General features: G+C 69.2%; 51 protein-coding genes and 1 pseudogene (1 of these 52 only partly in view). 34 read left to right on the plus strand and 18 right to left on the minus strand.

Annotated features, from left to right (window positions below; genetic code table 11):
• Positions 1–467 precede the first annotated feature (467 nt).
• The 4 genes and pseudogenes from NXI30_00260 (at position 468) to NXI30_00275 (ending at position 2,602) form a co-directional block, all read left to right on the plus strand.
• Positions 468–1,178, plus strand: a complete 711-nt coding sequence (locus tag NXI30_00260) for a PEP-CTERM sorting domain-containing protein (GenBank protein MCR9092623.1) — start codon at positions 468–470, stop codon at positions 1,176–1,178.
• 188 nt (positions 1,179–1,366) lie between these two features.
• On the plus strand, positions 1,367–1,585 hold the full coding sequence (locus tag NXI30_00265; GenBank protein MCR9092624.1) for a hypothetical protein: 219 nt from the start codon (positions 1,367–1,369) through the stop codon (positions 1,583–1,585).
• A 15-nt stretch (positions 1,586–1,600) separates the two neighbouring features.
• Positions 1,601–1,873 (plus strand): annotated as a pseudogene (locus NXI30_00270) (peroxiredoxin family protein).
• The gene (locus tag NXI30_00275; protein MCR9092625.1) at positions 1,859–2,602 is read left to right on the plus strand and encodes a protein-disulfide reductase DsbD N-terminal domain-containing protein; all 744 of its coding nucleotides are present in this window, start codon (positions 1,859–1,861) and stop codon (positions 2,600–2,602) included. The pseudogene NXI30_00270 and the gene NXI30_00275 overlap by 15 nt, the downstream one beginning before the upstream one ends.
• 63 nt (positions 2,603–2,665) lie before the next feature.
• Here the strand turns inward: NXI30_00275 and NXI30_00280 are convergent, their stop codons facing one another.
• Positions 2,666–4,363, minus strand: coding sequence for an amidohydrolase family protein (locus tag NXI30_00280; GenBank protein MCR9092626.1), 1,698 nt, complete (start codon positions 4,361–4,363; stop codon positions 2,666–2,668).
• A gap of 56 nt (positions 4,364–4,419) precedes the next feature.
• Positions 4,420–5,604, minus strand: coding sequence for a CoA transferase (locus tag NXI30_00285; protein MCR9092627.1), 1,185 nt, complete (start codon positions 5,602–5,604; stop codon positions 4,420–4,422).
• 189 nt (positions 5,605–5,793) lie between these two features.
• On the opposite strand from NXI30_00285, the gene oxc reads away from it, so the two are divergent.
• The 4 genes from oxc to NXI30_00305 are packed head-to-tail and all read left to right on the plus strand — an operon-like array spanning position 5,794 to position 8,820.
• Positions 5,794–7,452: an oxalyl-CoA decarboxylase gene (gene oxc / locus NXI30_00290; GenBank protein ID MCR9092628.1), complete on the plus strand. Its 1,659-nt coding sequence runs from the start codon at positions 5,794–5,796 to the stop codon at positions 7,450–7,452.
• 14 nt (positions 7,453–7,466) lie between these two features.
• Positions 7,467–7,853, plus strand: coding sequence for a rhodanese-like domain-containing protein (locus tag NXI30_00295; GenBank protein MCR9092629.1), 387 nt, complete (start codon positions 7,467–7,469; stop codon positions 7,851–7,853).
• Between the two features lie 5 nt (positions 7,854–7,858).
• Positions 7,859–8,629 carry a hypothetical protein gene (locus NXI30_00300; protein MCR9092630.1) on the plus strand — a complete coding sequence of 257 codons (771 nt, stop codon included), beginning with the start codon at positions 7,859–7,861 and terminating at the stop codon, positions 8,627–8,629.
• A complete protein-coding gene (locus NXI30_00305) occupies positions 8,626–8,820 on the plus strand; it encodes a hypothetical protein (protein MCR9092631.1) in 195 nt (64 codons plus the stop codon). The genes NXI30_00300 and NXI30_00305 overlap by 4 nt, the downstream gene beginning before the upstream one ends.
• An 8-nt stretch (positions 8,821–8,828) precedes the next feature.
• Here the strand turns inward: NXI30_00305 and NXI30_00310 are convergent, their stop codons facing one another.
• Positions 8,829–10,052: a cytochrome P450 gene (locus NXI30_00310; GenBank protein MCR9092632.1), complete on the minus strand. Its 1,224-nt coding sequence runs from the start codon at positions 10,050–10,052 to the stop codon at positions 8,829–8,831.
• Between the two features lie 158 nt (positions 10,053–10,210).
• Here NXI30_00310 and NXI30_00315 point away from each other — a divergent pair, with 158 nt between their 5' ends.
• From NXI30_00315 to NXI30_00325, 3 genes are all read left to right on the plus strand, one after another.
• Positions 10,211–11,008: an SDR family oxidoreductase gene (locus tag NXI30_00315; GenBank protein MCR9092633.1), complete on the plus strand. Its 798-nt coding sequence runs from the start codon at positions 10,211–10,213 to the stop codon at positions 11,006–11,008.
• A gap of 144 nt (positions 11,009–11,152) precedes the next feature.
• Entirely contained in the window at positions 11,153–12,400 is a 1,248-nt protein-coding gene (locus tag NXI30_00320; GenBank protein ID MCR9092634.1) for an HD domain-containing protein, read from the plus strand.
• A gap of 44 nt (positions 12,401–12,444) precedes the next feature.
• Positions 12,445–13,308: a TauD/TfdA family dioxygenase gene (locus NXI30_00325; GenBank protein ID MCR9092635.1), complete on the plus strand. Its 864-nt coding sequence runs from the start codon at positions 12,445–12,447 to the stop codon at positions 13,306–13,308.
• Between the two features lie 14 nt (positions 13,309–13,322).
• Here the strand turns inward: NXI30_00325 and NXI30_00330 are convergent, their stop codons facing one another.
• A complete protein-coding gene (locus NXI30_00330) occupies positions 13,323–14,240 on the minus strand; it encodes an NAD(P)-dependent oxidoreductase (GenBank protein MCR9092636.1) in 918 nt (305 codons plus the stop codon).
• Between the two features lie 56 nt (positions 14,241–14,296).
• On the opposite strand from NXI30_00330, the gene NXI30_00335 reads away from it, so the two are divergent.
• Positions 14,297–15,475: a CoA transferase gene (locus tag NXI30_00335; protein MCR9092637.1), complete on the plus strand. Its 1,179-nt coding sequence runs from the start codon at positions 14,297–14,299 to the stop codon at positions 15,473–15,475.
• 9 nt (positions 15,476–15,484) lie between these two features.
• Here the strand turns inward: NXI30_00335 and NXI30_00340 are convergent, their stop codons facing one another.
• A complete protein-coding gene (locus NXI30_00340) occupies positions 15,485–16,369 on the minus strand; it encodes a crotonase/enoyl-CoA hydratase family protein (GenBank protein MCR9092638.1) in 885 nt (294 codons plus the stop codon).
• Between the two features lie 51 nt (positions 16,370–16,420).
• Between NXI30_00340 and NXI30_00345 the strand changes: the two genes are divergently transcribed.
• Positions 16,421–17,275 (plus strand): TauD/TfdA family dioxygenase, encoded by an 855-nt coding sequence (locus NXI30_00345; protein MCR9092639.1) that lies wholly within the window; start codon positions 16,421–16,423, stop codon positions 17,273–17,275.
• A gap of 13 nt (positions 17,276–17,288) precedes the next feature.
• Here NXI30_00345 and NXI30_00350 read toward each other — a convergent pair whose 3' ends face one another.
• Both NXI30_00350 and NXI30_00355 read right to left on the minus strand, forming a co-directional pair.
• Positions 17,289–18,782 (minus strand): aldehyde dehydrogenase family protein, encoded by a 1,494-nt coding sequence (locus NXI30_00350; GenBank protein MCR9092640.1) that lies wholly within the window; start codon positions 18,780–18,782, stop codon positions 17,289–17,291.
• 29 nt (positions 18,783–18,811) lie between these two features.
• Entirely contained in the window at positions 18,812–19,936 is a 1,125-nt protein-coding gene (locus tag NXI30_00355; GenBank protein MCR9092641.1) for an amidohydrolase, read from the minus strand.
• 130 nt (positions 19,937–20,066) lie between these two features.
• Here NXI30_00355 and NXI30_00360 point away from each other — a divergent pair, with 130 nt between their 5' ends.
• The 5 genes from NXI30_00360 to NXI30_00380 all read left to right on the plus strand — a co-directional run bounded on the left by NXI30_00360 (position 20,067) and on the right by NXI30_00380 (position 26,610).
• Positions 20,067–21,167: a Zn-dependent alcohol dehydrogenase gene (locus NXI30_00360; GenBank protein MCR9092642.1), complete on the plus strand. Its 1,101-nt coding sequence runs from the start codon at positions 20,067–20,069 to the stop codon at positions 21,165–21,167.
• A gap of 11 nt (positions 21,168–21,178) precedes the next feature.
• Positions 21,179–22,636 carry an amino acid permease gene (locus NXI30_00365; GenBank protein ID MCR9092643.1) on the plus strand — a complete coding sequence of 486 codons (1,458 nt, stop codon included), beginning with the start codon at positions 21,179–21,181 and terminating at the stop codon, positions 22,634–22,636.
• A gap of 97 nt (positions 22,637–22,733) precedes the next feature.
• Complete coding sequence (locus NXI30_00370; protein ID MCR9092644.1) at positions 22,734–23,849, plus strand: DUF3500 domain-containing protein; 1,116 nt, start codon at positions 22,734–22,736, stop codon at positions 23,847–23,849.
• Between the two features lie 14 nt (positions 23,850–23,863).
• Complete coding sequence (locus NXI30_00375; protein ID MCR9092645.1) at positions 23,864–25,333, plus strand: aldo/keto reductase; 1,470 nt, start codon at positions 23,864–23,866, stop codon at positions 25,331–25,333.
• Between the two features lie 26 nt (positions 25,334–25,359).
• Positions 25,360–26,610, plus strand: a complete 1,251-nt coding sequence (locus NXI30_00380; GenBank protein MCR9092646.1) for an ecdysteroid 22-kinase family protein — start codon at positions 25,360–25,362, stop codon at positions 26,608–26,610.
• 15 nt (positions 26,611–26,625) lie between these two features.
• Here the strand turns inward: NXI30_00380 and NXI30_00385 are convergent, their stop codons facing one another.
• Positions 26,626–27,786, minus strand: a complete 1,161-nt coding sequence (locus tag NXI30_00385; protein ID MCR9092647.1) for a CoA transferase — start codon at positions 27,784–27,786, stop codon at positions 26,626–26,628.
• Positions 27,787–27,892: 106 nt separating this feature from the next.
• On the opposite strand from NXI30_00385, the gene NXI30_00390 reads away from it, so the two are divergent.
• From NXI30_00390 to NXI30_00400, 3 genes are read left to right on the plus strand one after another with little or no spacing between them, the layout of a single operon-like run.
• A complete protein-coding gene (locus NXI30_00390; GenBank protein ID MCR9092648.1) occupies positions 27,893–28,186 on the plus strand; it encodes a hypothetical protein in 294 nt (97 codons plus the stop codon).
• Between the two features lie 21 nt (positions 28,187–28,207).
• Positions 28,208–28,426, plus strand: coding sequence for a hypothetical protein (locus NXI30_00395; protein ID MCR9092649.1), 219 nt, complete (start codon positions 28,208–28,210; stop codon positions 28,424–28,426).
• Positions 28,380–29,489, plus strand: coding sequence for a hypothetical protein (locus NXI30_00400; GenBank protein MCR9092650.1), 1,110 nt, complete (start codon positions 28,380–28,382; stop codon positions 29,487–29,489). The genes NXI30_00395 and NXI30_00400 overlap by 47 nt, the downstream gene beginning before the upstream one ends.
• Before the next feature lie 36 nt (positions 29,490–29,525).
• Here the strand turns inward: NXI30_00400 and NXI30_00405 are convergent, their stop codons facing one another.
• Both NXI30_00405 and NXI30_00410 read right to left on the minus strand, forming a co-directional pair.
• Positions 29,526–30,812, minus strand: a complete 1,287-nt coding sequence (locus NXI30_00405) for an NAD(P)/FAD-dependent oxidoreductase (protein ID MCR9092651.1) — start codon at positions 30,810–30,812, stop codon at positions 29,526–29,528.
• Between the two features lie 37 nt (positions 30,813–30,849).
• The gene (locus NXI30_00410; protein ID MCR9092652.1) at positions 30,850–31,665 is read right to left on the minus strand and encodes a sugar phosphate isomerase/epimerase; all 816 of its coding nucleotides are present in this window, start codon (positions 31,663–31,665) and stop codon (positions 30,850–30,852) included.
• A 69-nt stretch (positions 31,666–31,734) separates the two neighbouring features.
• Between NXI30_00410 and NXI30_00415 the strand changes: the two genes are divergently transcribed.
• Complete coding sequence (locus NXI30_00415) at positions 31,735–32,991, plus strand: MFS transporter (GenBank protein MCR9092653.1); 1,257 nt, start codon at positions 31,735–31,737, stop codon at positions 32,989–32,991.
• Positions 32,992–32,997: 6 nt separating this feature from the next.
• Here NXI30_00415 and NXI30_00420 read toward each other — a convergent pair whose 3' ends face one another.
• The 5 genes from NXI30_00420 to NXI30_00440 all read right to left on the minus strand — a co-directional run bounded on the left by NXI30_00420 (position 32,998) and on the right by NXI30_00440 (position 37,324).
• Positions 32,998–33,396 (minus strand): hypothetical protein, encoded by a 399-nt coding sequence (locus NXI30_00420; GenBank protein MCR9092654.1) that lies wholly within the window; start codon positions 33,394–33,396, stop codon positions 32,998–33,000.
• Positions 33,396–34,676: a cytochrome P450 gene (locus NXI30_00425; protein MCR9092655.1), complete on the minus strand. Its 1,281-nt coding sequence runs from the start codon at positions 34,674–34,676 to the stop codon at positions 33,396–33,398. Before NXI30_00425 ends, NXI30_00420 begins: the two co-directional genes overlap by 1 nt.
• Positions 34,677–34,784: 108 nt before the next feature.
• On the minus strand, positions 34,785–35,219 hold the full coding sequence (locus NXI30_00430; GenBank protein MCR9092656.1) for a VOC family protein: 435 nt from the start codon (positions 35,217–35,219) through the stop codon (positions 34,785–34,787).
• Positions 35,220–35,232: 13 nt separating this feature from the next.
• A complete protein-coding gene (locus NXI30_00435) occupies positions 35,233–36,402 on the minus strand; it encodes a cytochrome P450 (GenBank protein MCR9092657.1) in 1,170 nt (389 codons plus the stop codon).
• A gap of 247 nt (positions 36,403–36,649) precedes the next feature.
• Positions 36,650–37,324 (minus strand): glutathione S-transferase family protein, encoded by a 675-nt coding sequence (locus tag NXI30_00440; protein MCR9092658.1) that lies wholly within the window; start codon positions 37,322–37,324, stop codon positions 36,650–36,652.
• Positions 37,325–37,483: 159 nt separating this feature from the next.
• Here NXI30_00440 and NXI30_00445 point away from each other — a divergent pair, with 159 nt between their 5' ends.
• The 8 genes from NXI30_00445 (at position 37,484) to NXI30_00480 (ending at position 47,046) form a co-directional block, all read left to right on the plus strand.
• On the plus strand, positions 37,484–38,605 hold the full coding sequence (locus NXI30_00445) for a nitronate monooxygenase (GenBank protein ID MCR9092659.1): 1,122 nt from the start codon (positions 37,484–37,486) through the stop codon (positions 38,603–38,605).
• A 23-nt stretch (positions 38,606–38,628) separates the two neighbouring features.
• Entirely contained in the window at positions 38,629–39,990 is a 1,362-nt protein-coding gene (locus tag NXI30_00450) for an MFS transporter (GenBank protein MCR9092660.1), read from the plus strand.
• A gap of 33 nt (positions 39,991–40,023) precedes the next feature.
• A complete protein-coding gene (locus tag NXI30_00455; GenBank protein ID MCR9092661.1) occupies positions 40,024–40,890 on the plus strand; it encodes a TIGR03619 family F420-dependent LLM class oxidoreductase in 867 nt (288 codons plus the stop codon).
• Positions 40,891–40,963: 73 nt separating this feature from the next.
• Complete coding sequence (locus tag NXI30_00460; protein MCR9092662.1) at positions 40,964–41,872, plus strand: 3-keto-5-aminohexanoate cleavage protein; 909 nt, start codon at positions 40,964–40,966, stop codon at positions 41,870–41,872.
• A 162-nt stretch (positions 41,873–42,034) separates the two neighbouring features.
• Positions 42,035–42,595 carry a hypothetical protein gene (locus NXI30_00465; protein ID MCR9092663.1) on the plus strand — a complete coding sequence of 187 codons (561 nt, stop codon included), beginning with the start codon at positions 42,035–42,037 and terminating at the stop codon, positions 42,593–42,595.
• A 404-nt stretch (positions 42,596–42,999) separates the two neighbouring features.
• A complete protein-coding gene (locus tag NXI30_00470; protein MCR9092664.1) occupies positions 43,000–44,529 on the plus strand; it encodes a DUF5666 domain-containing protein in 1,530 nt (509 codons plus the stop codon).
• 167 nt (positions 44,530–44,696) lie between these two features.
• Positions 44,697–45,527: a DUF6502 family protein gene (locus tag NXI30_00475; protein ID MCR9092665.1), complete on the plus strand. Its 831-nt coding sequence runs from the start codon at positions 44,697–44,699 to the stop codon at positions 45,525–45,527.
• A complete protein-coding gene (locus NXI30_00480; GenBank protein ID MCR9092666.1) occupies positions 45,517–47,046 on the plus strand; it encodes a DUF5666 domain-containing protein in 1,530 nt (509 codons plus the stop codon). Before NXI30_00475 ends, NXI30_00480 begins: the two co-directional genes overlap by 11 nt.
• 51 nt (positions 47,047–47,097) lie before the next feature.
• Here the strand turns inward: NXI30_00480 and NXI30_00485 are convergent, their stop codons facing one another.
• Entirely contained in the window at positions 47,098–47,391 is a 294-nt protein-coding gene (locus NXI30_00485) for a DUF1330 domain-containing protein (protein ID MCR9092667.1), read from the minus strand.
• 208 nt (positions 47,392–47,599) lie between these two features.
• On the opposite strand from NXI30_00485, the gene NXI30_00490 reads away from it, so the two are divergent.
• Genes NXI30_00490 through NXI30_00500 form a run of 3 tightly spaced genes read left to right on the plus strand, consistent with a single transcriptional unit; the run spans position 47,600 to position 53,639 of the window.
• On the plus strand, positions 47,600–48,721 hold the full coding sequence (locus NXI30_00490; GenBank protein MCR9092668.1) for an efflux RND transporter periplasmic adaptor subunit: 1,122 nt from the start codon (positions 47,600–47,602) through the stop codon (positions 48,719–48,721).
• A complete protein-coding gene (locus tag NXI30_00495; GenBank protein MCR9092669.1) occupies positions 48,718–51,954 on the plus strand; it encodes an efflux RND transporter permease subunit in 3,237 nt (1,078 codons plus the stop codon). Before NXI30_00490 ends, NXI30_00495 begins: the two co-directional genes overlap by 4 nt.
• Before the next feature lie 38 nt (positions 51,955–51,992).
• Positions 51,993–53,639 (plus strand): Na+:solute symporter, encoded by a 1,647-nt coding sequence (locus NXI30_00500; GenBank protein ID MCR9092670.1) that lies wholly within the window; start codon positions 51,993–51,995, stop codon positions 53,637–53,639.
• Positions 53,640–53,848: 209 nt separating this feature from the next.
• Here the strand turns inward: NXI30_00500 and NXI30_00505 are convergent, their stop codons facing one another.
• Together NXI30_00505 and NXI30_00510 are read right to left on the minus strand one after the other, a co-directional pair.
• Positions 53,849–55,858, minus strand: a complete 2,010-nt coding sequence (locus tag NXI30_00505) for an NAD(P)/FAD-dependent oxidoreductase (protein ID MCR9092671.1) — start codon at positions 55,856–55,858, stop codon at positions 53,849–53,851.
• A 34-nt stretch (positions 55,859–55,892) separates the two neighbouring features.
• On the minus strand, positions 55,893–56,249 hold the full coding sequence (locus NXI30_00510) for a hypothetical protein (GenBank protein MCR9092672.1): 357 nt from the start codon (positions 56,247–56,249) through the stop codon (positions 55,893–55,895).
• 272 nt (positions 56,250–56,521) lie between these two features.
• Between NXI30_00510 and NXI30_00515 the strand changes: the two genes are divergently transcribed.
• Positions 56,522–56,963: the beginning of a sulfotransferase gene (locus tag NXI30_00515; GenBank protein MCR9092673.1), read on the plus strand. 824 nt of this gene lie beyond the right edge of the window; 442 of the gene's 1,266 nt are visible here — the first part of the coding sequence; the start codon lies at positions 56,522–56,524; its stop codon lies off the right edge, out of view.

Here is a 56,963-nt window from a genome sequence, read left to right on the forward strand (position 1 = left end):
AGCATATTTCCCCCCACTTTTCCGGACCCTGGATATATGATGACCGTGACCTGGGAAGGTAGGGAGAGAGACCCACCCCCAGCCGTGAATGGCCCTATGGGGCATCTCGGGTGGAAACGGCCTCTCTCTTTTTGAGGATATCGGTGCGTACGGCCCGCCTTCGCGTCCTGCGATGGCAGCCACCCACCAGACGACAGCATGAAGCTCGAACCGCGAGGGGTTGGGAAGCCCCGGTGGTCGTGACTTTCGAGAAGACGGGCTCCGTCGCTCGGCTTGCGTCTCGTGGACAACGTTTCCCTCTACCAGGTCTGCTCAGAAGAGCACGCTCTCGACGCGCGCAAGGTGCGTGGCATCGCGGGACGTGCACCCGTCCGATCTCGTGTGCACGCGAGTTGGACGTGCAGATCGGCGTCGCAGCACACGGTTGGCCCCGCTTGCTCCGATGGCTGATGTAGAGGTAGAAGCAGATGACTTTGAAGAAGTGGAGCCTGTTGGCATTCGCGGCGGCGCTCATCGCGCCGATGTCCGCGAGCGCACTCGGCATTTCCATCGTGAACGTGTCGACGTCCAGCCCGAACGCGGACGGATCCCTCGAGAACGGAGACACCATCACGTTCGACCTGTTGCTCGAGAACAACGACAACCTGGACATCATCGGTCTCGACGTCGGCGCCTTCGGCTACGACGAAGGTGCGGTCGGCAGCCCGTTCGACAACCACCTCCAGTACGACAGCGCGCGAACGGGCACGAGCGCCTTCCGCGCGATCAACGGAACCGTCCTGACGGAGCTGTCCGCCGACGTGCCGCAGGCGGAGTTCGGCAGCGCGCTCCTCTTCCAGGAGCGCTACGTCCGCCTCTTCGGCGGGATCTCGACGACGCCGACGAACGGTGACGGTCAGTTCGACACGGGCATCGACGGCCTCCTGACCGAGAACGGCGACGTCCACCTCCAGGTGACGTTCTCCGCGCAGTCGCTCGGCGCCACCCCCGGCGCTCCGGCCACCGTCGACCTGGTCTTCGGCATCGGCCAGCAGGGCTTCGACGTCCAGGGCACCTCGGGCTCGCTCGCGGGCCAGTGGACCAACGCGGCCTACACCGTCACGATCGTCCCGGAGCCCGGTACCGCGCTCCTCATGGGCCTCGGTCTCGCGGGTCTCGCAGGCGCTCGCCGGCGATAATCCGACCCATCGGCGCGGCCTCGGCCCGCCACGCGAAGTCGATCTGAACGGCCGCTCTCCGTCCCGGGGAGCGGCCGTTTCGATTTCGAGCCGCCGGTCCCGTTCCGGGCGGGCGCGCCGGGGCGGAGGCGGCCCCGGTTCCCGATCTGGGCCACCCTCGGGTCCCCCGCGCGAAGAGAGGACCGGCCATGACGATCGAACGAGACGAGCTGGGCTTCGACGCCCCCGCGCCCCTCGGCCATCCGGGTCGAGCGGGGCTCCCGGAAGGCCATCCGACGGGTCCCGAAGTCGGCGAGAAGCTGCCCGGGTTCACGCTGCCCGACGCCTTCGGCAGGCCGGTGAACCTGCACGAGGATCGCGCCGGACGTCCGGCGGTCGTCGTCTTCTACCGCTCGGCGGTCTGGTGACCGCCCTGCTGGACGCAGCTCGGTGAGCTGCGAGATGCCTGGGCCCGCTTCGAAGACGCCGGCGTGGCGCTCTATGCGATCTCCTACGACGACCAGGAGGTCCTCCGGGAGTTCAGCGAGAAGCAGTCGATTCCCTATCCGCTCCTTTCGGACGTCGACTCCGAAGTCATCCGCGCCTACGGGATCCTGAACGACCAGGTGAAGCCGGGGGATCTGATCCTCTACGGAATCCCCTACCCGGGCACCTTCATCACGGACGGCGACGGAGTCGTCGTGTCCAAGTCCTTCCACGGCTCCTACAAGATCCGCGACAGCCCCGAGGCACTCCTCGACGCCGCCCTCGGGCGGGCCCAGCTCGATCACGTCGACGCCGCCCCGGCCCAGGGCGACGAAGCGGTCCGGGTCCAGGTCGCCCTGCGCGGCGGCAGGGGCACCCTGCGCCAGGGCATCGTCCGCCACGCGATCGCCCGTTTCGAGCTCACGGACGGATTCCACCTCTACGGCGATCCGGTTCCGGAGGGCATGATCGCGACCCGCGTCGAGGTCTCGGGTCCGCCCGGCCTGGTCGTCCACGATCCGGTCCTGCCGCCGACGGAGCCCCTGCGCCTCGCGTCGATGGGCGTGGAGCTGCAGGTCTGGAGCGGCTCCTTCGACATCGAGGTCCCGTTCCACGCGGTCGGCGAGCTGGCCAGCGAGTGCCGTCCCCTCGACCGGGACTCGGTCCCCCTCGAAGTCAGCATTCGCTACCAGGCCTGCGACGACGAGACCTGCCTGCTCCCGAAGACCGAGACCTTCCGCTTCGACGTGCCCCTCGACGTCGTCGACATCCCGAAGCTCGCGATGCACACGGGGCACGGTCAGCGCGAGGGCAACTTCGACGCGCAGCCCCATCTCCAGCGACTTCTCAAGCGGAAGTTCAAGGAGAGCCCCCTCGGCTTCCTCCGCCACGCAGCCCTCGCCGTCCGCCTGAACATCGCCGCAAGGCTCCGCGCCCGCCGCGGCGAATCGAAGCCCTGACCGAGCGCGCCTTACGCCCGCCCGATCCGCCGAGCGCCCGCAGGCGGCCGATGAGGCAACGGATCAGCCTCCTTGCAGGACGTGCCCCGGGAGAGCGCCGGTGTGCTTGTTCTGCTCGAGCACGACCTCGCCGTTCACGATCGTGGCGACATAGCCGCGCGCGTCGACGACGAAGCGCTCGCTCTCCGCCGGAAAATCCTTCGCGAGCCAGGTGTCGCCCTTCGCGAGCTGGTCGAGGTCGATCAGGACGAGATCCGCGAAGTACCCCTCGCGGATCGCGCCGCGATCGCGGATCCCGTGCACGATCGCCGGCATGTAGGCCAGCTTGAACACCGCCTGCTCGAGCGAGAGGACGTCCGGCACGAAGTCGGTCAGCAGGTTCGTCGTGTAGTCGGCGCCCACGAACGAGGCGAGATGGGCCCCCCCGTCGGACGAGCCCGCCATGGCGAAGGGCTCCCGCATGACCTGCGCACAGATCTGGTCCATGTAGGCCGCCGCCTCGGGCGCGGTCACCATGTTGAACCAGGTTTCGAGCCCCTCGGAGAGCGCCAGATCGAGGAAGGCGTCGACGCCGCTCTGGCCCGCCGCCTCGGCGAGCTCCGCGATCGTCTTGCCGACCTTGTCCTGGTTCGCCGGATCGGCGACCTGCTCGACCGCGAGATTGGCCCAGGTCATGCCGATCGTCGTCGCCGCTTCGGCCTCGAACTCGACCGCCAGCTCGGCACGCGACGCCGGATCGCGCAGCCGCTCGCTCCGCTCGGGCTCCGCCAGGCAGAGCACCTCGCGCCACTTCTTCATGTCGTCGAAGACGAAGGTATCGGAGAGCTTCACGTGGATCCCGCCGCGATTGGTCGCGAACTGCGGATGGAAGCGCCCGCCCTTCTCGTTCTGTTCCTTGCACCACTGGAGCGACTTCGACCAGCTCTCGGGGTCTTCGCCGCTCGGGAAGAGCAGGTTGAGCTCGACGGGTCGGCCGGAGGCCTCGTGCATGCGGATCATCAGCTCGCGATCCGCGTCGTCGTACCCGCGCCCGAAGCTGCGCGGGATGATCTCGACGGCGCCGCGATCGAATTCCGAGAGCACCCCCGAAAGCGCCACGACCTCGTCCGCGGTCGCGTGGTTGCTCGGCACCTCCCGACCGTCTTCACCGACGTGGAGGTCGAGCTGCGACGTCGAGAAACCGATCGCCCCCTCGCGCATCGCCGCGCGAACGAGCTCCTTCATCTGCTCGATCTCTTCGGGCGTCGCCTCGCGCTCCGAGGCGTCGTCTCCCATCACGAAGCGACGCACCGCCGAGTGGCCGACGTAGCTCGCCACGTTGACGCCGACCTTGCCCTCGAAGCGCCCCCAGTAGTCCCCGTGGCCGCCGCCCTCGAACTTGAGCCCCTCGGCGAGCGCGGCCCGGCTCATGCCTTCGACCCGCGAGAGCATGCCCGCCAGCCAGTCGACGTCCTCCGGCTTCGCCGGCGCGAGGGTGAAGCCGCAGTTGCCCGCCAGGACCGTCGTGATGCCGTGCCAGCAGGAGGGCGTCACGATCGGATCCCAGTCGAGCTGGACGTCGTAGTGGGTGTGGATGTCGATGAAGCCGGGGGTCAGGACGAGCCCCTTCGCCTCGATCGTGTGCGTCGCGTCGGTGTCGATCCGGCCGATCTTGGCGATCCGATCGCCCTTCACGCCGACGTCGGCCACGTAGGCGGGAATGCCGGTGCCGTCGACGACGCGGGCACCCTTGATGACGAGATCGAATTCGGGAGTGGACATCTTCATTCTCCTTCTGGATCGCGCCGAGGGCGCGAAGGTCGGTTCCGGGTCTTCGTTCAGCCGATCGCTTCGGCGCTCCGCAGGGTCGCGATCGCGTCCCCGTCGAGACCGAGCTCGGCGGCGAGCACCTCGTTCGTATGCTCCCCGAGCGTGGGCGGGGGAACCATTTCGACGTCGTTCGCCGACATGCGCGGCGCCCAGCCGAAGAGGCGGACCTCGCCCTCGTCCGGGTGGGGCAGCGTCTTCACGAAGTCGCGCTCGACGAGATGCGGATCGGTGTACAGCTCCTGGGTGTCCATCGTCGCCGCGCAGGGCACCTCCGCCTCGCCGAGGATGCGCATGACGTCGTGCTTGCTCCGCTCGAGCGTCCACTTCTCGATCTCGTCGTGGAGCTCCGGTGTCCGCTCGAAGCGCTTCATGAAGTCGTCGAACCGCTCGTCGGTGATCAGGTCCGGCCGATCGATCGCCATGTAGAACCGGTCGATGTGCGTGTCCGTCACGGTCAGCACGAAGGCGTAGTCGTTCGGCCCGCCGCCCTTGCACGCATAGAGCCCCGACGGCGCGGCGCCGACCTGCGATCCGTTCCGCGGGACCGGATTCCGGCCCCAGTTCCCGGTGTTCGCGAGGTGCGTACGCATGTAGTAGGTGATCGCCTCGTGCATCGAGATCTCGATCCGCTGCCCCTCGCCGGTCCGCAGCTTCTGGACGTAGGCCGCCAGGATCGACATGCCGAGCTGCATCCCGGTTCCCGAGTCTCCGACCGTCACACCGGGCAGGGTCGGCGGGCCGTCCGGAGCGCCGGTCATCGAGAAGGTCCCCGCCGCGGCCTGGGCGCACATGTCGTAGGACAGATACTTCGCGTACGGGCCCTCGCTCCCGTATCCCTTGATCGAGGCGAAGATGACCGCGGGATGGACCGCCTTGAACTGGTCGTAACCGAGATCCATCCGTTCCATCACGCCCGGCGCGTAGTTCTCGATCACGACATCGAATCTGGGCACGAGGTCGAGGAGGACCTGTCGCCCCTCCGGCTTGCGGAGATTGAGCACGACGCTCCGCTTGTTCGCGTTCCAGTGCCAGAAGTAGGCCGAGGTCCCGGCGAGGTTGCGTCCGGGATCCCCGAAGCCCGGGGCCTCGACCTTCACGACGTCGGCACCCATCCAGGCGAGGGCCTGGGTACAGGAGGGACCCGCCTCGTACTGGCTCAGGTCCAGGATCCGCATTCCATCGAGTGCCGGCATGTCGTGCTCCCTCCGTCTTCCTGGCGTTGCCGGCGCGGACGAGGCTCGAATCAGGGGAATCCGCGTCCCTTGTCCGCGCGTCGGGCCCATTCTAGCCTCGGGATTCCCCCCGCGGAGACCGGTTCTGCCGGCCCGCCCCGATTCCCGCGCGCCCGGCCCGGCCAGCGCGCGAACGGAAGGAGAGCGCCCATGGCCACCATCGACGGCAATACCCTGATCGCCCGAAGCCTGAAGCGGCAGGGCGTCGAGCACATGTTCGGCATCGTCGGCTTCCCGGTCTTCGGGATCGCCGCCGCCGCCCAGCGCGAGGGCATCCAGTTCCTCGGCATGCGGAACGAACAGGCGGCGAGCTACGCCGCCGCCGCCGTCGGCTACTTCACCGGACGTCCGGGTGCCTGCCTGACGGTCTCCGGCCCGGGCGTGATCCACGGCCTCGCGGGCATGGCGAACGCGCAGGAGAACTGTTGGCCGATGATCCTGCTCGGCGGGGCCTCGAACTCCTACCAGGAAGGACGCGGCGCGTTCCAGGAAGCACCGCAGGTCGAGCTGGCCCGCCCCTACGGCAAGTACTCCGCGCGCCCGGACCAGCCCGAACGCATCCCCTTCTACTGCGAGCAGGCGGTCCGAACCGCGATCAACGGCCGACCCGGCGCCGTCTACCTCGACTTCCCGGACGACATGCTCTCCGCCCAGGTCGAAGAGGACGCGGTCTCGATTCCGGCGGGCTGCCCCGATCCGCCGCGGACCCTGGCCCCGACCGCCGACGTCGAACGCGCGATCGACGTGCTCCGTAACGCGGAGCGCCCGCTCGTGATCATCGGCAAGGGCGCCGCCTACTCCCGCGCCGAAGAGGAGGTGCGCCAGTTCATCGAGACGACGAAGCTGCCCTTCCTCACGTCGCCGATGGGCAAGGGCGTCGTCGACGACGAACACGAGCTTTCGGTGATGCCGGGTCGCGGCCTCGCCCTCGAGAACGCCGACGTCGTCGTTCTGCTCGGCGCGCGCCTCAACTGGATCATGCACTTCGGTCTGCCCCCGCGCTTCAACGAGAACGTGAAGACGATCCAGATCGACATCCACGGTGAGGAGATCGGTCGCAACGTTCCGGCCGAGGTCGGCCTCTGTGGCGACATCAAGGCCGTCGTTGGCCAGCTGAACACGGCCCTCGAAGCCGAGCCCTTCACCTACCCGAGCGACACGCCCTGGCGGAGCGCGCTGTCCGAGAAGGTCTCCGAGAACAAGACCTTCGTGCAGAACATGATGAACGACGACGCGGTCCCGATGGGGTACTACCGCGTCCTCCGCGAGATCCAGGACCAGGCGCCCCCCGGCACGATCATCCAGGCCGAGGGCGCGAACACGATGGACATCAGTCGTTCGGTGCTCATGCACAAGAATCCGCGCGAGCGGATCGACGCGGCGACCTTCGGGACGATGGGCGTGGGTCTCGCGCAGGCGATCGCGGCCCAGGTCGTCCACCCCGACCGCAAGGTGATCTGCGTCGAGGGCGACAGCGCCTTCGGCTTCTCCGGAATGGAGGTCGAGACGGCCTGCCGATATCGCCTGCCAATCGTCTTCGTGATCATCAACAACAACGGCATCGGCATGGGATTCGACCAGCTCCCGGAAGACCGCTTCCAGTCGCCGGCGATGGCCTACACGATCGAGGCCGGATACGAGAAGATGATCGAAGGCTTCGGCGGGAAGGGCTACTCGGTCCGCACGCCGGACGAGCTGTCGGCGTCGCTCAAGCAGGCGCTCGACGATTCGATGCCGTCGATCATCAACGTGCACATCGATCCGCAAGCCCGCGCCAAGCCGCAGAAGCACCCGTGGCTGACGGCCTGAGCCGGAGCCGCCCCATGCGAACCCGAATCCCCCTCCTGCTCCTCGCCTCCGCCTGGCTCTTCGCCTGCGCGGAGGCGGAGAGCCCGATCACGTCGATCGCACCGGAAGCCCTGCTCTCGGCGCCGCCCGCGGGCGCGCTGATCCTCGACGTCCGTCGCCCCGACGAGTACGCCACGAGCCACGTGCCAGGTGCGATCAACGTGCCGCACGACCAGGTCGAAGCGAGGATCGCCGAGCTCGGCGAGGACCGCGCTCGCACGATCGTCGTCTACTGCGAGAAAGGCCGGCGGGCCGGCCTGGCCGGTGACGTGCTGCTCGCGGCGGGCTTCTCCGACGTGCGACATCTCGAGGGCGACATGAGCGGCTGGCGCGAGGCGGGACGACCGACCGCGCAGCCTTGACCGGGATGATCCGCTCGCTGCCGGGCTTCTCCGTCGCGTCGCCCCGCCGACGGGATCGGGAGGGCGCCGGATCCCGGTGCCCGACGATCCTCGTCTCGATCGCCGCCCTCGCCGCCGCCCTCGTGGCGGTCGCATGCGTTCCACCGCCCTTCGACCTGCAGCGGCCCGCAGTCGATGAATGGAGCGGCGTCCAGGTCGCCGAGGGAACACGCGTCCGGGTCGTCACGCCCTTCGCGGACGAACGAACGCGCCCGCCCTGCCGACGCGACTCGGGCTTCTCGGCGAACATGGGCTCCCGCGCGCGGCCCCCGGCACGCATCCAGGTCGTCTGCTCCCGGGACATCGGGCGATGGCTCGCCGAGGACGTCGAGCGAGCGCTCGCGCGGGCGGGCTTCGCGGTCGTCGGCGAGGAGGTGTCCGGCGACGACGTGCTCGTCGTGCACGGCAACCTGCTGATGACCGAGATCGAGCCCCTCTGGCGGATTTTCTCGTCCCGCGTCGAGAGCGACTACCGCGTTCGCGTCGAGGTCCGTAGCGGCGCGGGGCTCGTCGCCCATCGCGACTTCCATCTGAAGTCCCAGGACACCCGGCTCTTCGCGATCGACTACGAAGGCGTCTTCGTCGAGACCCACCGGCGGACCGTCTCCGAGATCACCGAGGCCATCGCCGACCTCGCCAACGAACTCCGCGCGACCGGCGCGCTTCGCGGTGGCGGAGAAGATCGCGGCGCGCCGCACGCGTTCGCGGGACGCTCGACCGAGGGAGCGGCCCGATGACCCGTGTCCTTCTGATCCTCGTCAGCCTGACCCTTCTCGGCACCGGCTGCACGCGCAAGCACGTCGCGACGCCCGAAGAGGTCCGGCGGAACCACGACCGGGTCTGGACGATCGAATCCCTGCCCGCGTCGACGCCCACGCCGACCGAGGCGGACGAGCCCGACGAGATCCGCGACGGCTCCGACGCCTGACCGGCGGCTCAGGAGGCCGGGCGTGCGACCAGCTTCGCGGGCAGTCGCGTCGGACCGTTCGCCCAGAAGACCGGGACCTTCTCCCAGGTGAAGCCGGGCTCGAGCGAGATCGAGGAGAGCCGCTCGACCGCCACCTCGAGCACGATCCGACCCTCGAGGCGCGCCAGCGAGGCGCCGGGGCAGACGTGGGGCCCGCCGCCGAAGGCCGCGTGCCCCTTCGGCTTCGGCCGGTCGAGCCGGAACGCGGCGGGATCCTCGTAGAGCGACTCGTCCCGGTTGGCCGAAGCGACGCCGAAGAAGACGCGCTCGCCTTCGCGCATCGCATGGCCGCGAAAGACCGTGTCCCGCATGACCGTTCGCACGAGGTTGATGATCACGCTGTCGAGGCGGAGGCTCTCCTCGACGGCGTTGGGGATCCGCTCCGGGCGTTCGCGCAGGGTCTCGAGCAGCCCTTCGGTCGTCGCGAGGCGGTGCAGCAGGTTCGAGATCAGATGGCGCGTGGTCTCGTTGCCCGAGATCAGCAGGAAGACCAGCAGCGTGCGCAGCTCCACGTCGGACAGGCGATGTCCGTCGATCTCCGTCTGGAGGAGTCGCGTGGTGAAGTCCGGCGGCGGATCGGGATCCGCCTTCCGCTCGGCGATCATGGCGTCGACGTAGGCCGTGAACTCGGGGTGCGCGGCGGCGAGACCTTCCCCACGGTGATTGCGATTGAAGCGCGGGTAGTCCCCCTGGACGACCTCGTCGGACCACGCTCCCCAGAGCGCGTGGTCCTCCGGCGGAGCGCCCAGCAGAACGGCGATCACCGAAGTCGGGACCGGCATCACGATCTCCTGGACGAGCTCGACGAGCTCGCCGCCCTCGGACTTCGCGATCGCCTCGTCGAAGAGGCGGTGCGTGAGATCGCGGGTGAAGTCCTCGACGCGCCCCAGTCGGTGTGCGGCGACGGCGGAGTTCACGATCCGCCGGACCTGACCGTGTCGCGGCTCCGGGATCTCCGAGATCAACATCTCTTCCGGCGGCACGACGACGCCCGGCTCGCGCATGCTCGCCCGGAAGACGTCGACTTCCTTCGTGGCGGCGATCAGGTCGTCCTGGCAGGCGATGAACCAGGCCCCGTCCCGGGTCTTCGAGATCGGCTGCTCGCGGCGCAGGCGCGCGTAGACGTCGAAGGGGATCCGGGTTCCGGTGTCCATCGGATCCCAGTCGAAGTCGAGGAGGGGTTCGGTCGCCATCGTCGCGTCTCCCTTGGCCCGACCCACGAGATCGGGCCGCTCCATTCTACCCCCTCCGAAGCCGGCCGGGGCGGGCCCATCGCTGCCGCCAGTGAGTAGAATGAAACGCGGAACGAGACGCACGGCGAGCGAGGCTTCGCGTGCCACCAGGAGGAAGCATGGGCCGACTCGACGGAAAGACCGCGATCATCACGGGCAGCGCCCAGGGAACCGGCGAGGTCCTCGCCCACGTCTTCGCCGAGGAAGGCGCGAGCCTCGTCCTCGGGGACGTGCAGGACGAACGCGGCGAATCCGTCGCCCGGGAGCTCGGGGGGCCTGCTCGATTCGTCCATCTCGACGTCTCCGACCCGGGTGACTGGTCGAAGGCGGTCGACACCGCGGTGGACGCCTTCGGCGGCGTCGACGTCCTCGTGAACAACGCAGCGATCCTCCTGCTCAAACCCTTCGACGAGATCAGCCCCGACGAGTTCCTGCGCATCGTCCAGGTGAACCAGCTCGGGCCCTTCCTCGGGATGCAGGCCGTGTTCCCCGTCATGAAGGAGCACGATGGCGGATCGATCGTGAACATCGCCTCGACCGACGGCATCAAGGGCATGAACGGCGTCGCCGCCTACGCCTCGAGCAAGTGGGCGGTACGCGGCCTGACGAAGTCCGCGGCGATCGAGCTCGGCCGATACGCCATCCGCGTGAACGCGGTCTGTCCCGAAGCGGGGAACCCGAACATGAGCGCGCCCTTCTTCCCCGGGAGTCCGGACCTGACCGACGTACCCCACCAGATGATGCAGAAGATCCTGAAGGATCCGAAGCCGGTGGTGCCGGGCAGTCGCCTGCGCGACGTCGCGAACATGGCCCTCTTCCTGGCGTCCGACGAGAGCCGATCCTGTACCGGGGGCGATTTCGTCGTCGACGCGGGGCTCACGGTGGGCTGGTACCAGGAGGGCGTTCCCTCCGCCTGAGCCCGGGACACGCCGTTCCCGGGTCCCCGGTTCCGCTCGATCTGGAGCTTTCCGCCGAGGTTCCCTCGCGAGAAACTCCGATTCGCTCTCCGCGCGCCCGTAGGGGCAAAGGCCCCGGTCGGGGCCGGCCGATACGCGGGGGAGATGGCCAGGAAAACGAACTCCCTCTTCGACCAAACCCTCGATCGGTCGGTCTTCGTCGCGTTCTTCCTGGGCGCGGTCACCCCGCTCCTCGGCTTCGCGGTCGTGAGCGAACGGCTGATGCCCGCGCTCGAGAGTCGCGACGACCAGATTGCGCTCGCGAGCCTCGTCGTCACGACGGGCTTCCTCTCCCTCGGCGCCTTCCTCGCGCTCCGGCGGATCGTCGCCCGAACCCTCGCCGACATCACCGATCAGAATGACCGTCTCGAGTCGCTCCTCCTCGTCGCCCGCGAGCTGGCCGATGCTCCGCACGCACAGATCGTCGCGGAGACCGCCTCCGTCTGGGCCGCGCGCCTGACCGACGCCGACGCGAGCTGGATGGTCACGCGCGAAGACTGGGACAAGCCCTTCACGGTCCTCGCCAGCCGTGGGGGAGACGCGGAAGCATGGCTCGAGGCCTGCGGCGACGAGTGGCGGGAGCTGGCGAGTCGGCACGTCGAAGCCGAGACCCCGATCCGCATCGACGGCGAGGGCAGCGACGCACCTTCGGTCGTCCTCGTCCCCGTCGCCCTCGAGACCGAACCCGGCGCCCATCTCGTGGTCGCACGCCGCGAACGGGCCTTCTCGCCGAATGAAGTCGACGCCGTAGCCACCCTCGCCGCCCAGACGGGCGTCGCCTGGACGAGCGCGGATCGCGGCGACAGCCAACGCAACTTCTTCAGCCACATGACCGATCTCGTGGTCGCCGCCCTCGACACCCACGTCCAGTACCGGTCGGGCCACTCGTCCCGGGTCTCGGCCCTGGCGAATCGGGTCGGTCGGGCGATGGGCGTGGAGGACGACGCGCTGCACGACCTCCACTTCGCGGCGCTGCTCCACGACGTGGGCATGCTCCGCATTCCCCCCGCTCACCAACGCGATCCGAAGTTCTTTCGCAAGCACGCGACCGTCGGAGCCCGCATGCTCTCACGCATCCGCGTCTGGGAAGGCGCCGCGCCGATCGTCGGACAGCACCACGAGCGCCCGGACGGGACCGGCTACCCGGACGGATTGGTCGGGGACGACATCGTCCTCGGCGCGCGCATCCTCGCGGTGTGCGATGCCTGGGATGCGATGCGGACGGAGGACTACCACCGTCCGGCCATCTCGGAAGCCGAGGCCCTGGCCGAGCTCCGGGAGAACGTGGGCGGCCAGTTCGACGGTGACGTCGTCGCGGCCCTCGAGGCGCTCGTCCGCGAGGGCGGGCTCTAGGGGACCGCCGATCGGGCTATGCTGGTCGACCCCACGAGGTCGCCATGCACGTCACGCCCCTCGATGCACCCTTCGGTGCCCAGCTCCACCTCGAGACCGACGACGCGCTCGGTCCCGAAGAAGTCGACGTCCTGCGCCGCGCCTTCGCCGAGCACGGCTTTCTGCTCGTGCGCGAAGGCCCGATCGACGATGCGCGCCAGATCGAGCTCCTCGCCGCCCTCGGACGGGTCGAGCCGGACGAGAGCGGAGCGCCCATGCGCATGGAAGTCACGAACCAGCACGACGAGACGACGGCGCCCGAGGGCGAGCTCGTCTTCCACTGCGACTACGCGTACGACCCGGCGCCGATCCCGGTGATCTCCCTCTACGGCGCCACGATCGACGGGGACGTCACGCCGACCTGCTTCGCGAGCGGGGCGAGCGTGCTCGACCGCCTCGCGCCCGAGACCGTCGAGCGCCTGCGCGACCTGACCGCGGTCCACGCGTGCTTCCTCTATCGACACGACGCGCCGGACGCCCGCAGCGAGGAACCGGATCCGCTGATCCCGCGCGGAGAGCCGGGCTGGGGTCCCGCCCACTACTGGCACCACCACGCGGCGATCCTCGAGAATGCGTTCGGAGTCGAGACGCTCTTCGTCTGCCTCCAACACACGGATCGCTTCGAGGGCCTCCCGCGCACGGTCTCCGACGGTCTGCTCGAGGAGCTCTTCGCCGCGCTCTACGCCCCGGACGCGATCTACGAGCATCGCTGGCAGCCCCACGATCTCCTGATCTGGGACAACCTCACGATCCAGCACGCGCGGCCCGAACCGATCGACCGTCCACGCACGCTCCGCCGCTATCACGTGTCCGAGACGGACCTGACCGCGGACTACGTCCGCGTCGCCCGCGAGCAGGGGATCATGTAGCGGTCACCGGGCGCCTAGCCCTGGAGCGCGTCCGGGTGACGCTTCTCGAGGGCGCTCCGGACGCCGTCCTTCCAGTCGACCTTGCAGGGTCCGCCGAGCGCCTTCCGCCGCGTGTTGTCGAGGACCTTCATCCCCCAGGACGCGTCCGGTCCGGTCTCCATCTTCATCGTGAGCCCCGTCAGACTCTCGACGTAGGCGATGATCTCCTCGACGGCGACGACCTGATCGCCGCCGAGATTCACGATCGGCGCCGGCACGTCCGCCTTCAGGATCAGGTTCTGGACCTGCTCGGCGATGTCGTCCTCGTGGATCGGCGAGCAGTAGCTGTCCCCGCCCTCCGCCCGGGTGTACGTCATCCCGTTCTTCATGAACTCGTAGATGATCATCGGCACGCCGCCGTGCCCCCGCGATCCATACGCCACGTCGAGCCGCGTGATGATCGTCTTGAGGTTCAGGGCGCGAGCCTGGAACCGGACGACCGCCTCGCTCGCGAGCTTGCTCATCGCGTAGTGCGGCGAGTAGCTCGCGTAGCCGCCGAGCTCGTTGTCTTCGGTGATCGGCTCGCTGGAGCTCGCCGGAACCCGGTAGACCGACGAGGACGACATGTGCAGGAATGCCTTCACGTCCTTGTACCGCTGCATGAGGAAGCCCGAGCCCTCGGCGTTCTGGGCCATCCCGATCTCCGGCGTCTTGGGATCGACGTTCGCGCCGCAGTGGATCACGTAGTCGACGTCCGGCAGCCCCGCGAGGTCCGACTCGCCCATCGAGAAGAAGGCGGTCTTCACGCCGAGCGCTTCCAGCTCGTCCTTCGCCTGGGCATCCGAGAAGCGGGCGGCGGCCCAGACTTCGTTGTTCTCTGAGAGCTTCTCGGTCAGGGGGCGGGCGACCTGGCCGGTCGCTCCCGTGACGAGGATCCGCTGTCCGTCGAGCATGGTGGGGGACTCCTTTCGATTCCGACGAAGCCTACCCGACGTATACTCGAGCGCCCATGGCGCCCGCCGACCCGCTCCCCCTCGCCGACCTCCTCGTCCTCGACCTGACGATCGCACGCGCCGGCCCGACCGCCGTCCGCCAGCTCGCCGATTGGGGAGCGGACGTCGTCTTGATCGAACCGCCCGCACCGGAGGACACGAGCGCCGGGCGCCACGGCCCCGACTTCCTGAACCTCAACCGCAACAAGCGGAGTCTCTCCCTCGATCTCAAGCGCGAAGCGGGTCGCGCCCTCCTCCACCGGCTCGTCGCACGGGCGGACGTGCTGGTCGAGAACATGCGACCGAACGTGAAGGAGAAGCTCGGGTTCGACTGGGAGACGGTCTCCGCGATCAACCCGCGACTCGTGATGGGCTCGATCTCGGGCTTCGGTCAGGACGGCCCGTACGCCGAACGCGGCGGCGTCGACCAGATCGCCCAGGGCCTCGGCGGGCTGATGAGCGTGACGGGGCTGCCCGGACAGGGACCCGTGCGCGCAGGCGTCGCGATCTCCGACGTGACGGCGGGTCTCCAGCTCGCCGTCGGGATCCTGGTGGCGCTCCACGAGCGCGAACGAACGGGACGTGGACGCTACGTCCACACATCGCTGCTCGAGTCGATGATCGGGATGATGGACTTCCAGGCGGCCCGCTACACGGTCGCGAAGGACGTGCCGCCGCAGGCGGGGAACCACCATCCGACGATGGGACCGATGGGCATGTACGCCACCCGGGACGGCTACATGAACGTCGCCGCGCCCTGGGGTCGACTCTGGTCGGCGCTCTGCGACGTGATCGGACGCCCGGAGCTCGCCTCGGATCCCCGCTTCGCGCAGGCCGCCGATCGCGCCCGCAACCGCGACGCGCTCAACGAGGAGATCGATCGCGCGCTCGCGACGAAGACCACCCGGGAATGGGTCGACGCCATGAATGCCGTCGGGATCCCGTCGGGACCGGTGAACGACCTGGCGGAGACCTTCGCGGACCCACAGGTCCGCCATCTCGCCGTCGCGACCCCGGTCACGCACCCCGTCGTGGGCGAGATCGAGATCCTGCGCAACGCCACCCATCTCGAGGGGGTCTCGAGCGACATCCGGCGCCCGGCGCCCGAGCCCGGCGAGCACACGGAAGAGATCCTCCGACAGTTCGGCCTCGAGGACGCCGAGATCGCTCGCCTGCGCGAGGACGGCGTGGTCTAGCGCGAACGTCTAGCCCTTCTTCGGTCGCTCGCCGTAGTCGGCATGCGGCGCGTCACGCTCCTTGATCACCTGTCGGAAGCCCTTCTCCTCGAAGCTCTCGACCCAGCGGTAGGCCTCTTCCGTGTGGCGGGTCACGCCGTCGAAGAAGGTCCCGAGGAGCTGGCTCGTCCGGAGACCCATGTTCTCGAAGGCCTGATTGACGAGCAGCTTGTTCAGGGCGAGCTGGTTCGCCGGGATGTGCTCGAGCCGCCGCGCGTGCGCCTCGATCCGCTCCTCGATCTCGTCCCGCGGACAGACGTGGGAGACGAGCCCGATCCGGAGCGCGGTCGCCGCGTCGATCGCATCGCCGGAGAGCAGGAACTGCTTCGCGTGTTCGAGGCCCAGGCGATAGACCCACATCATCGTCGTGGGCGTGCCGTAGATCCGGGACGGCGCGTATCCGATGTGGGCGTCGTCGGCCATGTAGAGGAGGTCGCAACACAGGATCAGGTCGGTCGCGCCGCCGATCGCCCAGCCGTGAATCTGCCCGAGCACCGGCTTCGGCGACTCCCAGATCTTCATGAAGCGCCGGACGTTGTTTCCCATGAACTGGTAGTCGCGGACGGGATCCCAGGCCCCCGCCCGGCGTTCCGGCCCCGGCGCATCGAAGGGACTCGACCAGCCGTCCTCGATGTCCGCCCCTTCGCCCGGGTTCAGGTCGTAGCCCCCGGTCAGCGTCGGCCCCGCTCCGCGCAGTACGATCGAGCGAACGGGCTTCGACGCGTTCGCGCGATCGATCCCGTCCGCGACGCCCTGGATGATCCCTTCGGTCAGGGTGTTCATCTTCTCGGGCCGGTTCAGGGTCACGATCGCGACGCTCCCCTTCTCCTCGTAGAGCACGACGGGCTCACTCATGGCGGTCTCCTCCGGTGGGTTGGCACGGTCGAGCCAGTGTAGACTCGGGCCATGGACTCGTCGTCGAACCTACGTCCACTCCCCGAAGCCTTCGGGGTCGAGATCCTCGGCGCGAAGGCCGACCGCCTCGTCGAGCCCGACGCGGCGAAGGTCTGGCACGACGCCCTGGCCGAGCAACAGCTCCTCGTCTTCCGGGATCTCTCGCTCTCCGCCGACCAGCAGGTCGCGCTGGCCGCGACCCTGGGCGAGCCGCTCGTCGAGAACCCTTCCGGCCGGCTCTACCAGTTCGTCTCGAACACCCGCGAAGACGGCATCCTCGGAGACGAGCGCTTCGCCCACCACTCCGATCACGCGTTCATGGACGAGCCCATCGACGTGATCTCCCTCTACGGACTCGAGGTCCCGGAAGCCGGCTCGTCGACTCGCTTCGTGAACACGATCACCGCGGCGCGCGCGCTTCCCGACGCGCTCCGTTCACGAGTGGAGGGGCGACGCGCGCGACACACGATCGATCCGGACGGACGCCACGAAGACGTCGCGGTTCGCGGTCCTCGACGGCCCGACGACGCGATCGGCGCCTGGCATCCGATCCTCTGGCAGGGCTCCCGCAGCCCCGACCCGGCCCTCTACGTGAGCGAACAACAGACCGATCTCGTCGAGGGGCTCGAGGAGCCGGAGAGCGCCGCCTTGATCGAGGCGCTCTTCGAGCACCTCTATCGCGGCCCGTTCACCTACGTCCACGCCTGGCGGGAGGGCGACCTCGTCGTCTGGGACAACCGCGCGCTCCAGCACGCGCGGGACGCGGTCCCCGTCGGCACGAGTCGGAACCTCCGCAGGGTCTCCGTCGGCGGGACGTCGGTGTTCGAGTACTTCCGGAACGTCGTCGGATGGACCGGCGACGAATGAGCCCCGCGGCGCGCTAGGCGAGGTCGATCCAGGCCGTCTTCGTCTGCTGATAGCCGCGAAGACTCTCGAGCCCGGAATCGCGCCCGTAGCCCGAGTCCTTGAAGCCGCCGAAGGGCGCCGCCCAGTGGATCCGCCGGTAGGTATTCACCCAGACGGCGCCCGCCTGCACGTCGCGCACGAAGCGGTGCGCGCGCTTCAGGTCGCGCGTCCACACGCCGCAGGCGAGGCCGTAGTCCGTATCGTTCGCGATCGCGAGGGCCTCGTCGTCGTCCTCGAAGGGGATCGCGCACGTGACAGGACCGAAGATCTCCTCTCGACAGACGCGCATGTCGTTCGTCGCGCCCCGGAACAGGGTCGGCGAGACGAAATAGCCGCCTTCCAGCTCGGAGGCGTCGTCGCGCCCCTCGAAGTTCTCGGGTCCGAAGCGGCCCCCGAAAGCGAGCTCCGCGCCCTCCTTCTGGCCGAGCTCGATGTACGACTTCACCTTCTCGTACTGTCGGTCGAAGGCGATCGGGCCCATCGCGGTGGCGTGATCGAGGGCGTTGCCGAGTCGCACGTTCTCGGCGACGTGGGCCTCGATCCGGTCGATCAGCTCGTCGTAGATCGAGGCGTGGATCAGCAGCCGCGAGCCGGCGACGCAGGTCTGGCCGGCCCCGCCCGTGAACACCGAGTTCGTGCTCGCGCCCGGGACCGCGATCTCGAGATCCGCGTCCGCGAAGACGATGTTCGGCGACTTGCCGCCGAGCTCGAAGGCCAGCTGCTTGAGCGTCGGCGCGGCGCGCTCGCTGATCACGCGGGCAGTCTCCGTCGAGCCGGTCATCGCGATCTTGCGCACGTCCGGGTGGCGCACGAGGGCATCACCCACGACCTCCCCGCGCCCGGACACGACGTTCACGACGCCGGGCGGAAAGCCTGCCGCGTCGAAGCAGTCGGCGATCGTGAGGATCGAAGCGGCAGCCTGCTCCGCCGGCTTCAGCACGACCGTGTTCCCGGCGGCGAGGGCGGCGCCGACCTTCGCGGCGAGGATCGCGAGGGGGGAGTTCCAGGGGACGATGATCCCGACGACGCCGAGCGGCTCGTGGCGGACGAAGTTGTGGGAGAGCGGGCTGATCTCGACGGTCGAGCCGTGGATCTTGTCCGCCTGGCCGCCCCAGTAGTTCATCATCTCGACGACCGAGGGCAGGTCGCCCGGGATCGCCTCGCGAATCGGCTTGCCGTTGTCGCGACACTCGATCGTCGCGAGCTCTTCCGCGTGCTTCGCGATCTCCACGGCGGCCGCGCGAAGGAGCGCCGCTCGCTGCATCGCGGCCATGTCGTGCCACGGGCCTCCGAAGGCCGCCTTCGCCGCGGCGACCGCCGCGTCGACGTCGCTCGCGTCCCCGTCCGGAATCTCGATCCAGGGTTTGCCGACGGACGGATCGACGCTCGCCAGGTACGCGCCGCCAGCGGGGGCGACGCGCGTCCCCGCGATCCAGTGGTCGATCCGATCGCCCGAGAGCAGCGTCATCTCCCTGTCCTCCTTCCGCCCGTGCTCGCTCAGATCTCGAAGCCGTAGACCCGCGCCGCGTTGCCCGCCAGGACCGCGTGCTTGTCTTCTTCGGTCAGACCTCGCGTGAGCTTCGTGATGTGCTCCTTCGAGTCCGGCCAGAGCGTCACGCTGTGCGGATAGTCGGTCGAGTACATCGTCGACCGGGCGAGCCCCGGGGAGCCGCCGCGGATCAGGTCGTAACCCACGTGATCGTCGAGGCTCGTCGTGAAGACGTTCTCGCCGACGAAGCTCGAGGGCGCGCAGTCGATCGTCGCCGGCGCCCACGCCTTCTGGGTCTCCCACTCCTGGTCCATCGTCTGGAGCCAGAACGGAATCCATCCGAAGTTCACCTCTGCGGCGACGACCTTGAGCGTCGGATGCCGCTGGAAGATCCCCGCGAAGATCATGTACGTGAGGGGACGGACCGCACAGAAGAAGCGGCTCGCGATTCCCGGCACGCTCACGTTCTGCTCGACGAGCTCGTCCCAGTCCTGGTCCGGCGGCGCACCGCCGAAGGTCCGGTGGAACGAGAGCGGGATCCCGGCCTCGGCCGCGGCCTTCCACAGGGGCTCGTAGTAGCCGTCGTTGTAGGGGCGCTTCGGCATCCCGGGCAGGAAGCCCGCGCGCGATCCCTTGGCGACGCAGCGTTCGAGCTCGGCGATCGCGACGTCCATTCCATCGTCGACGGGCAGGAGACTGAAGCCGACGATCCGCTTCGGGTCCGCCGCGACGAACTCCTCCTGCATCCAGTCGTTGTAGGAGCGCATGCAGGCGATCCCCAGCTCCCGGTCCTCGGTCATGTAGGTGAAGATCGCCTGGTTCGGGTAGACCACGACGCCCCCGGTCACGCCGTCGAGCTCCATGTCGGCGAGATGGGCGGTGCCGTCGTAATTGCCCTTCAGGATCTCGTCCCAGGAGAGACCGTCGAGCTTGTAGTCGTCCTTCGAGCGACCGGCCATCGCCTCGATCCCGAAGGTGCGCTTCGGCGGCCCCCCGTCGAAGCTCCACCCGTGCCCTCCATCGGCGCCGGGCAGCATCTTCGGTGCGCGATCGCGCATCGAGGCCGGCACGCGGTCGAAGACGTGCGGCGGCTCGTTCACGTGGTTGTCGGCGGAGATGACGATCTGGCTCATCGAGGGGACCTCAGTGGCAACACGATCCTGCGACTCTAATCCGGGCGCCGAGTCGTTTCACCCTCTCGTCGAACGCCCTGTCCGATCGCCCACCGCACGTCCTAGACTCGACCCCTCCAGGAGGTACGCCATGCGCGCAGCGGTCATGTACGAGACCCATCGCCCCCTCGTCGTCGAGGACATCGACGTCGAGAGCCCTCGGGACGGCGAGGTCCTGGTCCGGATCGCGGCCTCGGGCGTCTGCCGCTCCGACCTCCACGCCCTCGAGGGCGAGAGCCCGGTCTCGCAACCACCGATGGTGCTCGGACACGAGGGCGCCGGCGTCGTCGAGGAGGTGGGGCCCGGCGTGAACGGACTCGCGAAGGGCGATGCCGTCGTGATCGCGCTCTACGGCCCCTGTGGCACCTGCAACGAGTGCCGCGCCGGGGACATCACCAACTGCTGGAGCGAGACGCGCACCCACAACATGTACGGGCGCATGCCCGACGGGACGACGCGCCTGTCGAAGGACGGGACGGCGATCGCGCCGATGTGCGGCTCGGGGTCCCTCGCCGAGTACGCGGTCGTGCGGGAAGCCCAGCTCGTGAAGATCGACCCCGGGATCCCCCTCGACCTCGCCTGCCTCGCGGGCTGTGGCGTGACGACCGGGATCGGGGCCGCGCTCAACATCGCCCGGGTCCTCCCCGGTTCGAGCGCCCTCGTGATCGGCTGCGGCGGCGTCGGCCTGAACGTGATCCAGGGAACCGCGATCGCCGGCGCCGCCCGGATCATCGCCTGCGACACCCAGCGATCGAAGCTCGACCTCGCCGCGGATCTCGGCGCGACGGACTGCCTGCTGATCGAGCCCGCCGAGGACATTCCGGAACGCGTGAAGACCCTCGTCCCTGCCGGTGTCGACTACGCCTTCGAAGTCGTCGGCCACACGCCGCTCGTGACCCAGGCCTTCGATTCGACGCGAACGGGCGGAACGACCGTCATGGTCGGCGCACCGCCGCCCGGCACGCAGGTCACGATCGACAGTCGCGTCCTCTTCTCCGACCGCAAGCTCCTCGGCTGCATGGGCGGCGGCAACATCCCCGCCCGCGACATCCCGCGCATCATGCGCCACTACCAGCAGGGCACGCTCGACCTCGAGAAGCTCGTCGAGACGCGGATCCCCCTCGCCGAGGTCAACGACGCGTTCGAGGCCCTGCGGCGCGGCGAGACCGTTCGAACCGTCGTCGAGCCCTGAAGAGGAAGCCCATGCCCGAGCGAAGCGGCGTCACGTACCGGAGCGCCGACGAGGACTACTTCGAACAGCGCGGCCTGCGGCGTTTCGCCGGCGTCTGGTCGCTCTGGGCACTCGGCGTCGGCGCCGTCATCTCGGGGGACTTCTTCGGCTGGAACTACGGCCTGCTCTCGGGAGGATTCGGCGGCCTGCTGATCGCGACGGGGATCGTCGCGGTCATGTACGTCGGACTCTGCTTCTCGATCGCCGAGCTCTCCCCGGCCCTCCCCCACACGGGCGGCGCCTACTCGTTCGGTCGGACCGCCTTCGGTCCCTGGGGCGGCTTCCTGACCGGCCTCGCCGAGAGCATCGAGTACGTCCTCACCCCCGCGGTCATCGTCGTCGGGATCGGCGGCTACGTGGGCACGATCCTCGACACGGGACTCGGCCTCGCCGTTCCCGCCCCGCTCCTCTGGGCGATCTTCTACGCGATCTTCGTCGGCGTGAACATCGCCGGCGTGGAGCTCACCTTCCGCGTCACCGTCGCGATCACGGCCCTCGCCCTCGCGGTCCTCGCGGTGTTCTGGATCGGCGCCCTGCCCCACTTCTCGTGGGAGGCCGCCCTCGCCGTCGAACCGTCGCCGGGCCACACGCGCTGGCTGCCGAACGGCTGGCAGGGCGTGACCGCCTGCCTGCCCTTCGCCGTCTGGTTCTATCTCGCGATCGAGCAGCTGCCGCTGGCCGCCGAGGAGAGCCACGACCCGAAGCGCGACATGCCGCGGGGACTCCTCTGGGGCCTCGCGACCCTGATCGTCGCGTCCCTGCTGACCCTCTTCCTGAACGCGGGCATCGCCCCGGGCGCCGCCGTCGTCGGCGCCTCGGAAGAGCCGCTCTTCCTCGCCTTCCGCACGATCTTCGGCCCGGGCGCAGGCGCGACGGGCCTCGCCCTGGCCGCGGTCGCTGGCCTCGTCGCGAGCTTCCACGCGATCATCTACGCGTACGGTCGCAACATCTACTCGCTCTCGCGCGCGGGCTACTTCCCGACCTGGATGTCGCGCACGCACCCGACCCGCAAGACGCCCCACGTCGCGCTCGTGGTCGGCGCGGTCTCGGGCTACGTGGTCGCGCTGCTGATCGAATACGGTCAGGCGTTCCTGGGCGACGTCCCCGTCGGCGGGGTGCTCCTCAACATGGCCGTCTTCGGGGCGGTGATCGCGTACCTGATGCAGATGGCGGCCTACCTGAAGATCAAGGGCCTCGAGGGGCTCGAGCGTCCGTACCTCAGCCCGCTGGGGCGCGCCGGAGCGATCGTCGCCGCCGCGATCGCTGCGCTGACCCTCGTGTTCCTCTTCGTGAACGAGGATTACCGGCCGGGGATCTACGGCGTGGCGGGCTGGTACGCGCTCTCGGTCGTCTACTTCGCCGTCTACGCCCGCCATCGCATGATCCTCTCGCCGGAAGAGGAGTTCGCGGAGCAGGCGGTCGGACGCTAGGCGCGCGACGCGCTCGCGCGACACAGTGCCGTGTTCGTCACGCATGCAGCGATCCGCCTCCACTTGTCGGCCGCGCGGTCTGCGCCATCGTTTCGGGATGAAGACGACTCCCCTCCTCGCCCTCCTTCTCCTCCTCTTCCCGAGCGTCGCGTCCGCGCAGGCCAGTCCGCCCGACGAGGCCGCCCGGCTCGGCGCCGGAATGGGGGCCTTCGTCGCGACCCTCGACGAGGACCAGCGTGACTCGGCGCTCTACGCCTGGGAGGACGACGAGCGATTCGACCTTCGGCTCGCGCCCCTCGGACTCGAAGGGCTTCGCATCGACGAGATGAGCGACGCCCAGTGGGGCGAGCTCGAAGCGCTCCTCGGTCGCGTCCTCTCGCCGGAAGGGATCGAGACGATGAACACGATCCGCAGCCTCGAGAACGAGGTCAAGGAGATGGAGGGCGGAATCTTCGGCTTCCTGATGGATCGCATCCGGCGGGTCGGCCGCTATTTCCTCGCCGTCTTCGGCGAGCCCGCCGCGGACGGGGTCTGGGGCTTCCGCTTCGACGGACACCATCTCTCGATGAACGTGACGGCCGTCCCCGGACGCCCGCTCTCCGCGACGCCGCTCTTCTTCGGCGGTCAGCCGCGGGAGGTCCCCGCTTCGATGGAACGGGCGGGGCTCCGCGTGCTCGATCTGGAGGAAGACCTCGCGGTCGCTTTCCTGAACGGCCTCTCCGACGCCGAACGGGGCAGGGCCCGGATCCCCTGGCAGGAGGGCAGCGCGATCAACCGCCCGATGTCGATCAGCGACGACGTCGACCTCGTCCTGCCGCCGGCGGCGGGACTCGCGCGCGACGCCGTCTCACCCGCATCCCGAGCTGCCTTCGACGCGCTCGTGGACGCGCTCCTGCGCCATTTCCAGCCCGGAATCGCGGCGCGCTATCGCGCGATGCTGCGCGGCGCGGACGGCCCCGTCACGATCCAGTACGCCTCCTTCGCCGACGACGACGCCGTCCCCGTCGAGGCGGGGCGAGCGCTCTACTACAGGATCCAGGGCGGAGGCCTCTCGATCGAGTTCGACGACACCGCCGAAGCCGCCGATCACATCCACCTCGTGTACCGCCACCCGGAGAACGACTTCGGTCGCGACCTCCTCGGGGAACACCTCGCGAGCCAGCACGCGCTCGCACCCCGCGCTCCCGCAGCCTACTCTCACCGCGACCCCTGAGTGGAGGGACCGGCATGCGAATCGTGCTCTTCTCCTGGCTGCTGACGATCCTCTTCTCGATGCGCTTTCTCGGCGAGTTCCTGGGCCACCGCGTCGAGGGCCGCCTCACGACCGCGGGCGAGCTCGCGATGGTCGGGCTGGTCGTGGGCTCCATCGGAATCAGCCTGGCCCTCACGATCCGCGCGATCGGCGCCTCCGGCTCCACACCGAACGGGGGTGAACCCGCCGCCCCGAGCCGCCGCCGGTTCCTGGGCGCGGCCGCGGCCTCCGTCGCCGGCGTGGGGGCGAGCCTGGCCGCCGCCGTCTGGCCCAACCGCAAGTGGGGCAGCGTCACGGTCAAGAACATCTTCGCCGTCCGACCGGAGTACCGATCCGAGGTCCGCCGCGACGAGTGGGTGGGCTCGAAGGTCCAGGGCTATCGGCGGCTGGGCCGCACGAACGCGATGGTCTCGGACATCTCGCTGGGCTCCGGGTCGAGCACCGGCGGTCGCCAGACCGTCGAGGTGACGCGCGAGGCGATCGAGCGCGGGATCAACTACTTCGACACCGCCCCCGACTACGCCGAGACCGGCTCCGAGCGACGCTTCGGCGAGGCCATGAAGGGCTACCGCGACCGGATGTTCGTCGCGACCAAGTTCTGTCTGCCGACGGGGCACCTCGGTCCCGGCACCCCCGTCGAGGGCTACATGCGTGCGGTCGAAGGGAGCCTCGAACGGCTCCAGACCGACTACGTCGACCTCGTCCACGTCCATTCCTGCGACAGCGTCGAGCGGCTGATGGACCCGAACGTCCACGAGGCCTTCGACCGCCTGAAGGAACAGGGCAAGGTCCGCTTCCTCGGCGTGTCGACCCATACGCCGAACCTCGAAACCGTCGCCGACGCCGCCATCGACAGCGACCGCTTCGACGTGATGATGCTCGCCTATCACTTCGGCGCCTGGCCGCGGCTCGCGGACATCGTCGACCGGGCCGCCGCGAAGGACATCGGCATCGTCGCGATGAAGACGCTCCGCGGGTCGATGCACCATTTCCTCGACTGGACGCCGGACGAGCGCGACTCCTTCACCCAGGCTTCGTTCAAGTGGGTCCTCTCGAACCCGAGCGTGGCCTGCCTCGTGATCTCGCTCTGGGAGACCGGGCAGCTCGACGAGTTCCTCTACGCGTCGGGTCAGAGCCTGCGTCCCGGCGACACCGACGTCCTCGAACGCTACTCGGCACTCACGACCGAGAGCCACTGCCGCCCCCACTGCGGCATCTGCCTCGACACCTGCCCGGAGGGCCTCCCGATCCACGACGTGCTCCGACACCGCATGTACTTCGAGCACTTCGGCGCCCAGAAGGAAGGCATGCGACTCTACGGGGCCCTCGAGCGGAACGCGTCGGTCTGTGCGAGCTGCTCGGCGCCGTGCACGAACGCCTGCCCCGACGGTGTCGACATCCCCGGCCGGATGCGCGGCGCCCACGACCTGCTCTCGTCGACTTGATCCGTTTCTCGTAGCGCCCCACGCCGATGTCCGACTCCTTCGATGGAAAGCTCCTGTCTCGAATCGATCAGCTGAGGGGAGGCGTCCGCCTCGGGCTCCGGACCGCGCGGGCCTTCGGGCGCGTGATCGAGGACGAGATCGGAGATCGGCTCGGAAACGCGCTCCCGGCGACGCGGGAGGGGGTCGCGCGGCGCAGCGTGATGGACGACCTGCTCCAGAACCACACACCGGAAGGGCAGATGCCGATGCCGCGGCTCCGGAGCGTGAAGCTCCCCGGAGTCGACTTCGAGAGCAGCAACTGCGTGAACTTCCTGGTCGAGCTCGAGTTCGAGGGACGACGCGACGATCTCCCCGGGACCGCCTACGTGAAGATCCCCTGCGAAGAGACCTGGCCGCGCGTCTTCGCGAATACCCTCGGATACTGGTCCCTCGAGTGTCTCTTCTGCTCCCGGATCGCCCAGCACATCCCGATCCGGATCCCGAAGGTCTACGCCGTCGCCGAGCGCGGCTCCCGCTTCGTCCTCGTGATGGAGAACCTGCACGAGAGCCCGGGCGTCCAGATGTTCATCAACCGGGACATGGCAGCGGGGACCACCCCCGAACGCGCCGCCCGCGTCCTCGAGACCTTCGCCGAGCTGCACGCCCACTTCTGGGGCTGGGGGCGGACCCAGCGGGAGTCCCTGCTGCCGCGGGAGTTCGACACCTACCGCTCGCGACGCTCGAAGCGCGTGACGCCGATGCTCAACTACGCGGCCCTCGAACCGGCCCACCAGGCGGCGCCCGACCTCGTGACCGAGCGCCTCGTCGAGACGTGCAGGATCGCCGTCGATCGATGGGACGCGATCCTCGACGCATGGTTCCACGGACCCATGACGCTCTGCCATGGCGACAGCCACCTCGGCAACTGCTTCGAGTACGAGGAGGACGGGCGGACGCGGGTCGGCATGATCGATTTCCAGGCGGTGCAGTGGAGCAAGGGCATGCGCGACGTGCAGTACTTCCTGATCAACTCCCTCGAGCCGGACGTCCTCGCGGAGAACGAAGAGACCCTGATCCGAGGCTACTGCGACGCCCTCGCGACCCGCGGTGTCGACCTGCCCTACGCGGATGCCTTCGAGCAGTACCGAGCCTTCTCCTACCAGACCCTGATGGTCGGCGTCGTCCCGCTCGGACTCGCCGGACTCACCGAGCGGAACGAAACCGTGCTCGCGGTGACGCGACGCTCCGCCGCCGCGGTCGAGCGGCTCGGCTTCCGGGAGTGGGTCGAGCAGCTCTAGCGCCGGGACCCGCGACTACTCGCCGAGCCAGTCCCGGAAGACTTCGGCATCGTGCGCGCCGACCTCGGGGCCCACGTGCCGATGGCGCCCCGGTGTGTCCGACAGCTGCGGCGCCGGCGCGACGAATCGGAGCGGACCCATCCGCGGATCCTCGAGCGTCGTGACGCTCGATCTCGCGCGCACGTGGGGATCCTCGAGGATCGCGTCGAGGTCGTTCACCGGGGCGACCGGAATCCGGATCCCGTGGAACGCCTCGAGGGCTTCGTCGCGGGACCGCTCCGCGATCCAGGCCGCGACGTGACCGTCGAGCTCGTCCGCCGCCGCGAGTCGCGCTTCGCTCGTCCCGAAGCGTTCGCGGTCCGCCGGACCGTCGCGCCCCAGGAGCGTGAGGATCCGGGCCACCTGCGCGTCGGTCGTCCCCGAGAGCGCGAGATAGTCGCCGTCCCGCGCCCGGTAGAGGTTGCGCGGCACGCCGCCGGCGACCCGACTGCCCATGCGCGCGGGCGGAGGGCCTTGGCCGTCCCAGGTGACGAGCGGGAGCGCGAGCAGCTGCAGGATCGGCTCGACCATCGTCACGTCGACGTGCTGTCCCCGACCGGTCCCGCCCGGTCGGTCCCGGGCGTAGAGCGCCATCATCGTGCCGATCACGCCGGACAGCCCCGAGAGCGTGTCTCCGAGCGGCAGCGACGGCACCATCGGCGGCCCCTCGGCTTCCCCGTTCAGGTGCGCGAAGCCGGAGAAGGCCTCCGCCAGGGTCCCGGCCCCCGCGCGATCCGCGTAGGGCCCCGTCCGTCCGTAGCAGGAGATGCTCGTCACCACGAGCCGGGGATGGCGCGCCGACAGCGTCGCGTAGTCGCAACCCCAGCGCGTGAGCAGCTTCGTCGTCAGGTTCTCGACCAGGACGTCGGCTTCCGCCAGGAGGCGCTCGAAGCGCGCGCGATCCGCCGCGTCGTCGAGATCGAGGGCGATGCTGCGCTTGTTCCGCGCGACCAGCGCCCACTGCGGCGACGCTCCGTCCCTCGACACGCCGATCCGGCGGATCGGATCGCCCCCCGGTGGCTCGACCTTGACCACGTCCGCCCCGAAATCCGCGAGGGTGGCGGCGATCTGCGGGGCCGCGAAGAGATTCGTCAGATCGAGGACACGGACCCCCGACAGGGCCTGGGCTTCCGGCATGCGGCGACACTACCACCGGCGGGAGCCGGACGCCGGGTCGCGAGGACCGGCACGACTTCCTTACACTCGGCGCTTCGATTCGAACGCTCGAAGCAGGAGACCCGATATGTCCCGCATCACGATCCTCGACCCCACCGCCCCGCCGCCCGACGTCGACGCCGACCCCGGCCCGACCCTGGGCGCCACGGCGTCCACCCGGTTCGGCATCCGCTACGACCTCACCTGGCGCTCCTTCGACTGGGTGCGCGACGAGTGGGCGTCGATGCTCGCCGACGAAGGCGGCGTCGTGACACAATGGTGTGCCGGCGACCGAACCGGGGAAGCCGCCGAAGCGACCCTCGGCGACCTGCGCGGCTTCGTCACGGATCGGGAGGTGCTGATCAGCGGCCTCGGAAATTGAGGGAGCTGTACCTCCTGGACGGTGCACGACGCGGTCGTCGCACTGCAGGAGGGCAAGACGGCGGTCGCCGTCGTGACTTCCGAGTTCGAAGCCCTGGCGCACACGATGGCCGCGAACGCCGGTCGCTCTGGCCTTCGCGTTCACGTCCTGCCCTATCCCCTCGACAGTCGCCCCGAGAAGGAGGTGCGTGAGATTGCAAGAGAGCACTATCGACCGCTCTTGCGGACCCTCGGGTTGTGAGGTCAGCTGGCTGTCGAGCCAGCGCCTCGAGATCGACGCGGACCCGTCGGCCTTCGCGAAGCTCGCGACCGAAGCGGGCTGGGGAGACGGCCTGCCGCTGATCCCGCCGACCGAAGAGCGCGTGCGCGCCTTCGTCGCCGCCTCGGGCCGCTTTCCCGATCAGCTGCTGGGCGTCCTGCCGCCCCGGGACGGGCGCTGCACCGTCGAGAAGCTCGCGATCAACGCGGTCATGGCCGGCGCGCCGGCGGAGGCGATGCCGCTTCTCTGCACTGCGATCGAAGCCTGCGTCGACCCGGCCCTCGACCTCTTCTCACTCAACACGACGACCAGCTCGGTCGTTCCGGGCGTCTTCGTGAACGGACCGATCCGTCACTCCCTCGAGCTGCCGATGGAAGCGGGGTGCTTCGGGGGCGTGCCGGGGACGGCGCCGGCGATCGGACGCGCGCTGCGCCTCACGATGCGCAACATCGGCGGCCAGAAGATCGGCGAGAACTCGAAGAGCGTCTTCGGACAGCCGGGACGGGTGACCGGGATCGTCGTCGCCGAGTGGGAGGAACGCTCTCCCTGGGCGCCCCTCGCCGAGCGCCGCGGGGTGACGGGCGACGCGGTCACGGTCTACGGCTGCATCGGCACGATGGACATCGCCGACGTCGCCGCCGACACGGGCCGGACCCTCACCGAGCTCATCGGCAAGAGCCTCGCCTACCCGGGCACCAACGCCTACGTCAGTCACTGGGGTGCCGAGACGATGGTCTGCCTCGCCCCGCCGTGGGCCGACCTGATCGCCAAGGACTTCCCGACGATCGAAGACACGCAGGAGGCGCTCTGGCACGCTGCGGCCCATCCCATCGACTTCTTTCCGGAGCCCCATCGGGCCTGGCTCGAGGAGCGGGGCCGCATCGACGCGCAGGGGATCGCGCACCTGGTGGAGCGCCCCGACGAGATCCTCGTGATGGTCTGCGGCGGCCTCGGCAACCTGCATGCGTTGGGCCTGCACAACTTCGGCCCGACGCGCGCGGTCACGCGCGCGATCCGCGCCGAGGAAGACTCGAACGAGACCTAGCCGGCGCGATCCCGAGCAGGGCCCCGAAATCGCTCCTCACGGGCGGTCGGCGCCTGACGCGTCGGTCCCGGACCGCTCCCGCCACTCCCGATCGACGATCAAGCGCGCGCCGCGCCGAAACGACAGGTAGGCCCACGCCCACTGGAGTACGACGAAGAGACGATTCTTGAAGCCCACGAGGAAGTAGACGTGCACGAGGAGCCAGGCGATCCACGCCGGGAATCCCGCGAGCTCGAGCTTCCCGCGCTGGAGCACCGCCCGCTTGCGACCGATCGTCGCCATCTGCCCCTTGTCGACGTAGACGAACGCACGATCGTCGACTCGACCGGCCGCCATCCCGCGAATCCGCTTCGCGAGATAGGCGCCCTGCTGCATCGCGACCGGTGCGACGCCAGGGAGCGGCTCTCCTTCCCCGCCCTCGACGTGCGCCTGGTCGCCGGCCACGAACACTTCCGGACGATCCGGGAGCGAGAGATCCGGCCGGACGCGCACGCGCCCCTGCCGATCCAGCGCGCTCCGGAGCTGTTGGTTGAGCGGGCTCGCCGCGACGCCGGCGGCCCACAAGACCGTCCGCGCCTCCAGTCGCTCGTCACCGACCTCGACGCCCCGTTCGTCGACGGCGGTGACCAGGCTCTCCGCCCAGACCTGAACGCCGAGGCTCTCCAGGTCGCGAACCGCACGGCTCGACAGCCGCTCCGAGAACATCGGCAGGATCCGGGGGCCGGCTTCGATCAGGACGACGCGGGCGAGCTTCGGATCGATCTCCCGGAAATCCCGGGACAACGTGAAGCGGCTCATCTCGCCGATCGCGCCGGCGAGCTCGACGCCCGTCGGCCCCCCGCCCACCACGGCGAACGTGAGCAGGGCGCGGCGAACGGCCGGATCCGACTCCTTCTCAGCCTCTTCGAAGGCGCGCAGGACCCGGCGTCGGATCTCGGTGGCCTGCGCCAGCGTCTTGAGACCGGGCGCATGGGGCTCCCAGTCGTCGCGGCCGAAATACGAGTGTCCCGCCCCGGCGGCCAGGACCAGCACGTCGTAGTCGAAGGACCCGCTCGCCGTCTCGATGCGGCGGGCATCGAGATCGATCCGCAGCACACGCTCCTGCCGGACCCGCACGTTCGGAGCGTGGGCGAGGAGCGACCGGATGGGCGCAGCGATCTCGGCGGGACTCAGTCCGGCCATCGCGACCTGATAGAGCAGAGGCTGAAAGAGATGGTGGTTCCGCGCGTCGAAGAGCGTGACTTCGACGTCGGGAGCACCTCCGAGATCGCGAGCGGCGCGCAAACCCGCGAATCCACCGCCGACGATGAGTACGCGTGTCATGCGGGTGGGAGAATACCGCGGATCAGAGGCGATCTCCTCAGGCCCGTCCGGTCGACCAGGCAGCGCGAGACGTGAGCGCCGCGCGCCGTGCGAACGCCGACAGAGGTCGCGCGCGCCAATCCGCGTTCAGCACTTCGACCACGACGGGCAGATCGGACGCGCGCGCCTCGACCTGCGCCGCCGCGCGGGCGAGATCGAACCCGCCCTCCCCCGGCATCCGCCGCCGGTCCATCGTCGCGGGTCCGAACTCGCCTTCGCCGTAGGGAACGCCGTCCGAGAGCTGGACGTTCGCGAAGTGCTCGAGCGGCAGCGCCTCGAGGGCCTCCCACTCGACGCCCTCCGGGCGCAGGAAGAAATGCCACGTGTCGAGGGTGACGCCGACCCCCGCCACGCCGAGCGCCTCGGAGAAGGCCCGTGCGTCGGAAACCGAGCGGAGCTTCGTGCCCCGGCTGAACTCGAGCGCGAGCCGGGTTCCGACCCGGGCGAGCGCCTCCGCGACGCCCCGCGCGCGTTCGACGATCGGCGCGTCGACGGGCTCGACCACGCGCGCATTGACGAACTCGGCGCCGAGCGCCTCCGACCAGCGCACGTGTTCTTCGAGCTCCGCAGCGGTCGCGTCGGGGGCTCCGATCGCGATCCCCGCGAGCTCCATGCACGCGAGTCCACGCGACTCGAGGCCCGCGCGAAGCGTCGCCAGCGCGACGCCTTCCTCCTCGAGCTTCCGCAGCCAGAAAACGTCCGGCGCGATCGCGTCGAAGCCGGCCTCCGCGGCGGCGTCGAGGTGGGCCTCCCACTGGGTGGGCAGGCCGTGGAGGGGCGAGTGGTTCAGCGTCGCGAGTCCGAAGCGGGGCATCTCCCGAGGCTAGTTCCGTGTGGCCTGCAGCGGTAGCCCGCGGCGCGTCGTGATGTACCGTCGCTCGTCATGCAGCAACCGCCGCCCGCGAAGGGCGCCGCGTACACCCTCGGTCTCCTCCTCGTCATCTACGTCGTGAATCACATCGACCGCCAGGTGATGTACATCCTGGCGGAGTCGGTCAAGGCGGACCTCGACCTGACCGACGGACAGCTCGGATTCCTGATGGGCGGCGGCTTCGCGCTCTTCTACGCGTTCGCGGGCATCCCGATCGCGCGACTCGCCGACCGCGGCCATCGCAGCAACCTGATCAGCCTCGCCCTCCTGATCTGGAGCGCGATGACCGTCGCGTCGGGGATGGCCACCAACTTCCTCCAGCTCCTCGCCGCGCGGGTCGGCGTCGGCGTCGGCGAAGCCGGGTGCACGCCGCCGGCCCACTCGATCCTGTCGGACACGTACCCGCCCGAGCGCCGAGGGTTCGCGCTCTCGGTCTACGGGCTGGGCGTTCCGTTCGGGATCCTCTTCGGCTTCACCGCCGGCGGCTACCTGTCGGACGAGCTCGGTTGGCGAACCGCCTTCTTCGTCGTCGGGATTCCGGGCGTCGTCCTCGCGCTGCTCGCGAAGCTCACGCTCCGCGAGCCCGAGCGCGGACGCTTCGACGCGAACGCCTCGAGCGAGCTCGAATCCGTCCGCGCGACGTTCGGGTTCATCGCGCGCCTCCCCTCGATGCGCCACGCCCTCGCCGGCTCCTCCCTGCAGACGCTCTTCCTCGCCGGCGCCGGCGCCTTCCACGCGTCCTTCCTCCAGCGCGTCCACGGGCTGACGGCGACCGAGGCGGGGGTCCGCCTGGGACTGGTCGCCGGGCTCGCCGGGGCCGTCTCGGTCTACGGCGCGGGCTGGCTGAGCCAGCGGCTCGCGCCCCGGGACGCGCGGTGGACCTGGTGGATCCCGGCGATCGGCTGCGTGCTCTCGCTGCCCTTCTCGGTGCTCGCCTACACGACGGAGACAGCGACGCTCGCGGTCGCGATGATCGCGGCGGCCACGTTCCTGAACCACGCCTACTCGGCGCTGACCCACGCGATCATGCAGAACCTCGTCCGGCCGCGGATGCGCGCGGTCATGTCGGCGCTCGCGCTCTTCGCGATGAACCTGGTCGGCTTCGGGCTCGGCCCGATTCTCGTCGGCGGGCTCTCCGACGCGTTCGGCGGTGGACCGGAGATCCGCTTTGCGCTCGTGGCCCTGGTCGTCTTCGTCGCGTGGGCCGCCGTGCACTACGTCCTGGGCGCGCGGACCTATCTCCGCGACCTCGACGCCAAGGACGCCTGAGCCGGATCAGGCGGGGCCTGTCACCTGCACGTTCTCGGCGAGGTTGCCTTCGGGATCCGCGGTGAAGGCGACGCGGACGGGCGCGACGTCGGAATCGCGGATCCCCTCGCGCACCGTTCCGCCCGCCGCCTCGACGTCGGCGACGAGGGCATCCAGATCTTCGGCGACGAACCCGAGGATGATTCCACCGGGCGTCGGCGCCGGACGCTCCGGGTACTGCAGCAGCGTGAGCGAGCCGGGACCGTGGCCGGCGTCGACGCCGAGGAAGATCTCGTCGATGGATTCCCCGACGATCTCCGCACGGACGCGCCCGAACTCCTTCAGGCCGTACGCGCGTCGGTAGTAGGCGGACATGCCCTCGAGGTCGTGGACCACGAGCTTCGTGAGGGCGAGGGGCGTCGCCATCAGGCCGCGGGGCGGATCTTGTACCGGACCGGCAGCGTCTTCAGACCGGCGACGAAGCTCGCCGAGATGTGGGTCGGATCGCCGGCGGGCTCGATCTCCTCGACCCGATTCGCGATCTCGAGGAACAGCGCGCGGGACGAGAGCCGGGCGACGTGGGCACCGAGGCAGAAATGCTCTCCGGTTCCGAAGCCCAGGTGGCGATTCGGATGGCGCTCGATGTCGAACTCGAAGGGACGGTCGAAGACCGCCTCGTCCCGGTTCGCCGAGGCGTAGTACATGATCAGGTCTTCGCCGGCCTTCATCTTGACGCCACCGACCTCGGCGTCTCGGAGCAGGCGACGCTTCATGTAGTTGACCGGGGAGGTCCAACGGACGACCTCCTCGACCGTCGACTTGCCCATCGCCTCGGTCGGATTCGCCTTCAGCTTGCGCATCTGGTCCGGGTTCTCGAGCAGTGCCTGCATCCCGCCGGAGATCGCGTTGCGGGTCGTATCGTGTCCGGCGGTGAAGACGATCAGGTAGTACCCGAAGAGCTCGAGGGGCGGCAGCGGCTCACCGTTGGGCATCTTCGCGTTCGCGAGCATGCTCGCGAGATCGTCGGTCGGGTTCTCGCGGCGATCGGCGATGATCCGCGTGAAGAGCGCACCGAAGTCCGCGAAGAGCTGCTTGCTCGCCTCCTGCCGGTCCGCGGCCTCGCGCTGGAGGTCCGGATCGTCGGCGGCGAAGAGCTGCTGGGTCAGCTCGAGGAGGAGGTCTTCGTCCTCGGGCTCGATGCCCAGGATCGTCGCCAGGACGCGAAGCGGGTGGCGTTGCGAGATCTGCTCGACGAAGTCGCACTCGCCCTCTTCACCGAGCTTGTCGATCTGGGCGCGCGCGCAGTCGGCCACGATCTCGTCGAGACGATGGATCGAGCGCGGCGTGAAGAAGCCGCTCGCCACCTTGCGGTAGTCGCGGTGCTCCGGCGGGTCCATCTCGATGATCGTGCGCATCGGCGGGCGGTTCTCGGGCGCGTCCATCCGCTGCAGCGTCTGGACCTTGTCCATCAGGAACGGGCCCTCGCTGTTGCTGAAGATGTCCGGCTTGCACGAGATGCTCATGATGTCCGCGTGCCGCGTGATCGCGTAGAAGGGCGGATGCGTGTCCGTCTCGACGTAGTGGACGGGCGAGTGGGCGCGGAGCTGGGTCCAGACCTCGTGGGGCTGACCGGCGACGCCGTAGTTCGCGGGCGTGATCAGGTCGTGGGGATCGATGTCGAGCGTGGGAACGGGGGCGGACGCCATGTCGGGGACTCCTCGAGAGGTGAACGATCGTTCACCCGGTAGACGCAACCAGTCTAGCTTCCGAAATCGGCCCCCGGCAGGCCCCGCCTGAGGGGGAACTGCACCGGATCAAGGCTTCTGCTGCTTCAACTCGATCACGTTGCCGAAAGGATCGCGTCCGTAGACGCAGATCGAGCTGCCGACGTCGACGGGCGGACCGTTGAACTCGACGCCCGCCGCCTCGAGGCGCGCGTACTCGTCCTCGATTCCGGTCACCCGCAGACAGAAGTGGGTGATCCCGTGGTCGCAGACCCGGAGGCCCGGATCCCGCACGTTCGGCGTGGGGGACACGTACTGGAAGATCTCGATCCGGGTGTCTCCGAGCCGGACCATCGCCACCTTCGAGGACGAGTCCCGGAGCCCCACCAGCTGGTCGACGCGCGCGGCACCACGGGGCCAGCCCGACTCGCTCTCGACCTCGAAGCCGAGCACGTTCGTGTAGAAATCGACCGCTTCGTCCAGGTCTGGGACCGAGATCGCGGTGTGGTCGATGGCGTGGATCATCCGTCGCGGCGGCCTATCCGAACAGGACGGGCAGGCTGCGCGGCGACCGGAAGGCCCGGCCCGTGATGTGGACGTCCTCGGCTGCGGGGTCGAGTCGCAGGTTCGGCAGCCGGTCGAGGAGCGCGTCGAGGCAGACCTTCGTCTCCATCCGCGCGAGGTGCATGCCGAGGCAGCGGTGGGGGCCGAAAGCGAAGGACATGTGCTGGCGCGGTGGACGATGGATGTCGAACTCGTCCGCGCGATCCCAACGCGTCTCGTCGCGATTGGCGGCACCGATCAGGACATGGACGTACGAGCCGGCGGGGATCTCGGTTCCGGCGACCTCGGTGTCTTCGACGCAGAGGCGTCCGATCCCGGTCAACGGCACTTCCCAACGGAGCCCTTCTTCGATCGCCTGGATCATCAACCCTCGGTCGTCGGCGAGTGCCTGCCACTGCTCCGGCTTCGAGAGCAGCCCGAAGATCAGGTTGCTCGAGGAGCGGTAGGTCGTCTCGGCGCCGGCGGGAAGGAGCAGGCGCAGGAAGCCGAGCACGTGCTCGTTGTCGAGTTCCTGTCCGTCGAGCTCGCCGGTCGCGAGCACGCTGATCAGATCCTTGCCGGGGTTCGCGCGACGCGCGTCGATGATCGGCGTGAGGTACTCACCGAGCTGCTGGGAGCCCTGGATCCCTCGCATCGGATCGAGGGCGACGCTGATCACGTCGACGGCGCGCGCGTGGAACCAGGGAAGATCCTCCTCGGGCAACCCCAGCATGCCCGCGATCACGTGGACCGGAAACGGAAAGGTCAGCTCGCGAACGAGGTCGGCGGAGCCGCGATCCACGAAGGCATCGACCAGTCCGTGGACGACCGGATGGACGAGCTCCTGCTCCCAGACCTCGAGGGCCTTCTTGCTGAAGGCCTGCTGGATGAGCCGCCGGTATCGTCCGTGCTCGGGTTCGTCCATCACGAGGATGTTGGGGCCCATTACGGCGCCCATCGATTCGCGATAGGCACCGGAGGAGAAGATCCGCCCGTCTCGAAGGATCTCGGACACGGCGTCGTAGCTCACGGCGATGAAGCTCTTCTTCTCCTCGCCGAGCATGGCGGCCATCGCGCCGCTCGGAGCCGTATCCTCGATCACGCCGGCCTTCGCCCGCATCGCCGCGAACTCCGGATACGGGTCGCGGCATTCGTCCATGCCCATCGCCGTGTCGAAGGCCTCGAAGGGATCGACTTCCTCGGTCGTCGCGCTCATGGCCGCGCCTCCTGGACGGGGCCACGTCGCAAGGCCCACCCCACGAGCGTGGCGAGCGCGGCCGCAGGCGTCAAGCACCCTCCGAGGCACGGCGATCCGGGCCGCGGACTGCGCACCCCGTGGGAGGGTCGCGGGTGACACGAAAACGCGAGCGTCGCTTCGAACGCGGACCGACTCCGGTTCCGGATTCGTCTGCCTAGAGGAACGGCTCCGGCACCACCTGCTTGCAGATCGCCAGGCTCGGCTGGAACGACGGGCGCGCCATCATGCGCTCGTAGTGCGCGGCGAGGGAGGGCCAGCGCGCCGCGTCCAGATCGCCAGCCACGAGCGTCAGCTGCGTGAGGATGCAGGCCAGCGTGATGTCCGCGACCCCGAGCTGTTCGCCGACGAGGAACGCCTTGCCGTCGAGCTCTCCTTCCAGGTAGTCGAAGATCGGCGGCATCTGCTCGGCGAGGGTCTGCTTCGCGCGATCCAGATCGGGGTCCTTCTTCTGGAACACGTTGAACATGATCGGCCGGAAGATCCCCATGCCGATCGGCGCGACCAACACGGTGTCCGCGTACTCCTCGTAGAAGAGCGCACGTCCGTACTCGTAGGGATCGGTCGGATAGAGCGGGACCTCGGGGTGCTTCCGCTCGAGGAACGCACAGATGGCCGACGAGTCCGGGATCGTGCCGGCGACGCCCTCCTTGCCGTAGTCGGTGTCGCGCAGGACCGGAATCCGCTTCGCCGGACTGATCTCGAGGAACCAGTCGGGCATGGGCAGGATGTTGACGGGCTCGAGCTCGAACTCGAGCCCCTTCTCGCGCAGCGTGACGTCGGCCTTGCGGACGAAGGGAGAGAGCGGGGCGCCGTACAGGATCAGACTCATGATTCCTCCAGGAGCGGGCGGTTCCGTAGGGGGATAGCCTTTGCGACGCGCCCGAGCGAGCAGCGCTCCCAGACTCGAAGTCCCGCCCGGTCCCACCGCAATGCGCCACGATCCGCGGGTCCGATCGAAGCGTCTCCGGCCTCACCGGAAGGAGCCTCCATGAATACCGACCTCGCCCGGGAGCTGGGTATCGAGTTCCCGATCTTCGCCTTCACCCACTGTCGTGACGTCGTCACCGCGGTCTCCAAGGCCGGCGGCCTGGGCGTCTTCGGCGTCGCCGCCCACTCCGCCGAGAACCTGCGGGCCGAGCTCGACTGGATCGAGAACGAGCTCCAGGGCAAGCCCTATGGCGTCGACCTGCTCCTCCCGACGAAGTACGCCGGAAGCGAGCGAGGCGGCTTCTCGCAGGACGAGCTCGACGAGCGGATCCCCGCCGACCACCGCGCCTTCCTCGACGATCTCCTCGAGAAGCACGAGGTTCCACCGCTCCAGGAGGACGCGAAGGTCGGGCGCGGGTTCCAGGTCGGCTTCGAGAGCCAGCGCGAAGTGATCGAGACGCTCTTCGAATACGACATCAAGCTGATCGCGAGTGCCCTCGGGCCGCCGCCCGCGTGGATGGTCGAGCAGGGCAAGGCGCGCGGCATCAAGGTCGCCGCGCTCGCCGGGACGGTCGAACACGCCCGGCGCCACGCCGAGGCCGGCGCCGACATCATCATCGCTCAGGGCTACGAAGCCGGTGGCCATACGGGCGAGATCGCGACGATGGTTCTCGTCCCCGAAGTCGTCGATGCCGTCGCGCCGGTTCCCGTCCTCGCCGCCGGCGGGATCGGATCCGGTCGCCAGATCACGGCGAGCCTCGCCCTCGGTGCCCAGGGCGTCTGGATCGGATCGCTGTGGCTGACGACGGAAGAGGCCGAGACGTCGCCGGTCGTGAAGGAGAAATTCCTCGCGGCGGGGACGAGTGACACGATCCGGAGTCGGTCGCTCACCGGCAAGCCCGCACGGATGCTGCGGAGCGCCTGGACCGAGGCGTGGGAGGACGAGTCGAATCCGGACCCGCTCCCGATGCCGCTCCAGCCGCGACTGATCCGGGAGGCACAGGCTCGCATCAAGCGGACGAGCCACAATCACGCGGGCAGTCAGCAGCTCGACAACTACTTCGTCGGGCAGATCGTCGGATCGATGAACCACGTCAAGTCGGTCCGCACGGTCATGGAGGAGCTCGCCATGGAATACGCGGACACGATGGAGCGTCTCGACGGCTGGGCCGGAACGGACTGAGGGCGCCGGAACACCCACACGCGATGGACGCCCAGCGACTCCCGCTCTCCACGATCGTGCTCTACGGCTCCCCCGTCGGCGCCGTCTTTGCCGCGTCCTTCCTCGTCTCGACCTTCTTCCTGGTCTTCATGACCGACGTCCTGCGGATCGCGCCGGCCACCGCCGGCATGATCGTCCTGATCGGGCAGGTCTGGGACGCGATCAACGATCCGCCGATCGGCCACCTCTCCGACCGGACCCGCTCGCGCTGGGGAAGGCGGCGTCCCTGGATGGCGGCCTCGGCGATCCCCCTCGCGGTCTGCACCGTGGCCGTCTGGCAGCCCCCGCGAAGCTTCGACCCGTCCCAGGTGGTCGTCTGGGTCCTGGTCTCGTTCCTTCTGCTGCGGACCTTCTACTCGACCTTTCGCGTGCCCCACCTCGCGCTCGGCGCCGAGCTCGGTCGCGGTTACCACGACCGGACGCGGGTCTTCGGCGGCTCCCAGTTCTTCGAGAACATGGGGCTCGTCGCCGCCGCGGTCGCCGTCGGACTGATCGAGAACGCAGAGGATCCACGGGCGCGCGCCGGCCAGGTCGCCGTCGCGCTCGGCTTCGCCGTCGTGGTCTTCGTCTTCGTCGCGACCGCCCGCCTGCGGGAGCGACCCGAATTCCAGGGCGGATCCTCGACCAGCGGCTTCGTCGCGTTCCGGGACGTGCTCCGCAATCCCCACGCGCGGATCCTGATCCTGATCTTCTTCCTCGACCAGGCGGGCCTCTCCATCCTGCTCGCGTCGATCCCCTACCTCTCGAACTGGGTCCTCGAGACCCCGGGCAACACGGCGATCTACATGGGCACGGCGGTGCTCGCGATGACCGCGTCGCTCCCCGTCGCCGTCGTCGCCGCGCGCCGCTTCGGCAAGCGCCGGGTCTGGGCGGTGTCGATGGTGGCCCGCGCGGTCACCCTCGCCTTCATCTTCTCGATCGAGAGCGGCAACACCGCGGTCGCGATCGCCTGGACGTTCCTGATCGGCTTCCTCGGCGGCTCGAGCTCGGTGATCGGACCGTCCCTCAAGGCCGACGTGATCGACTGGGACGAGGCCGAGAGCGGAGCGCGCCGGGAGGGCGCCTACTTCGCGACCTGGAACTTCGCGCAGAAGTCCGCGACGGCCCTGGCCGGTGGCTTGATCGGCGCGATCCTCGCCGCCGCGAGCTACGACCCGGGGCTCGCGGCCCAGAGCCAGGCGACACGGGACTGGATCCGCTTCACCGCGGGGCTCGTTCCCTGTACCCTGAACGTGCTCGCCGTCGTCGCGCTGGGCCGGTTCCGCCTCGACGAAGCCGCCCACCGCCGGGCGATCGAACGCAACCGCCAGGGGAGCCGGCAGAACGGCGGCCAGGGCACCGACTAACACACGACCGACGGCCTGACCGAGGAGAGCTCGATGCGTTTCTGGCACGGGATGGGCTACACGCCGATCGAGGAGCTCGCCCCCCTCGCCCGCCACGCCGAGTCGCTCGGTTTCTGCGGCATGACCCTGGGCGATCACTGGGTGACGGCCGAAGTCCAGGAAGACCGCTACGAGATCGCGAAGGACGGCGTCACACCGTGGGAGGACCAGGTCCCCTGGCCGGACCCCTGGGTCCAGTTCGCGGCCCTCGCCGGAGAGACGACGACGCTCCGGTTCATGACCACGGTCTACATCCTCCCGCTCCGCGACGCCTTCACGGCCGCCAAGGCGATCTCGACCGCTTCCGTCGTGACGGGCGGGCGCGTGCATCTCGGCGTCGGCGTGGGCTGGCAGAAGCTCGAGTTCGGACTCTCGGGCCAGCCCTTCGACCGGCGTGGCCGACACGTCGACGAGCAGCTCGAGGTCCTCGAGAAGCTCTGGTCCGGCGAGATGGTCGAGCACGACGGCGAGTTCTACGCGTTTCCCCGCGTTCGGATGCAGCCTCCGCCGCCGTCGAGGATCCCGGTCTACATCGGCGGAACCTCTCCCGCCGCCTTCCGCCGCGCCGCCCGCCACGATGGCTGGGAGGGAGCGGTGTATCCGTGGGACGAGATCGAGCGCTACGTCGCGGGCGCGAAGCAGGCGCGCCTCGACACGGCGGGCCACCTCGACGACTTCCGGATCATCGTCGGATGTACGGAGCCCACCCCCGAGCGAATGGCACAGCTTCGCGAGTGGGGCGTGACCGACTACCTGAAGCCGCCGTGGACGGACGGACTGAAGGCGACGGAGACGAGCCTCCGGTACAAGCTCGACGAGATGTCCGCTTTCGCCGAGACCTACTCGGTCGGCGCGAGCTAGCGGCGACGGTCGATCCCTTTCGCGATCATCCCGACAGCCGCGCGATGACGCGAGGCCGAGCCGGAGCCCCGCCATGCCCCCCGAAATGCCCAACGTGACCCCCGTCATCCTCGAAGCCGCGATCAACGGCGTGACGAGCCCCGAGCGGAACCCGAACGTGCCGCGCACGCCGGACGAGGTCGCCCGCGAGGCGATCGCGTGTCTCGACGCGGGCGCGTCGATCGTCCACAACCACACGGACGATCCGATCTTCGACGGCGTGACCGCGTCCCACTCCGCCGATCCCTACATCGAGGCGTGGCGACAGATCCTCGAGGTCCACCCGGGCGCATTCCTCTACCCGACCATGACCGGCGGCGGCCCGCACACGACGATCGAGCAGCGCTACGGCCATATCCCCGAGATCGCCGAAGCCGGCGCCCTCACCATGGGCATCGTCGACCCGGGCTCGGTCAACCTCGGTCGCTTCGAGCCCGACGGCGCACCCAGCGACGACGAGACGATCTACCTGAACAGCTACGCCGATACGCGGCACATGGTCGACACCTGCGTCGCCCTCGAGGTGCCGATCAGCTTCTCGATCTTCGACGGCAGCTTCATGCGCGCGGCCGTCGCGTACGTCCGCTCCGGGCGGATCCGGTTCGGGGGTCAGATCAAGATCTACTTCGGATCGGAGTACCTCCCGCTCGGCCTGCCCGCGACGCCCGCCGGTCTCGAGGCCTACCTCGACATCCTCGGCGACTGCCCGATGCCCTGGAGCGTCGCGATTCCGGGGGGCGACCTGCTCGCGACGCCGGTCGCCCGCCTCGCCCTCGAGCGCGGCGGCCACCTCCGGGTCGGGCTCGAGGACTACGCGGGGCCGGGGACGCCGACCAACCTCGAGCTCCTCGAGGCCGCGCGCAAGCTCTGCGACGAGGTCGGCCGGCCGATCGCATCGATCGAGGACACGGCACGACTCCTGCGCGAGGGCGCCGGGGTCTGAACCGGGCCCGGTGCGCGGATTCGCCGCCGCGAACGACTCGAATCGTGGTACAAAAGCTACATTCGAGTCGATTCGCGAGCGCACCGGCAATGGGTCTCAGTGGAAACCCGGAGCCGACCGATGGGGAGGAGACCCCGCCCCCCTGTGCGGAGTCCAAGATCGATGACCGAGCCTTCGTTCCCGTGCGTTCCGACCCCCCGGCTGATCCGGGCGCTCGGCTTCCTCGCCGCTCTCGCCCTGCTCGTCCCGGCGGCGACGCACGCCGCGACCGACGGCGCGCTCGGACTGAGCTCGGTCGGCTCGACGGAGGTCTCGATCGTCCGCGGCGAGACCGCGCAGGCGTCGGGTCTCGAGGACATCGTCCTCGCGCCCTGGACGGAAGGCGATACCGCCCCCCGCGGCACCGCCACCGCGTGCATCTACACGAGTACCGGCAGCTATCAGATCACCGCCTCGAGCAGCAACGGAGCCGGTGGGAATTTCCGGCTCAACTCGGGCACGGCGTTCATCAACTACCGCGTGCGCTGGAACGACGGCGTGAGTGGCCTGACGCTGCTCTCGAACGGCACCCCGGCGACGGGCTTCGTCGGCGACAGCACCAGTCTGAACTGCGGCGGCGCGAACCCCGCAACGATCCAGGTGAACATCCGGAACGCCGCGATCTCCGCCGCGCCGACCGGCGCGTACAGCGACACCCTGACGATCATGATCACCCCGCAGTAGGCGGTCGATCGGGGACGCGAGAACCGCCCACGAAGCGAGGCCCCGGCACGTCCTTCGCTCGTCAGCCCGATTCCCCGGCAGATCGAGGCGAACCGTGCCGTCGGCGCCTCCGCCAGGCACCCGCCTGGCCAGAAGGGCGGAGCCTGCTCGGAGAGCGACATTTTGGGGCGCCGGGTCTCCGGACGAAGCGCGGCGCGCGTCCAGAGCAAGCTCCTGCAAGGTGATCACCCGATTTCGATCGGATCGCGTTCCCCGATGGGATAGCGCTCAAACCCACTTCACGTTCATTCTCGCGAACCCAGGTTCATTTATTGGGATTTTTTTCCCAATTTTGTCTAGATTCGGGCGATCGAATCAAGCTCGGCCCTCGGGCCGGCAACGGACAAGGAACAGGAGTGGGACTCATGGGACGCTTTTTCCGACGAGCAATCACGGTCGTCGCCGTACTCACGATCGTCGCCCTGGTGGGCTGCGGCGGAGGGGGTGGCGGCGAGGACTCCGCAGGCACCGCCTCCGCGGTCACATCGACTTCCGAAGGCCCGATCGCGGGCTTCGGAAGCATCATCATGAACGGCGATCGCTGGGAGACGAGCGGCGCCGACGTGGACGTCGAAGGCATCCCCGGATCGCAATCCGATCTGGCCGTCGGCATGGTCGTCCGGATCGAGGGCTCGCGGTCGAACGGCCGCGCCCGCGCGCGACGCGTGATCTTCGCCCCTCGTCTGGTCGGGCCGATCCGATCGATCGAGGAGCTCTCCCCCGACGCGCGCGCGCTCGAGATCCTCGGTCGACGCGCGATCGTCTCACGCGCTTCGACTCACTTCCGGAATACGACCCTCGACGACCTCGAGGTCGACGACCTCGTCCTGGTGAGCGGCCTGGTCAACGAAGCGGACGAGCTCGAGGCAACCTTCCTGCGGGATCGCGGCGACGCGATCGTGGGCGAGAGCCGGGTGCGGACCTTCGGCACTGTCGAAGGCCTGTCCGGTGGCAGCTTCATGATCGGCACGAGCGAGATCCTCTTCGACGGCGACACCGAGCTCGAGGACCTCGGCGAGGATGGTCTCAGCGAAGGCGACGTCGTCCGCGTCCGCGGCGTCCTGCTCGCGAACGACGCCATCGACGCGTCCCACATCAAGGGCCGCGAAGACGATGACGACGACGACATGGACGAGGTCGAGATCCAGGGCATCGTCTCGAACTACGTCTCGATCGCAGACTTCAAGGTCGGCGGCCGGCAGGTCGACGCGAGTGGTGCGCGGCTCATGCCGAACGACCCGACCCTGCTCCGCGACGGCGTGCTCGTCGAAGCCGAGGGACGTTGCCGTGAAGACGGGGTCCTCGTCGCGACCAAGCTGAAGTTCCGGTCGCATCGCGTTCGCATCCACGCCGAGGTCGCCTTCGACGACGACATCGACCCGGTCGACCGTGAGCTCACGCTGCTCGGCATCCCGATCACCGTCGACGACGGCGCCCGGCTGCGCGATCGCCGCGATCGCATCGACGGCTTCGATCTCGAAGACGTCGGCGCCGGCGACTTCCTCGAGGTCCGCGGCATCGCGCGCCCCGACGGCAGCGTCATCGCGGCCCACGTCCACCGTGACAGGTCCGGCGACATCCGCCTCAAGGGGCCGGTGACGACCATCGACCGCGACGCCCACGAGATCGGAGTCCTCGGCATCGTCATCCCGACTTCGTCCCGCACGGAATTCGAGATGGAAGACGGCGCTCGGCTGAGTCGCGACGCGTTCTTCGACCGCGTCGAGGCCGGCTGGAAGGTCCACGTCCGCGACCGTGAGGACGGGGACGAGACGTCGATCGACGTGGCCGACTCGGTCGAGCTCGAAGCCCCGGAGCTCGAGGACGACGACGAGGACGAAGCGCCCGACCCCGACGACGAGGACGAGGACGACGACTCGTCGGACGACGACTGAGTCCGAAGGGACGGAGACGAGGTGGCCGCAGCGAACGACGAAAGCGTCGGTCGCTGCGGTAGCCTCCGGCTCGGTCGCGGGGACGGGAGGCGACCGCCGGGTCGCCGCACCCGACCCGCGACGAGTCGAGCGATCGCGCCCCCTTCGAGAAACGGAGACGCCGCGCCTTGAGCGAGTCCACGACATCAGCCCTCGAGCGAGCGGTGATCGCGATGCTGCGACCGGTCGTTCGACTCGTGCTGAAGCGGGGCCTCGCCTACGGACGATTCGCCGAGCTGGTGAAGCGCGCCTACGTCGACGCCGCGGTCGAGGACTTCACCGTCCCGGATCGCAAGCTCTCCATCTCCCGCGTCGCCGTCCTGACCGGCCTGACGCGGAAGGAAGCGAGCCGACTGATGCAGACCGAGACGGAGAGACCGACCGAGATCACGCGGCGCCAGGTGAATCGCGCCGCCCGCGTCGTCTCCGCCTGGGTGACGGAGACGCCCTACCAGGATGCCGGCGGGCAGCCCGCGACGCTGCCCTTCGAATCCGATGACGACGCGAGCTTCTCGGCGCTCGTCGCCGCCCACGGCGGAGACGTCGGGCCCCGCGCGGTCCTCGACGAGCTCTTGCGAGTCGGCGCCGCGGAACGCCGAGACGACGGTCGGATCCGGCTCCTCGAGCGAGCCTACGTCCCCGCGACCGACGAGGACGCCAAGCTCGACATTCTCGGGACCGACGTCGCCGATCTCGTCGCCACGATCGACCACAATCTCGAGCCCGAGCGCCGCGCGCCGCACTTTCAGCGGAAGGTCGCCTACGACCACCTCCCTGCCGACTACCTGCCCGCGCTTCGCGCGCTGCTCGCCGAGCGCGGCCAGTCCCTGCTCGAAGAGCTCAACGCCGACATGCGCCAGCACGACGCCGACATGACCGGAGAGCGTCCGCCCGCGGGTGAACGTCACCGAGCGATGGTCGGCATCTACTACTACGAGGAGCCCCTCGATGACGACTGAGACCTCGCCTCGTTTCAGCCTCGGAGACCGCCGCGGCGCGCGACGTGTTCGCAACCTCCTCGCAGCGCTCCTGCTACTGCCCGTGCTCTCGTGTACCGATGGCAGCGGCGGGTTCGCCGACAACGGCGGCATGAGCGGAACCGGGATCAGCGACGGCGAAATCACGGCCTTCGGGAGCATCTTCGTCGGCGCCGTGCGATGGACGCTTCTCAGCGCCGCCGTCGAGCTCGACGGACAGAGCGCGACGGAGGCCGATCTGCGCCTCGGCATGGTCGTCCGCGTCGAGGGCGACTTCGACCCGGGCAACACCTCCGGGCGCGCGCTCCGCGTTCGCTACGACCCCGAGCTCGAGGGACCGATCGAAGCCCCCCCGATCGAAATCATTCCGGGCGTCGAGAAGAGCGTCTCGATCCTGGGCCGAACAGTGATCGTCGACGCCACGCGAACGGTATTCGCCGACGGCGCGGATTTTGCGACCCTCGCGACCGACGACGTGCTCGAGGTGAGCGGCCTCGCGAACGACGCAGGCACGATCCGCGCGACGCGTGTCCGACTTCGCGGCGTCTACCCGACCGTCGACGAAATCGACCTGCGGGACGAAGTCACGAATCTCGTCAAGAATCCAGATGGCAGCGGGATCTTCGATCTCGGCCCGATCACGGTCAGATACGCGACCGCCACGCCCTTCGACGACCTTACGCGCCCGGCGCTCCAGAACGGCGTCCGCGTCGCGGTCGAAGGCACGCTTCGACCGAGCGGAGACGAGGTCGACGCCACGCTCGTGGAACGCGCCGAGCGCGGCTTCGGCACGGCGGACCTGGCCCGCGCCGAAATCGAAGGCTTGGTCGTGAACTGCCCGACAGCACCCGACTTCTGCGTCCGCGGAGTTCCGGTCGATGCCTCCTCCGCGGTCTTCGAGCCGTCGGGCTTCGTTCCGATGCCCGGTGACCGCGTGGAAGTCGAGGGATCCGTCGTAGCGGGCGTGTTGATCGCCGACGAGGTCGAGGACGAGTCCGATGATCTGGCGGGCGCCCGGCTCGAAGGCGCCGTCTCGCGCATCGACGTCGGCTCGAACACGCTCACGCTCCTCGGCGTCACGGTCCGCGTCGACGGCAGCACTCGTCTTCGAGACGATTCGGATGCGGAGGACGAGTCGTTCACGTTCGCGGAGATCGCGGTCGACGACTATCTCACGGTCCGCGGCCACGAAGACGGCGGGGACGTGCGTGCTCGCCTCATCCGACGCGACGATGCGACGCCGGGTGCGGACGACGTCCGCCTCCAGGGACCGGTGACCGCGCTGGACCGGGTGACGCCGACGATCTCGGTCCTCGGCCAGCCGATCCCGCTCGACGCGGGCACGCTCTACTTCGACGCGCCGGGAACACCCCGAAGCGAGGAAGAGTTCTTCCGGACTCCGGGCGACGTGATGCTCGGCGACGTCATCGCGGTGGAAGACGTCGACGCCGTCTCCCTCTCCACGCTCTTGGAAGCCGACGAGGTCGAGATCGAGGACTGACGAGGCCCGCGAGAAAAAACGCGGGCGACCAGCTCCTGGGAGCGCCTCGCGCTAGCCGATCCCGTTCACCAGGACCGCGAAGTGGTTCGACGTCGCGTCGAGTCGGACCTTCGCGAGCTTCTGGTACTCGCCCGAGTGATAGGCCTCCTTGGCCTCGTCCATCGAGTCGAAGGCGAGGACGACGGTCTGGTGACCCGGCGCGCCCTCGAGCTTCTGACTGTCCCCGTCGAAAGCCACGAGCTTCGCCTTCTCCCCGATCTGCAGGACCGGTCCCGCCGCGGCGGAGTACTCGCCGTATTGCTCGGCGTTCTCGACGTTGTAGTTCACGATCAGATAGGCGGGCATGGAAAATCCTCGGAGTTGGGAGAGAGGGGACCACCGCGAACGCGGGCCTCCGAGTCTAACTCGCCACGGAGCCCGCGCGACGGGCCGTCCTCCCCCCTTGCCCCTTCCCGGCAAGGCGAGCGCTACAGTAGGCGGCGCGCTCGTCCACGACCTCGTGATCCACCCCCGCGCCGGAACGACCCCCTCCGACTGCGCACCCCGTGACTGGATGCCCCGACTCTCCCAACGATCCACGCCCACGCTGGTCCTCGTCGCGGCCGCCCTGCTCGGCCTGCTCGCGATCTGGGGCTTCTATACGTCTGACGGCGCCGCCAAGGCCCGAGAGCGCGATGCACGCCTCGCCGCCGCCCAGGAGGGCGGACCGACAGAGCCCGCGCCCTCTCTCGAAGTCGAGACCGAGATCGCGCGGGCGATCCCGTCCGCCGAGATCGTCGAGCTCGTCGGACGCCTCGAACCCGTGCGTTCGACCTGGGTCTCCGCGGAGATCGCGGGACGGATCGTCTCGGTCCCGGCGACCGAGCACGCGCCGATCACGAAAGGCGCGGTCCTGGTCGAGCTGGACTCGGCGCTCCCGCGCGCGGAGCTGATCCGCGCGGAAGCGAGCCATCGCCTCGCGAAGGCCGAGCTCGAACGCCAGCAGCGACTCGGCAAGCGCTCCGTCGCGAGCGAGGCGGAGCTCGATTCCGCCATCGCGGAGGAGCGCCGAAGCTATGCGGCGCTGCTCGAGGCGCGGACCCGCCTCGCGCACACGCGGATCGCCGCGCCCTTCGACGGGCTCGTGAACGCGCTCGACCTCGATCCGGGGACCTATGTCCAACCGGGCTCGCGCATCGCGGAGGTCCTCGACCTCTCGGTCCTCGAAGTGACCGTCCTCGTCGGCGATCGACAGGTCGGCTCGCTCACACCGGGTGCGGACGCCCGGATCCGCGTCGACGTGCTCGGCGACGCGCCCTTCGAGGGTCGGATCGCCCGGGTCGCCGGTGCGCCCGTCGACGAGGGCAGCCGCTACCCCGTCGTCGTCGAGCTGGCGGTGCCCAACGGCGACGAAGCGCGCCATCCGCGCCCCGGGATGGTCGCCCAGGTCCAGTTCGAGGTCGGACGCGCAGCCGCGATCCGCCTGCCGGCGCGGGCCGTCCTCGACGAGTTCGAGCTCCAGTACGTCTACGTCCTCGATGCGCAAGACCGCGCGACCCGCGTCCGCGTCTCGACACGGCCGGTTCCCTTCCGTCCGGATCGCGTCGAGATCACCGACGGGATCGAGGACGGTACCCGGGTCGTCGTGACCGCCGTCGACCAGCTGCGAACCGGCATGCGCGTACTCGTCCGATGACGCTCCCCGAGTTCAGCGTCCGCCAGACGGTCTTCGTCAACGTCCTGTTCTTCGTCTGCATGATCGGCGGCTGGAACGCACTCCAGCTGACCGAGGTCGAGTACTTCCACGACGTGGTGCTCAACCAGGTCGTCGTCACGACCCAGTGGACCGGCGCCTCGGCGGACGAAGTGGAACGCCTCGTGACGGCGAAGCTCGAGGAAGAGCTGATCACGATCGGCGACGTCGAGGAGATGCGCTCGGCGTCCCAGTCGAACATCTCGATGATCAGCCTCGACATCGACGAGACCCTCGAGACCGTCGACTACGAATCCGCCGTCAACGACATCCGCGGCGCGATCGACCAGGCGGAAGACCTGCCCCTCGACGCGGAGGAACCCAGCCTCCGGGAGATCATCTCCGCCGAGGTCTCGGACGTCGTCTTCATCGTCGTGAGCGACACGGGCGACGTCGGCGAGCTCGCCCTCCGCGACATCGCGCAGGAAGTCGAGTCCCGGGTCCGCGAGATCCCCGGCGTCTCGAAGGTCGACATCCGCGGATTCCAGGAGCGGGAGGTCCGCGTCTTCGTCGACCGGGCCCGCGCCAACCTCCACGGGCTCACGATCGCCGACATCGCGGAGCGCGTCCGGCGCCAGAACCAGAACCTCCCAGCGGGCACGCTCCAGGACGAGTTCGGCGAGGCGACGGTCCGGGCGACGGGTGATTACCGATCCGTCGACGAGATCCTCGACACCGTCGTCCTCGAGGAGCCGGACGGGACCCTCGTCCGCGTCCGCGACGTCGGGCGCGTCGAGCGCGGCCTCGAGAAGGCGACCTTCGTCACGCGCTACCTCGGCCGCCCCGCGGTCGTCATCTCCGTCGCCAAGAAGGACAAGACCGACGTCCGCCACCTCGTCGGGCGCGTCGACGCCTTCCTCGAGGAGTTCGACCCGCTCGTGCCGGATGGGATCGAGGTCAACACGACCATCGACAGCTCCGACTTCGTGACGCCCCGGATCGCCGTGCTGCTCGAGAACCTGGCGGCGGGCATGTTCCTCGTCGCGGCGCTCCTCTGGTTCACGATCGGGTTCCGGAACGCGATGCTCACGATCATCGCGATCCCCTTCTCGCTCCTGACGGCGATGATCTTCTTCCCGATCCTGGACATCAGCGTCAACTCGAACACGCTGATCGGAATGCTCCTGGTCTCGGGCATGCTCGTCGACGACGCGATCATCGTCCTCGAGAACATCTACCGGAAGATCGAAGAGGGCATGGAGCTGAAGCAGGCGGTCCTCGTCGGCTCGAACGAAGTCCTCTGGCCCGTCGCGACGGCGGTCACGACGACGATCGCCGCCTTCGCCCCGCTCCTCCTCGTCGGCGGAACGGCCGGCAAGTTCGTCTCGGTCATGCCGAAGTGCGTGGTCGTCTGCCTGGTCGCCTCGCTCTTCGAGTGCCTCCTGATCCTGCCGGCCCACTATCTGGACTTCGGATCGCGCCAGAGCGCCCGGGCCAAGGCGGCCGCCGCCGGCCCCCGCACGCGCAGCGGCCTCGCCGGGACCTTGCTGGACTTCTTCGGGAAGGGTCGGATCGGCATGGAGAAGGGATTCGGCGCGCTCCGCGCCGGCTACCTCGTCCTCCTCGCGCCGGTGATCCGCCACCGCTTCTCGTTCACGGTCCTGTTCATCGCCTTCCTGATGGTGACCGCCGCCGCGAGCACCCGCGTTCGGTTCGATCTCTTTCCCGGCGAGTTCGCGACCTTCAACATCAGCCTCGAATCGCCGCCGGACTACAGCCTCGAGCAGACCTCCGAAGTCACGCAGGGAATCGAAGCAGCGCTGCTCGGTCTTCCCGAGGAGGACATCCTCGACTTCAACACGATCGTCGGTCTCGCCGTCGACCTGAACTACGACCGGATCATCGCCCCGAACCTGGCCATGACGACCGTCGCCATCCCGCAGACCGAGCGGAACCAGCTCCGACCGCAGGACGTGCTCGAACGCGTCCGCGAGACGATGCGCGCATTCGAGGCCGACCACCCGGAGGACGTCGTCACGCTCCGCGTCGAGTCTGAGCGATACGGACCGCCCGTCGGCCGCCCGGTCGAGGTCCGCATCCAGAGCGAGGACTTCGCGGTCAACAAGAAGATCGCCGAGGAGATCAAGGCCTATCTCGCGACGATTCTCGGAGTCGACGGGATCGACGACAACCTGAAGGAAGGGCCGCGCGAGATCCGTCTCGAGATCGACGACGAGCGAGCCGCGCAGTTCGGCCTGACCTTCGAAGACCTCGCGCGAGCGCTCCGCGGCGCGAACGACGGCGTCGTCAGCTCGAGCTTCCGTTCGCCGACCGCCGTCGAGGACGACGACATCCGCGTCCTCCTCGAGCCGGGCCAACGCGACCGGCTGCTCGACCTCCTCGAGATCGACGTCCGCGGAAGCGAGGGACAGCTCGTCCGCCTCTCCGACGTGGCGAGGCTCGAGGTCACCCGCGGCTACCTCGCCTACCGGCGCGTGGACGGCAAGCGCGCGGTCACGGTCTTCGCCGACGTGGACGACGATCTCGCGACGAGCATCTCGGTCAACCGGGATCTGGAGGCACGCTTCGCGGACATCCGCGAGCGCTTCCCGGCGGTCGATCTGATCTACGGCGGCGAGTACCAGGAGTCGAACGAGTCGATGCGCGAGACCCTCGCGGCCTTCCCGGTCGCGCTGCTCGCCATCTACATGCTCCTCGCGACCCTCTTCCGGAGCTACACGCAGCCCCTGATCGTGCTGACCTCCGTTCCGCTCGGCTTCGCCGGGATCATCTTCGGTGTGCTGATTCGCGACTACAGCATCAGCTTCAACCTGCTCTACGCCGCGGTCGGACTCTCCGGTGTCGTCGTGAACGACTCCCTCGTGCTCGTCGACTTCATCAACCGCGCACGACGCGACGGCATGCCGCTCCTCGAAGCGGTCGCCCAGGCGGGCGCGCAGCGGCTGCGGCCCGTGATCCTGACGACGATGACGACGGTCGTGGCGCTCCTGCCGATGGCCTTCGGCCTGCAGGGATCCTCCAAGAGCTACGGCCCCTTCGCGGCGGCGATCGCCTTCGGCCTCCTCTTCGCGATGGTCGGGACCCTCTTCGTGATCCCGCTCAGCTACGCGAGCTTCGCCTCCTTCGAGGAGCGCGCGAAGCGGGCCTTCGGACGAGCGCGGGATCTCGTCGTCAGCGCGCGCCCCGACCCGACCGGCCCGGGGTTCGGCTCCTGACGGGCCTCGATCTAGCGATCGTCGTCCTCTTCCTCGTCATCGCCCTCGGCTGGGGCGCCTGGCACGCCCGACGCGCTGGACGCTCGACGGAGGCCTTCTTCGCGGCCGACCGGACCCTCCCCTGGTGGCTCGCAGGGACGTCGATCGTCGCGACGACCTTCGCCGCCGACACCCCGCTCGCGATCGCGGGCCTCGTCGCGACCGGCGGAGTCGCGGGCAACTGGTTCTGGTGGGCGGACGTCCTCCCCGCGGTGATGGGGACCTTTCTCGTGAGCCACCTGTGGAAGCGAAGCGGCGTGCTGACCGACAACGAGCTGATCGAGCTCCGCTACGGCGGTCGCCCCGCCGCCGGCCTCCGTCTGTTCCGGGCGATCTACTTCGGCGTGCTCCGCAACGCGATCGTGATGGGCTGGGTCAACCTGGCGATGGTCAAGGTCCTCACCCTCGCGCTCGGCCTCGACGAGACCGAGAGCCTCTGGCTCCTCTTCGGGCTCTTCCTCGTCACCGTCGCCTACACCCTGCTCGCGGGGCTGATCGGCGTCGTCTTCACCGACTTCCTCCAGTTCGGCCTCGCCCTCGCCGGCTCGATCCTCCTGGCCGTGATGGCGGTGGGCGATCGCGGCGGGCTCGGCGCGCTCCTCGAAGCGCTCGGCGATCGGCGCGATCTGCTCGCAGTCGTCCCCGCTCCGGCCGACCGCGAGGCGTTCTGGGCGTTCCTCGCCTTCGTGGCGATCAAGAGCTGGTCGAGCGGCAATACCGAAGGCAACGGCTACATCGCCCAGCGCATCCTCGCGACCCGCAGCGAGCGCGACGCCCGGCTCGCCTCGCTCTGGTACGGCATCGCGCACTTCGCGATCCGTCCATGGCCCTGGATCGTCATCGGACTCGTCGCCGTCGTGCAGTACCCGGACCTGGCGGATCCCGAGGCGGGCTACGTGAAGGTCATGCTCGACACCCTGCCCGCCGGACTCCTCGGACTCCTCATGGCGGCGATGTTCGCGGCCTTCATGTCGACGATCGACACCCAGCTGAACTGGGGCGCCTCCTACCTGACCCACGATCTCTATGCGCGATTCCTCGACCCCGACGCCGACGAGGCCCGGCTCGTCCGGGTCGCCCGCGCGAGCGTCGTCCTCCTCGCCGCGATCGGGGCCCTCGCGACCCTCGGCATGGACTCCGTCGCCGACGCGTGGAAGCTGCTCGCGACGATCACCGCCGGAACCGGCCTGATCCTCCTGCTGCGCTGGCTCTGGTGGCGGATCAACGCCTGGAGCGAGATCGCCGTCATGAGCGCGAGCCTCGTTTTCGCGAACGTCGTCGACGCCTTCACCGAGATCGCCTTCCCCTTCTCCCTCGTCGTCGTCGTCGCGCTCACGCTTCCGGTGACCTTCGTCGTGACCTTCGCGACGCCACCGGAGGACGAAGCGGTGCTCGCGCGCTTCTACGAACGTGTCCGGCCGGCCGGCGCCTGGGACCCCGTCGCCCGGAAGCTCGGTCTGCCGGCGAAGCCGCTCGGCTGGGGCCCCTGGATCGACGTGGCCGCGGCGACCGCAGGGATCTATGCGGCGATCGTCGCGGCGGGCGCAGTCCTCGTCGGGGACGCGGCGCGGGCCGGTGTCGCCCTCCTCGCGACCGTGCTCCTGCTCGGATTCGCCGTTCGGCGGGCCGAGGCGACGCCGAACTGAGCGTCTCTCGCTCGGCCCCGCGCGGGCGGTTTCGATCCGGGCGCGTCGCCGACGGAGCCGCGCGATGCCGACCCTCGGCGACGTCGCGCGCGGCAACCGTGACGAGTCCCGGGGACCGCGGCGCGTTGGCGGACCGAAACGGCATCGCCGAGTACCTCCCCCGGTTCGACGACGAGGGCAACGCGATCGTCCCGATCGAGTAGGCCGCGCTAGAGCGAGAGCACGACCTCGGCGGCGCTCTCCATCGCGCCTTCCACGAAGCGCAGCTCCTTCGCGTCGCCGATCATCCGGCCGACCACACCGAGGGGACGGAGCGCCGCCGCGAGGGTCGAGCCGGCCCGTGCGCCGCTCGCGACGAGGACGAGGTCGGCGGGGCTGACGCGCGCGGTGCCGCCCTGCGCCGTCCAGCGAAGCCCATCGGCGTCGATCCCCTCGACCCGCGCGCCTCCGTGGAGCACGACCCCCTCCTCGCGTGCGTCGTGCACGAAGCGCCAGCGCCCGACGAGTCCCATCGCCGAGGCGAAGACCTCCGTCGCTTCGATCACCTCGACCGACGCCCCGCGCCTCCGGGCCACGCGTGCCAGGGCGAGTCCCGCGCGATCGCCGCCCACGACCACGAAGTGTCGACCGGTCTCCTCGCCCTCTTCCGCGAGCCAGTCCCCGAGGTCGTCGATGCCCACCACGCGCGGATCCACGCCGCCCCAGTCCGGCCGCGGCCACGTCGCCCCCGTCGCGAGGATCACCTCGTCGAAGCCGGCGTCGGCGATCTCGCTCGCTTCGACCCGCTCGCCGAGCCGCAGGTCGATCTCCCGGCGCGTCATCTCGCCCTCGAGCCACTCGAGCAGCGCCGCGTTCGACTCCGCGGTCTTCGCCGCGAGCGCGAAGCGACCGCCGAGGTGGTCGGCGGCCTCGACCAGACGGACCTCGTGGCCTCGCAGGGAAGCGAGGCGGGCCGCCTCCATTCCGGCGGGTCCACCGCCGACGACCAGCACGCGCTTCGCGACCGCCGCCGGCTCGAGTCGGCGGGTGGATTCGAATCCCGTCATCGCGTTCACCGCGCACCGCACGTGCGAGCGCACGAAGATCTGGCTGATGCAGCGGTAGTGGTACATGCACGGTCGGACCGTCTCCGGCGCCCCCGCCGCCAGCTTGTTCGGCAGCTCCGGATCCGCGAGCAGCTTGCGTCCCATCGCGACGAAGTCGGCCTGCCCATCGGCGAGGATGCGCTCCGCCTCGTCGGGCGCGATCTTGCCGACGGTGATGATCGGCATACCGACCCGCTTCTTGACGGCCGCGCCGAGCGAGACGAAGCGCCCCGGAAGATCGGTTGCGTGGGCCTCGGTGTATCCGATGGCCCGCGCCGGATCTGCGTAGAGACTGACGTGGGCGGCGTCGGCGCCCGCTGCCTCGGCGAGCTCGGCGACGCGACAGGCGTCTTCGAGGGTCTCGCCCTCGACGAAGACCTCGCCGCCGTTGATCCGGATCCACACGGGATAGTCGCGGCCGACCCGCGCCCGGATCGCTTCCAGGATCTCGACGAGGAAGCGCGCTCGGTTCTCGACCGGGCCGCCATACTCGTCCTCGCGAAAGTTCGTGGTCGGCGAGAGGAAGTTGTCGATCAAGTAGCCGTGACCGGCGTGGAGCTCGCAGGCGTCGACGCCGACCTCGCGCGCCCGCACGACCGCCTCAGCATAGGCGGACACCATCCCGGCGATGTCGTCCCGGGTCATCTCGCGGAATTCGACGCGGCCGCCCTGGACCTGCGCCGGCGTCCCCATGTTCGCGATCTCGTCGGGGGTGAGCATGCCCATCAACGGATCGGTCTCCGGCGTCTTGCGGAGGAGCGAAGGAACGAGGAGCGGGCGCCCCGCGACGATGTCCTCGACCGCGTTCTTCCCGTTGTGCACGAGCTGCAGGGCGAGCTTGGCGCCGTGGGCGTGGACGCGGTCGGCCATGCGGCGCCAGCCGTCGAGGAAGGTCGCGTCGCCGATCGCGCTCTGGCGCGGGGTGGAGAGGCCGTCCGGTGCGGTGACTCCGACCGACCCGACCAGCAGGAGCGCCGCACCTCCGCGTGCCCGCGCCTCGAAATAGTCGATCTGCTGATCGGTCACGTAGCCGCCGTCGGTCGCCTGGTTGTCCCCCATCGGGCACATCAGGATCCGGTTGCGGAGCTCGAGGGAGCCGATCCGACCGGGAGCCAGGAGATGCGGGTGGGCCATCGACGAGGTCTCCTTCGCGCGGGGTCGCGCGCTGCTAGGTGTCGGACGTCCCCACCTGCTTGAACTCCACGAGAATCGCGCGATACGGACGGTCTCCGGTATTGCGCGCGTCCTCGTAAGAACCCGCTTCCAGGACGCCCGCCGTGCGGTCCTCGAGCTCGACGGAGAGCGGATCGCTTCCGTGGATCATCGGAAAGCCCTCGACCGGCATCACGTCGAGGGGTGCGCCTTCGACCGTCACCAGCGCGTAGGGCAAGGCGTGATGGTGCGGCCCCGTCGTCTGACCGGGCTCGATCAGCTGGTCCCAGATCCGGACGCGCTCGTCCTCGTAGAGGACCTTCGTCGCGATCGGGCCGAGCGTCGCTTCCGCAGGTTCGGATCCATCCGCCATGGTCCGATCGATCCTATCACAGCACTTCGGAGGTGGACCGACGATTGCGCCCTCCCGCGGATCGCGCGACTTCATCGTCCGGCGGGGCCGAAACCGTGAACGGTCGGTCTCGTTGACCGAACGGATCGTGAATGACAGCACTCGTTTCGGCGTGTCCCGACCGAGCCGACGAGACAGGTGCATTCTTCGGTCCACCTCGCAGGAGTTTCGGGGTGGAGGTCGCCCCCGTTCGTTCGGCTAACGTGGAAAGCCCGCTTCCAGGGAGGCCGCCCATGTCCCCGCTCGACCACAACGCCATCGTCTATCAGCCGAAGCCCCGCCCGGACTGGGCCCGTGAGTTCATCGACATCGGCCACCGCATCGACGCCCGCAGCGTCGTCCCCCTCGACGAAGCCTCCCTGCTCCGGGCCGCCTGCGAGAACACCGGCCTCGAGGATTTCGGCGACGACGATTGGGTCGAGCCCTTCCGGCTGCTCCTCTCGGATCTCGAGGAGACCGCGAACCTCCACTTCTTCGGTCGCGTGATGACGCGATCGGATCTCCTGATCCACCTCGAAGGACGGCTCCGGGTGGTCGACTGGCTGAAGCGACATCCGGAGGTCGAGCAGGAGGTGATCGAAGCCCCGGTCTTCATCGTGGGCCTCCCCCGCTCCGGAACCACGATCATGCAGGAGATCCTCGGTGCGGATCCGAACGCGCGCGCCGTCCGGATGT

The sequence above is a fragment of the bacterium genome, assembly GCA_024742285.1.
Lineage (GTDB): Bacteria > Myxococcota_A > UBA9160 > UBA9160 > UBA4427 > UBA4427.

Excerpts from the sequence above, each read along its gene's own strand:
- NXI30_00260 (MCR9092623.1), top strand. The coding sequence starts at position 468 with ATGACTTTGAAGAAGTGGAGCCTGTTGGCATTCGCGGCGGCGCTCATC.
- NXI30_00265 (MCR9092624.1), top strand. The coding sequence starts at position 1,367 with ATGACGATCGAACGAGACGAGCTGGGCTTCGACGCCCCCGCGCCCCTC.
- NXI30_00280 (MCR9092626.1), bottom strand. The coding sequence starts at position 4,363 with ATGTCCACTCCCGAATTCGATCTCGTCATCAAGGGTGCCCGCGTCGTC.
- NXI30_00285 (MCR9092627.1), bottom strand. The coding sequence starts at position 5,604 with ATGCCGGCACTCGATGGAATGCGGATCCTGGACCTGAGCCAGTACGAG.
- oxc (MCR9092628.1), top strand. The coding sequence starts at position 5,794 with ATGGCCACCATCGACGGCAATACCCTGATCGCCCGAAGCCTGAAGCGG.
- NXI30_00295 (MCR9092629.1), top strand. The coding sequence starts at position 7,467 with ATGCGAACCCGAATCCCCCTCCTGCTCCTCGCCTCCGCCTGGCTCTTC.
- NXI30_00300 (MCR9092630.1), top strand. The coding sequence starts at position 7,859 with ATGATCCGCTCGCTGCCGGGCTTCTCCGTCGCGTCGCCCCGCCGACGG.
- NXI30_00305 (MCR9092631.1), top strand. The coding sequence starts at position 8,626 with ATGACCCGTGTCCTTCTGATCCTCGTCAGCCTGACCCTTCTCGGCACC.
- NXI30_00310 (MCR9092632.1), bottom strand. The coding sequence starts at position 10,052 with ATGGCGACCGAACCCCTCCTCGACTTCGACTGGGATCCGATGGACACC.
- NXI30_00315 (MCR9092633.1), top strand. The coding sequence starts at position 10,211 with ATGGGCCGACTCGACGGAAAGACCGCGATCATCACGGGCAGCGCCCAG.
- NXI30_00320 (MCR9092634.1), top strand. The coding sequence starts at position 11,153 with ATGGCCAGGAAAACGAACTCCCTCTTCGACCAAACCCTCGATCGGTCG.
- NXI30_00325 (MCR9092635.1), top strand. The coding sequence starts at position 12,445 with ATGCACGTCACGCCCCTCGATGCACCCTTCGGTGCCCAGCTCCACCTC.
- NXI30_00330 (MCR9092636.1), bottom strand. The coding sequence starts at position 14,240 with ATGCTCGACGGACAGCGGATCCTCGTCACGGGAGCGACCGGCCAGGTC.
- NXI30_00335 (MCR9092637.1), top strand. The coding sequence starts at position 14,297 with ATGGCGCCCGCCGACCCGCTCCCCCTCGCCGACCTCCTCGTCCTCGAC.
- NXI30_00340 (MCR9092638.1), bottom strand. The coding sequence starts at position 16,369 with ATGAGTGAGCCCGTCGTGCTCTACGAGGAGAAGGGGAGCGTCGCGATC.
- NXI30_00345 (MCR9092639.1), top strand. The coding sequence starts at position 16,421 with ATGGACTCGTCGTCGAACCTACGTCCACTCCCCGAAGCCTTCGGGGTC.
- NXI30_00350 (MCR9092640.1), bottom strand. The coding sequence starts at position 18,782 with ATGACGCTGCTCTCGGGCGATCGGATCGACCACTGGATCGCGGGGACG.
- NXI30_00355 (MCR9092641.1), bottom strand. The coding sequence starts at position 19,936 with ATGAGCCAGATCGTCATCTCCGCCGACAACCACGTGAACGAGCCGCCG.
- NXI30_00360 (MCR9092642.1), top strand. The coding sequence starts at position 20,067 with ATGCGCGCAGCGGTCATGTACGAGACCCATCGCCCCCTCGTCGTCGAG.
- NXI30_00365 (MCR9092643.1), top strand. The coding sequence starts at position 21,179 with ATGCCCGAGCGAAGCGGCGTCACGTACCGGAGCGCCGACGAGGACTAC.
- NXI30_00370 (MCR9092644.1), top strand. The coding sequence starts at position 22,734 with ATGAAGACGACTCCCCTCCTCGCCCTCCTTCTCCTCCTCTTCCCGAGC.
- NXI30_00375 (MCR9092645.1), top strand. The coding sequence starts at position 23,864 with ATGCGAATCGTGCTCTTCTCCTGGCTGCTGACGATCCTCTTCTCGATG.
- NXI30_00380 (MCR9092646.1), top strand. The coding sequence starts at position 25,360 with ATGTCCGACTCCTTCGATGGAAAGCTCCTGTCTCGAATCGATCAGCTG.
- NXI30_00385 (MCR9092647.1), bottom strand. The coding sequence starts at position 27,786 with ATGCCGGAAGCCCAGGCCCTGTCGGGGGTCCGTGTCCTCGATCTGACG.
- NXI30_00390 (MCR9092648.1), top strand. The coding sequence starts at position 27,893 with ATGTCCCGCATCACGATCCTCGACCCCACCGCCCCGCCGCCCGACGTC.
- NXI30_00405 (MCR9092651.1), bottom strand. The coding sequence starts at position 30,812 with ATGACACGCGTACTCATCGTCGGCGGTGGATTCGCGGGTTTGCGCGCC.
- NXI30_00410 (MCR9092652.1), bottom strand. The coding sequence starts at position 31,665 with ATGCCCCGCTTCGGACTCGCGACGCTGAACCACTCGCCCCTCCACGGC.
- NXI30_00415 (MCR9092653.1), top strand. The coding sequence starts at position 31,735 with ATGCAGCAACCGCCGCCCGCGAAGGGCGCCGCGTACACCCTCGGTCTC.
- NXI30_00420 (MCR9092654.1), bottom strand. The coding sequence starts at position 33,396 with ATGGCGACGCCCCTCGCCCTCACGAAGCTCGTGGTCCACGACCTCGAG.
- NXI30_00425 (MCR9092655.1), bottom strand. The coding sequence starts at position 34,676 with ATGGCGTCCGCCCCCGTTCCCACGCTCGACATCGATCCCCACGACCTG.
- NXI30_00430 (MCR9092656.1), bottom strand. The coding sequence starts at position 35,219 with ATGATCCACGCCATCGACCACACCGCGATCTCGGTCCCAGACCTGGAC.
- NXI30_00435 (MCR9092657.1), bottom strand. The coding sequence starts at position 36,402 with ATGGGCATGGACGAATGCCGCGACCCGTATCCGGAGTTCGCGGCGATG.
- NXI30_00440 (MCR9092658.1), bottom strand. The coding sequence starts at position 37,324 with ATGAGTCTGATCCTGTACGGCGCCCCGCTCTCTCCCTTCGTCCGCAAG.
- NXI30_00445 (MCR9092659.1), top strand. The coding sequence starts at position 37,484 with ATGAATACCGACCTCGCCCGGGAGCTGGGTATCGAGTTCCCGATCTTC.
- NXI30_00450 (MCR9092660.1), top strand. The coding sequence starts at position 38,629 with ATGGACGCCCAGCGACTCCCGCTCTCCACGATCGTGCTCTACGGCTCC.
- NXI30_00455 (MCR9092661.1), top strand. The coding sequence starts at position 40,024 with ATGCGTTTCTGGCACGGGATGGGCTACACGCCGATCGAGGAGCTCGCC.
- NXI30_00460 (MCR9092662.1), top strand. The coding sequence starts at position 40,964 with ATGCCCCCCGAAATGCCCAACGTGACCCCCGTCATCCTCGAAGCCGCG.
- NXI30_00465 (MCR9092663.1), top strand. The coding sequence starts at position 42,035 with ATGACCGAGCCTTCGTTCCCGTGCGTTCCGACCCCCCGGCTGATCCGG.
- NXI30_00470 (MCR9092664.1), top strand. The coding sequence starts at position 43,000 with ATGGGACGCTTTTTCCGACGAGCAATCACGGTCGTCGCCGTACTCACG.
- NXI30_00480 (MCR9092666.1), top strand. The coding sequence starts at position 45,517 with ATGACGACTGAGACCTCGCCTCGTTTCAGCCTCGGAGACCGCCGCGGC.
- NXI30_00485 (MCR9092667.1), bottom strand. The coding sequence starts at position 47,391 with ATGCCCGCCTATCTGATCGTGAACTACAACGTCGAGAACGCCGAGCAA.
- NXI30_00490 (MCR9092668.1), top strand. The coding sequence starts at position 47,600 with ATGCCCCGACTCTCCCAACGATCCACGCCCACGCTGGTCCTCGTCGCG.
- NXI30_00495 (MCR9092669.1), top strand. The coding sequence starts at position 48,718 with ATGACGCTCCCCGAGTTCAGCGTCCGCCAGACGGTCTTCGTCAACGTC.
- NXI30_00505 (MCR9092671.1), bottom strand. The coding sequence starts at position 55,858 with ATGGCCCACCCGCATCTCCTGGCTCCCGGTCGGATCGGCTCCCTCGAG.
- NXI30_00510 (MCR9092672.1), bottom strand. The coding sequence starts at position 56,249 with ATGGCGGATGGATCCGAACCTGCGGAAGCGACGCTCGGCCCGATCGCG.